Here is a 57,671-nt window from a genome sequence, read left to right as displayed (position 1 = left end):
GCGGGCTGGCTCTCTTTTTTCTGTCGCGCCGGGATCACCCCGGCCTTTTTGCTAGCTCTTCATCAGAACCACTGACCGTGGCGCTTGATGTAGATGCTCTTGACGGTCTGGGTCAGCCCCATGTAGGCCAGCATGGTGATCACCAGCCACATGAAGTACTTGGGCCCATCCAGAGTGATGAAGCCGAAGTGCTCAGCCACTGGCGAGAAGGGCAGGTAGCAGCCGATAGCAATGGCGATCGAGGTGGAGAGCAGCACCGGCAGGGTAGCTGTACTCTGCAGGAACGGGATCTTGCGGGTACGCAGCATATGTACCACCAGCGTCTGCGACACCAGCCCCTCGATAAACCAGCCGGAATTCATGATGGCCTGACCGTTGACCAGTGGATCCATGCTGCCGTTGGCGGTGGCATAGAGGGCACCGGCACCGAACACGAACCACATCAGGCAGTAGGTGCTGATATCGAACACCGATGAGGTCGGGCCAAGCCACAGCATGAAGCGCTTGATGTTGCTCGCCTCCCACTTGCGCGGCCGCTTGAGGAACTCGGGATCCATCTTGTCCCACGGCAGCAGCATCTGGGAGACGTCATACACCAGATTCTGGATCAGCATCTGCATCGCCAGCATGGGCGCCCAGGGCAGCCAGGCGGAGGCGACCAGCACCGAGAAGACGTTGCCGAAGTTGGAGCTTGCGGTCATGTTGAGGTACTTCAAGATGTTGCCAAAGGTCTCGCGCCCCTTGATCACCCCCTCCTCCAGCACCATCAGGCTCTTCTCCAGCAGGATGATGTCGGCGGTCTCCTTGGCGATGTCGGCACCGCTATCCACCGAGATCCCCACGTCCGCATCCCGCAGCGCCGGCGCGTCATTGATGCCGTCACCAAGGAAACCGACGGTATTGCCGTTGGCCTGCAGCGCCTTCACCACCCGCGACTTCTGCAGCGGGGTGAGCTTGGCAAAGATGGTGGTCTGCTTGACCGCTTCGCACAGCGCCACGTCGTCCATCCCTTCGATATCCTTGCCGAGCAGCGGCACGCCGGGCTCCAGCCCCACATCGCGACACACCTTGCTGGTGATGATGGGGTTGTCACCGGTCAGCACCTTGACCGCCACGCCATAGTCGTTCAGCGCGCGGATGGCTGGTGCGGCCGAATCCTTGGGCGGATCGAAGAAGGTGAGGAAGCCGCGCACTACCAGATTGACCTCGTCACTGGTGCGATAACTCTGCTTGCGCTCGCCCGCCGGGATCTCGCGGGTTGCCACGATCAGCACCCGATACCCCTCGGCGTTGAACTCCTCGCTCTGGCGCAGCAAGGCACGGCGATCGGCGTCGGTCAGTGCGCGGATCTCCTTGCCATCGGCGATATGGCCGGAGACGGCCAGCATCTCTTCCACCGCCCCCTTGGAGACCATCAGCTGCTGGCCCAGATCGTCCTGCACAATGACTGACAGACGACGGCGCACGAAGTCGAACGGCAGCTCGTCCACCTTGCCATAGTTGGCCGGCTTGCAGCTCTCACCCAGGGCGTCGGCGTGCTCGATCACCGCGATATCCATCAGGTTCTTCATGCCGCTCTGATGAAAGCTGTTGAGCCAGGCCAGCTGCAGGATCCGGTCGTCCCGGTTGCCACGCACGTCGTAGTGGTGTTCGAGGATGATCTTGTCCTGGGTCAGGGTGCCGGTCTTGTCGGTGCAGAGCACATCCATGGCACCAAAGTTCTGTACCGAGTTGAGCCGCTTCACCACCACCTTGCGCTTGGCCATCGCCACCGCGCCGCGCGCCAGGTTGGCGGAGACAATCATCGGCAGCATCTCTGGGGTGAGGCCCACCGCCACTGCCAGCGCGAAGGTGAGCGCCGACATCCAGTCACCACTGCTGATGCCGTTGAGCATAAAGACGATGGGCACCATCACCAGCATGAAGCGGATCAGCAGCCTGGTGACGCTGTTTACGCCGCGATCGAAGCTGGTCTCGATACGCTTGTGACTCACCACATTGCGGGCCAGCGAACCGAAGTAGGTATCACTGCCGGTGGCCACCACCACGGCGCGGGCGGTACCGCTCACCACGTTCGTCCCCATAAAGCAGATGTTGGGCAGATCGAGCATCCCGCCATCGCCAGCGCCGGAGCCTTCCGCCGACTTGCCGGCCACAGCGCCCAGAGTGTCGTACTTCTCAACCGGCAGTGCTTCGCCGGTCAGCACAGCCTGGCTGATGAAAAGATCGCGGGATTCGATCAGCTTGATATCGGCCGGGATCATGTCCCCTGCCTGCAGGTGCACAATGTCACCGACCACCAACTCGGTCATCGCCACCTCCTTGCGCTGGGGGGTCGCCCCCGGCGAGGGACGGCGCTGCACGGTGGCGGTATTGCGTACCAGTGACTTGAGCGCCTCGGCCGCCTTGGCGGAGCGATACTCCTGCCAGAAACGGAGCAGGCCGCTCAGGCTGACCATCACGCCGAGGATGATCACTTTGACCCAATCCTCGTCACCCGGCTCGGCCATCAGTACATCCATGACGTAGCTGACCAGACCCAGCGCGATCAGCACCATTACAAAGGGGTTCTTGAACGCCTGCAGCAGCTGGATCAGCGCATGGGGCGGCTTGTCGTGATTCACCTCGTTAAGGCCGAACTCGGCCAGTCGATTGGCTGCCTCGGTCGCGGTCAGACCATCGATGTTGCTGCGCACGGCGGTGAGGGTGTACTCGAGGGATTTGTCGGCCTCGTCGAGCACCCGGGAGGAGATCTTCTCTCTCTGCGTACCCGGCGCAACAAAGCCCTTCTGCTTGTGCCGGCTGGCGGTATGTTGTTGTTTCATGGCTCTTTATCCTGATTTTTACGCGCAAGCGGGCCCCGTCGCGGGCCTGGCCTGGCGTCAGTACTGATATCGAAGGCTGTGAACCCAACATGCTGCCGATGCGCTCAATCGCCGCGCACGGGGTAGCCCGTCAGACAAATGTCTGCCGTCGCGCTAACCAGCATGGTTGGGTCAGATCAGGGGTCAGGACACCGCATCCCGTCCCCGCAGGGGGATCAGGAGTGGGGGGGCGTGGACCCCGAGGGTCGAGGTTTGGGCTCTTCGGTCATCGGTTTTCCTCCGAGTTTGCCAGGGCACATGGCCGGATACGGGTATCCGCCAGCAGTGCCAGTAAGTGATAACGAAAATCAGGATAACAATTGCGAACTACAAGATAATGGCGCGAGTCAAATAATATCAGGCATGTTTCATTTGGCCATTCACAGAGAAGTGACAGACCATGAAATATATTTCAGCGGAAAATTAAAACCACCAGATATATATTTCAAATAAACCCAAGATATATTTATTCGCAACCACGCCTATCGAAAACAGAGCCGTTTTCAATATGGTAGAATTCATCTTGTTCTTCGACGCCCGCTCGCGCTCCGGCTGCTCAACGGCCAGTCAGATGCTGCTCGACGGCAACACGGACTTGCAGCGCAACAGGGGCGACGATGAAGCGTGCGATTACATGATTCGCGAGGCGGTGCGGCTCGCAGATGAGTGGAACAATCCGGTTTGCAACGACAATCCCTGTTAAAACGGGGCCTTGGCTATTGCGGGAGTCAGTGGTGACTCATTGAAATGCTGCACTCTAATGCTACGTTCGAGCAATCAGAGTGAGGAGGAAAAGAGAGAATATTCGGCCTCAGCTCTGGTAAACCCGCATCGCGATTTGCAATCGGCTACAACTGTCGCAGTCCATAATATTCATCCATCTGTTGATAACACGCAGGGATTCTAACCAAAAGGCTCTGCGGGAGCAAAGTTTAAATCGATATTTTTTCATCTATTTATTTACCTCCCATATCACCGATATTTTCCATATCGAAAATATTCGCTGATTCATTGCCTTGCACTACCTGTTGTCCATAAAAAACGGGAGGCCAGGCCTCCCGCTTTTCTTGCCATCTTATTGAGCCGGATGGGAAACCCCTTCCAGATGGACTTCGACCCGGCGATCCGGCGCCAGACAGGCGATCAGCGCCTGTTTGGAGTGGCTGGCGCAGTTGCTGCCGGTTACCGGATTGGCCTTGCCACGCCCCTCGACCCGAACCTTGTCGGCATAGAGTCCCTTGGCCACCAGATAGCTGGCCACACTCTGGGCCCGCTTCTCGGAGAGGGCGAGGTTGTAATTGTCTGAGCCGATACGGTCGGTGTAGCCGATCACGGTGGCCACCCCGTCCTTCGGATTGGCGGCCACGATCTGGCTGAACAGGGCATCGAGCGCCTCGCTGGCGGCCGGCTTGAGAGTCGCCTTGTTGAACTCGAACAGCACGTCGGAGCTCAGGCTGAACTCCTTGGGTGCTACCACCACGGCCGGAGCCGGGGCAGCAACGACCGGAGCTGGAGCCGGAGCGGCCTCCCCTTGCTGGCCGAAGCGATAGAGCATGCCAAACGCCAGCAAGCCGTTGTCCAGCTCGATGCCTGAACGATCGATGGAGGTGTCGCCCAGCGGGGTGGTGTATTGATACTCCAGCCGCGCCGCCCAGTTCTGGTCGATGGTGTACTCGGCACCCAGCGCCCCGACAAAGGCGGCACCATGTTTCTTGCCGGTGGCACTGCCTGCTGCATCGCTGATCTTGCTATCCGTCCAGGCATAGCCACCACCCAGACGACCATAGAGATCAAGGGTGCTGGTCGCCGGGAAGCTGATCTTCATGGTGGCCTGCACCAGCTGGCTCTTCACCTCGCCATCGAGTGCCGTCGCCCCGCTGCCGCCGCTCATCTTGTACTTGCCGAGCCAGTCATAGCCCAGTTCAAACCCGAGGTTGGGATTGAGCTGGTAACCGGCAAATGCACCCAGCCCCAGATCGTTCTTGTCCTCGCTGTTGTTGCCTACAGCATTGAAGGCACTGGCGATATCCTGGTTTTTATCTACACCGTAGTAGTTTGACCAACCGGCCTTGCCACCGGCATACCAGGTATTGTCCTGAGCAGCCGCCTGCACGGCGCCCGCAGCCAACAATCCGCCGACCAACACGGCAAGCATCGATTTATTCATGTTTAGCCTCTGCAATAAGTCGTTTAGGCGCCTGAATGCGCACTCTCCCTGTGTGAAGCCGTCAGGCGGCCTCGCCGCATTCAGGTTATCCCATCCGCTGGCAGCCTCAAATGACCAAGCCATCAGGAGTGTGAGCTTGCCTGCATTATCTGCGCTAAAAACAGCCAGTTAGCGGCCTGCCAATAAAAAGGGAGGCCAACGCCTCCCTCCTTCTTCATCGCGATCGCGCCATCAACTTGCCAGAAACAGTCGGTAGGCAGGGTCGTCGCTCACCTCTTTCCAGCCGTAGCCAATCTCGTGCAGGTAGTCGTGGAAGGCGGCCACGTCCTCGTCCGGCAACTCGAACGCACAAAGCACCCGGCCATAGTCGGCACCGTGGTTGCGGTAGTGGAACAGGCTGATGTTCCAGCGACAGCCGAGGGTCTCCAGAAAGCGCATCAGGGCGCCCGGTTGCTCCGGAAACTTGAAGCTGTAGAGGCGTTCACCGAGGGGCCGGGCCGGGCGGCCGCCAATCATGTAACGCACGTGGTTCTTGGCCAGCTCGCTCTCGGTCATGTTGACCACCGGATAACCGTTGCCACCGAGCTGATCGATGATCTGGCCGAGCTCCTCGTCACCGCCGGTGAGGCGCACCGAGACGAACAGCGACGCCTGCTCGGCATCGGCGTAGCGATAGTTGAACTCGGTCACCATGCGCGGCCCAAGTTGACGGCAGAAGTCGAGGAAGGCCCCCTTGCGCTCGGGGATGGTCACCGCCAGCATGCCCTCGCGCTTCTCGCCAATCTCGCAGCGCTCCGACACGTAGCGCAGGCTGTGGAAGTTGACGTTGGCACCGGACAGAATGGCCGCCATCCGCCCCCCCTTGACCTGCTCCCGCTCGCTGTAGGCCTTGAGGCCCGCCAACGACAGGGCGCCCGACGGCTCTGCAATAGCGCGGCAGTCGTCGAAGATGTCTTTGAGCGCGGCGCAGATTTGGTCGTTGGAGACGGTCACCACCTCGTCCAGATACTGGTTGCACAGGCGGAAGGTCTCCTCGCCGATGCGCTTGACCGCTACACCGTCGGCAAACAGGGAGACGCGATCCAGATTGACCGGCTCGCCGGCCGCCAGCGCGGCCTTGAGGCAGGCGGAGCCCTCCGCCTCCACCCCGATCACCTTCACATCCGGCAACAGCTGTTTGATATAGACCGCCACCCCGGCGGCCAACCCGCCGCCCCCCACCGGCACGAACACGTGGGTGAGGTGGGTATCCTGCTCCAGCAGCTCCTTGCCGATAGTGCCCTGCCCGGCGATCACCTCGACGTCGTCAAACGGCGGGATCAGGGTGTAGCCCTCCAGCTCGGAGAGGCGGCGACTCTCGCCGTAGGCCTCGTCGAAGCTGTTGCCAAACAGCATGACGTTGCCGCCTTGACGGCGCACCGCATCGATCTTGATGTCCGGCGTAGTCTTGGGCATCACGATGATCGCCTTGATACCGAGCTTGGCGGCCGACAGGGCGACCCCCTGCGCGTGGTTGCCGGCGGAGGCGGCGATGACGCCACGCGCCTTCTGCTCCTCGGTGAGGGTGGCGATCTTGTGGTAGGCGCCGCGCAGCTTGAAGGAGTGGACCGGTTGCAGATCCTCCCGCTTCAGGCTGACATGATTGCCGAGCCGCTCGGAGAGTTTCTTCAGGGTTTGCAAGGGGGTGACCCGCGCCGCCTCATAGACGGGGGAGAGCAGCACCTTGCGTAGATAATCCGCCGCAGAGACCATGATTTATTCCCCCAGCATTGAGCGATCGCGCACCGCGCCCTTGTCGGCGCTGGTGGCGAACATGGCGTAGGCGCGCAGGGCAAAGGAGACCTGACGCTGACGATCGAGCGGCTTCCAGCCCCGAGCCTCTACGGCGACACGGCGGGCGGCCAGCACGCTGTCGGCCACTTCCAGCACCATGCTGCGGGCCGGGATATTGATGCTGATGATGTCGCCATCCTCCACCAGACCGATAGTGCCGCCAGAGGCTGCTTCCGGCGAGATGTGGCCGATAGATAGGCCCGAGGTACCGCCAGAGAAGCGACCGTCGGTGATCAGCGCGCACGACTTGCCCAATCCCATGGATTTCAGATAGGTGGTGGGGTAGAGCATCTCCTGCATGCCGGGGCCCCCTTTCGGGCCCTCGTAGCGGATCACCACTACCTCGCCCGCTTTCACGGTACCGTCGAGGATGCCGTTCACCGCGCTCTCCTGACTCTCGAACACCCGGGCAGGGCCACGGAAGGTGAGGTTCTCCTCATCCACCCCGGCAGTCTTGACGATGGCGCCATTGACAGCGAGGTTGCCGGAGAGCACCGCCAGACCGCCCTCCTGGCTGTAGGCGTTATCCAGCGAGCGGATGCACCCTTCGGCTCTGTCCAGATCCAGCTCCGGCCAGCGACAATCCTGACTGAACGCCTTGGTGGTGCGGATGCCGGCCGGGCCAGCGCGGTAGAAGTCCACCACCTCCTGACTCGGCTGACGGCTGACATCATATTCATTGAGCTGTTCGACGAGGGAGCAACCCAGCACGGTACGGGCATCCCCATGCACCAGACCCGCTTTCTCCAGCTGGCCCAGAATGGCGACCACGCCGCCGGCGCGGTGTACATCTTCCATATGGTACTTCTGGGTGGAGGGCGCCACCTTGCAGAGCTGCGGCACCTTGCGGGACATGCGGTCGATATCGGCCATGGTGAAGTCGACACCCGCCTCCTGCGCCGCCGCCAGCAGGTGCAGCACGGTATTGGTGGAGCCGCCCATGGCGATATCCAGCGCCATGGCGTTCTCGAACGCCGCCTTGGTGGCGATATTGCGTGGGAGGGCACTCGCATCATCCTGCTCATACCAGCGCTTGGCCAGAGTCACGATGCGCTGACCCGCCAGCTTGAACAGCTGCTCGCGGTCGCTGTGGGTCGCCAGCAGGGAGCCGTTGCCCGGCTGGGAGAGGCCGAGCGCCTCGGTCAGACAGTTCATGGAGTTAGCGGTAAACATGCCGGAGCAGGAGCCGCAGGTGGGGCAGGCGCTGCGCTCCACCTGCTCGCTCTGGGCATCCGATACCTTGGGATCGGCGCCCTGGATCATGGCGTCCACCAGATCCAGTTTGATGATCTGGTCGGAGAGCTTGGTCTTGCCCGCTTCCATCGGGCCGCCGGAGACGAAGATCACCGGGATATTGATGCGCAGGGCGGCCATCAGCATCCCCGGGGTGATCTTGTCGCAGTTGGAGATACAGACCATGGCATCGGCGCAGTGGGCATTGACCATGTACTCCACCGAGTCGGCAATCAGCTCCCGCGATGGCAGGGAGTAGAGCATGCCGCCGTGGCCCATGGCGATACCGTCATCCACTGCTATGGTGTTGAACTCCTTGGCAACACCACCCGCGGCTTCGATCTCGCGCGCCACCAGCTGACCCAGATCCTTGAGGTGGACGTGGCCCGGCACGAACTGGGTGAAGGAGTTGACCACGGCGATGATGGGCTTGCCGAAATCCTGATCGGTCATTCCGGTGGCACGCCACAGGGCGCGGGCCCCGGCCATGTTACGTCCGTGGGTGGTGGTGGCGGATCTCAACTTCGGCATGTCTCTACTCCCTGAATGCCCAGCGGGCTCATTATCTTTGGAAATGAAAAAGTGACTCTCGGAACCGGGAATCGATCCTGGTGAAGGCACCGCCAGACGCCTTCACCGGAAGCGACTCGGGGAGGCATGGAGCCTCCCCTCTCTACATCAGTCGTTGACGGGCGTCAGCCAGCCCCACTTGTCTTCGGTCTGGCCATTGAACAGGCCGAAGAAGGCGTTCTGCAGCTGCTCGGTCACCGGGCCGCGGCAACCAGCACCTACCTTCATCCGATCGACGGAGCGCACCGGGGTCACCTCGGCGGCGGTGCCGGTCATAAAGATCTCGTCTGCGACATAGAGCGCCTCGCGGGGCAGCGCCTGCTCGCGCACCTCATAACCCAGATCGCGGGCCAGCGTCATGATTGTGTCACGGGTGATGCCGGGTAGGATGGCGGCGGTAGCGGGCGGGGTGAACAGCACGCCGTTCTTCACCAGAAACAGGTTCTCCCCCGCCCCTTCACTCAGGTAGCCGTTCACGTCCAGCGCCAGCCCCTCGGCGAAGCCGTTGCGCTTGGCCTCGCGGCTGATCAGCTGGGAGGACAAATAGTTGCCGCCCGCCTTGGCGCCGGTGGGAATGGTGTTGGGAGCGAGCCGGTTCCAAGAGGTGACACAGACATCCACCCCGTTTTTCAGCCCCTCTTCCCCCAGATAGGCGCCCCACGGCAGGGCGGCCACCATCAGGTCGGCCTTGGCATCCAGCGGCGGATGCAGCCCCAGCCCCACGTTGCCGACAAAGGCCAGCGGGCGCAGGTAACCGCTCTTCAGGCCGTTCTCGCGCACCACGGTGCGGCAGGCTTCATTCACGTCGGCCTCGCTGTAGGGGACGTCCATCCAGTAGATCTTGGCGGAGTCGAACAGGCGGCGGGTGTGCTCCTGCAGGCGGAAAATACAAGTGCCCTTGGGGGTGTCGTAGGCGCGCACACCCTCGAACACCGAGGAGCCATAGTGCAGGGCGTGGCTCATCACGTGCACCTGAGCATCCTGCCAGGGCACCAGTGTGCCGTTGAACCAGATGTATTGCGGGTGAGTGGCGGATTGGGAAGGCTGTGACATTGACTTGGCTCCTTAAGCTCTGATCCGGGGTTGCTGTTCCAGTGCATCGACCCGGGAGACGTCCACCAGCTTCACCAGCTGGCTCCACAACTGCTGGATGGGACGCACCGACTCGACAGTAACCGTGATCCGCAGCTGTTGGCAATCCTGCTCCGCTCTCGTCTCCATAGTGAGGGCGCAGAGATTGAAGCCGCGGTGACGCACCACCCGCAGCACCCGCTCCATCACTTCGGGTCTGGGCTGGGCGTGGATATGCAGGGTGTGCTGTACAAATGCTGGCTGGGCAAGGGTGTGCGGGTTCATGGGCGTTGCTCCATCATCTGGTGGTTGGCGACTCCCGGCGGAACCAGGGGCCAGACGTTTTCTTCCTCTGAAATAGCCACATGCAGCAGATAGGCGCCTTCGCTCTCTAGCAGACGATCGAGGGCGCCGGCTATCTGCTCCTTGCATGTGATGGTCTCGCCCGGAATGCCGAAAGCGGCAGCCAGGGCGACGAAATCGGGGTTGTCGGAGAGGATGGTCTCGCTGTAGCGGCCGTCGAAGAACAGCTCCTGCCACTGGCGCACCATGCCGAGGCGCTGGTTATCCAGCAGCACCATCTTCACCTTGAGCTGGGCCCGGCGGATGGTGCCGAGCTCCTGCACGTTCATCATGAAAGAGCCATCACCGCTCACCAGCACCACTTCATCCTCCGGGCGCGACATCTTGGCGCCGATGGCGGCCGGCAGACCGAACCCCATGGTGCCGAGACCGGCGCTGGAGAGGTGGTTGCGCGGGCTGGTGAAGCGCATGTGCTGGGCCACCCACATCTGGTGCTGACCCACGTCGCAGGCGACCACGCTGCTCTCCGGCAACTTGGCAGATAGCTGTTTGAGCAGAGCCGGGGCATAGATGGCCTGACCCGGATGGTCGTAGCGAAACGCATATTCGCGGGCCATGGCGGCGCAGTGTTCACGCCAGGGGGCGATGTCGAGAGTCATGGTGAGGCGTGGCAACACCTGCTTGAGATCCGTGGTGATACCCACCTCGGCGGCACGGCGCTTGCCGAACTCGGCAGCATCCACATCGAGATGGATCACCTTGGCCTCGGGAGCAAACTCCTCCAGCTTGCCGGTCACCCGATCATCGAAACGGGCGCCCACCACCAGCAGCAGATCGCACTGCTGCACCGCGTAGTTGGCGGCCTTGGTGCCGTGCATGCCGAGCATGCCGAGATAAACGGGGCTATCGGGGTCGAGTGCGCCGATCCCCTTGAGAGTGGTGACCGCTGGCATGCCGGTGGCGGCGGCAAAGTCACGCAGCTGCTGCTCGGCATTGGCCATGCCCACTCCGCCACCGACGTAGAGTACCGGGCGCTTGGCGGCAGCCAGCAGGGTGCGGGCTGCGGTCAGCTCCGAGGGGTTGAGCACCTCCGGCTCTTCCACTGCAAACAGCGGGCTCTGGGCAGGCACCGCGGCCAGTTGCACATCCTTGGGCAGGTCGATCAGCACAGGGCCGGGGCGACCTTCGGTGGCGATGGCGAAAGCTTCTGCCAGCACCCGCCCCAGATCGGCGGCATCGGTCACCATGAAGGAGTGCTTGGTACAGGAGAGGGACATGCCGAGCACGTCGACCTCCTGAAACGCATCGGTACCGATGGCGGCACAAGGCACCTGCCCGCTGATGGCCACCAGCGGCACCGAATCGAGCAGCGCCTCCGCCAGACCGGTTACCAGATTGGTAGCGCCGGGGCCGGAAGTGGCAATGCAGACTCCCACCTGACCGGAGGCGCGGGCATAACCGACCGCGGCCATGGCGGCACCCTGCTCGTGGCGGCAGAGCTGATGGGCCAGACCACCGTCATACAGGGCATCGTAGACCGGCATGATGGCCCCGCCCGGGTAACCAAACACCTGGGTCACACCCTGTTTTTTGAGAGCCTGTACCAAAAACTGCGCGCCGTTCATGTGGAAAATCCTGTCCTTTGGTCGAAAAAAAACCCCCGGGCTGTGAGGCTCGGGGGTCGCTTGTTTCGTTCTGTCCGGTGGTGGGTCTATCCCTTGTTCCGTGCAGCTAAACGAGCCCCGAGCGGTGAGATAATAATCACCACTAGGACCACAATAATGCTGACGAAACGGGAGGCCATGTTCATAGTTACAACCGGAAATCCTGTGAAATTGGGGCGGTTTTTACCGCGAATGGATATTAGAACTAGCACGGTGATTTTTATTGGGCAAGCCTTTTTTCTGTGACAACCCACTGATTTTGGCTATTCCCCAGCCGGAACTCTGGAATAAAAAACCAACAACAAGCAGTTAGTCAGAACATATATCAACTCAAGGACGGGATTTATGTCATTAGCTGTGGTTTATAGCCGTGCCAGCCTCGGGATCGCGGCCCCGCAAGTTACAGTGGAAGTCCACCTCTCCAACGGCCTGCCCGCCTTCAACATGGTAGGCCTGCCGGAAACCTCGGTGAAAGAGTCGCGGGATCGGGTGCGCAGTGCCCTGCTCAACGGCAACTTCGAGTTCCCGAGCAAACACATCACGGTCAATCTAGCCCCCGCCGATCTGCCCAAGGAGGGGGGCCGTTTCGATCTGGCCATCGCCATCGGAATTCTCGCCGCTTCCAAGCAAATACCCGCAAAATATCTGCTCGATCACGAATTTTTGGGGGAGTTGGCCCTGACCGGCGAAATTCGCCCCGTGCTCGGGGTGCTGCCCGCCGTGCTCGCCTGCCGCGATGCGGGGCGCACCCTGCTGGTGCCGCGGGAAAACGGCCCCGAAGCCTCCCTGATTCAGGATGCCGAGGTGCGCACCGCTCACCAACTGCTGGCCGTCACCGCCTGGCTGGCCGGTCAGTACGAACTGCCGCTGCCAGATCAACAAAGCGCGAAGAGCCTGCCTGATGTACCGGATCTGCAGGATGTGATCGGCCAGTCACAGGCCAAGCGGGCGCTGGAAATCGCTGCCGCCGGCAGCCACAACCTGCTGTTCATCGGCCCGCCCGGCACCGGCAAGAGCATGTTGGCCAGCCGTCTGCCCGGCATCCTGCCGCCGCTGAACGAGCAGGAAGCGCAGCAGACCGCCGCCATCCACTCCATCGGCGGCCTTACTCCGCGCGCCGGCCACTGGCACCACAGACCATACCGCACACCCCACCACAGCGCCTCGGCGGTGGCACTGGTGGGCGGTGGCAGCCACCCGCGGCCCGGCGAAATATCGCTGGCTCACAACGGAGTGCTGTTTCTCGACGAGCTGCCCGAGTTCGAGCGCAAGGTGCTCGACTCCCTGCGCGAGCCGCTGGAGACGGGCCACATCACCATCAGCCGGGCCGCCCGCCAGGTGGATTTTCCCGCCCGCTTCCAGCTGGTGGGCGCCATGAACCCCAGCCCCTGCGGCCATTATGGCGATGGCCAGACCCGCTCCAGCCCGGATCAGATCCTGCGCTACCTCAGCAAGCTCTCCGGCCCCTTTCTCGACCGCTTCGACCTGACGGTGGAGGTGCCACTGCTGCCCAAGGGGAGTCTGACCGGCAAGGCGGAACGAGGGGAGTCGAGCCGGCAGATCCGCGATCGGGTACTGGCGGCACGGGAGCGCATGCTGAGCCGCAACGGCAAGCTCAACAACCTGCTAGATAGTCGCGAGATAGAGGATATTTGCCGACTATCACCGCAAGATGCCGAATTTTTGGAAGGTGCCATCCAGAAGCTGGGGCTCAGTATCCGGGCCTGGCACCGCATCCTGCGGGTGTCGCGTACCATCGCCGATCTGGCCGGGCAACCCGCCATCGGCAAGGAGCATCTTATCGAGGCGCTCGGCTACCGGGCCATGGATCGGCTGCTGTCGCGGCTGCGCAGCAGCTGACAGAAGGGAAAGGGTGAGTCCGGCGCAATAACTGCTCTGAATGGTCTCACGGGCCATCGGCTGATATTATGGCCACAGATCTGACCACTTGATGGCCCTTTATCGACAGCAAGACGGACCCGACTCATGCCCAACAAGCTGATAGAGCGACTGCGCGGCAGCCTCTCCACCCTGCTCTATTTTTTCAACACCCTCTTCTGGTTTGCTCCCATCTTCTCGCTGGGTCTGCTCAAACTTCTGCTCCCCATCAAGGGGTGGCGCACCCTCTGCAACTGGCTGCTGGATGGCTGTGCCAGCTGCTGGATCGGTTTCAACAATCTGATCCAGAAAACCATCATCAGAACCCCTTTCGATGTGGTCGGAGTGGACAAAGGGCGCCGGAATGAGTGGTATATGGTGATAGCCAACCATCAATCCTGGGTCGACATACTGGTACTGCAGCGGGTTTTTAACCAAAAAATTCCCTTCCTGAAGTTTTTCCTCAAGAAAGAGCTGATTTGGGTACCTTTTCTCGGTCTGGCATGGTGGGCGCTCGACTTCCCCTTCATGCGGCGATATTCCAGGAAATTTCTGGAAAAGCATCCCCATCTGAAGGGAAAAGACATAGAGACAACCCGTAAAGCCTGTGCCCGGTTCCGCCACATTCCGGTGAGCGTGATGAACTTCGTTGAGGGCACCCGCTTCACCAAGGGCAAACATCAGAAGCAGGGTTCGCCCTATCGTCACCTGCTCCATCCGCGCGCAGGCGGCATCGCCTTTACACTGGCCGCCATGGGTGACCAGTTGCATCAACTGGTGGATGTCACCATCGCCTACCCGGAGGGCATTCCCAGCTACTGGGATTTCATGTGCGGCCGGGTCGGGCAAATCAAGGTTCAGGTCCGCTATTTGCCGATCGACCGCAAACTGGTGGGGGATTACTTCAATGACCCCGAGTTCCAACAAGAGTTTCAGCAGTGGCTGAACGGGATCTGGCACGAGAACGAACCAGACCCTGAACCAGCTGCTGGCAACCAAGGCGCAGTAAACACTCATGTTATCCATGCTTACCGGCCCGCTGGTGCTGATCATCAGCGCCGGCCTGACCATTCTCTTTACCGCCTTGTGCGCCAGCCTGATCCTGCTGGTTTCGCTGGCCAAACTGCTGCTGCCGGTGCCAGCCTTTGGCCGCGCCTGCAGCCACCTCAACAACCGCTTCATGCGCCTGTGGCTGGCCTGCAACGCCCTGGTGATACGCCTCACCACCCGCATCGACTGGCAGGTGGAGGACAATACCAAGCTGCGCAAGGATGGCTGGTATCTCATCATCAGTAACCACATGAGCTGGACCGACATAGTGGTGCTCGGCCACCTGTTCCGTGATCGGCTGCCGGTGCCCAAGTTCTTCATGAAGCACGAGCTGATCTACATCCCGCTGTTGGGACTGGCCTGCTGGGGGCTCGACATGCCCTTTATGCGCCGCTATTCACGGGAATTCCTGCTGCGCAACCCGCACCTGCGCGGCAAGGATATCGAGACCACCCGCAATGCCTGCGAGAAGTTTCGCCATATCCCCACTACCGTCATCAATTTCGTGGAAGGGACCCGCTTCACCGAGCAGAAACGGGATGCCGCCCGCTCCCGCTATCGCCACCTGATGCCGCCCAAAGCGGCAGGACTGGCCTTTACGCTGGCCGCCATGGGGGGGCAGTTCGACAGCCTGATCAACGTCACTATCCGCTATCCGGACAACGCCGAAACCCCGTTCAAGGACTTCCTGATGGGGCGGGTAAAACGCATTCAGGTACGGATCGAGGAGCTGCCGGTGGATGAGGCGCTGATTGGGGATTACTTCAACGACAAGCAGTTCAAGCGCGGTTTTCAGGAGTGGCTAAACCAGCGCTGGCAGGAGAAGGACGAGGTGCTGGAGGGGTGGCAGAGCGGTCAGGCGCCGCTGCCGGTTGCCGCCAAATCCGGGGATGAATCCAAAGAGAGCGCAGAAGCCAACTCAGCCAATTGATCCTCGGAGAACACTGCAATGCCATGGCGGCGCAGCATGGCGGTGGTCTTGCCCTCGCCCGCCACAGAAACACCTTCGAAGCGGCCGTTATAGATACGGCCGCTGCCACATGAGGGGCTCCCCTCTTTCAGCAGGGCGAAGCGAATACCCTGCGCCTGACAGATTTCCAGCGCCAGCTCGGCGCCGTGGTCAAATTCGACAGTCACATCCAGTCCGCTCACCGTCATCACTCGCTCTCCCTGCCGCTCGGCAGGAGGACGCGGGGTCGGCAGACCGCCCGCCACTTCGGGGCAAAACGCCAGCGCCCGCCCCTCGGCACCGAGCTCACTCAGCCAGTCGCTGACGATCCCCTTGCTTTGACCATCGTAACGCACCGGCTGACCCAGCAGGCAGGCACTCACCAGCACTCGAACAGGGGATGTGCTCATGCTTCCGCTCCGTGCATCACCTGATCGAACATTACGCAGCAGGGGCTCTCCAGCCGGTAGAGAATGGCGGGGCGCTGCTTGCCGGTGCGCTTGCGACCGGTATCCACCAGAATGTCGGCGCGGTGGATCCGCTTGCGAAAGGCGGCCGTATTCATCGGCGTCTGCAGGATGATCTCGAAGGCGCGCTGCACCTCGGAGAGGGTGAATTCGGTACCCAGCAGTTGCAGCGGCAGGGTGCTGTAGCGGCTCTTGATGCGCAGTCGCTCCAGCCCCTTCGCGATGAGCTGGAGATGGTCGAAGGCGAGGCTCATGCCCGGCAGGGTCGAAACCGGATGCCAGCAACCATGGCGAGTCTCCACTTCAGGCGCCACCAGACAGAGGTAAACCAGGGTGGTGGACCAACCACGGGGATCCCGCTCCAGATTGCCGAGGGTACAGACCTGCTCGCTGTAGCAGTCACCCAGCCCCCACTCCGCCAGCAGACGGCGCTGGGCGGCGTCCAGATCCCGGTCCAGCGTCTCGTCAATGCGCAGGGCAGGCAGTTGCCAGCAGTTGGCAAAAGGGGGGCGATCGCGGGTCTCGAGCAGCAGTTCGAGCCGCTCCTCATGCAACCGCAGCACCACCATATCCAGACTCATTCTCAGCATCCCGATCGCCCTGCTCGCCTTCCATTAATGTTTGGTAGATAATATCACACGAATAGTATGTGCAGGAGCCAATCATGGGAACCGTCGCCAGTCTGGATATTGATGCGCAGAAGGGCTTTACCCCTCTCTGCCCGAACGAACTGCCCGTCGCGGGTGGGGATGATATTGTGGCGGCCCTCAACGCTCAGGCCACCCTCGCCAGCCTGCGCATCGGCAGCAAGGATGCCCACCCCGCCAATGCGGTCTGGGTGGCCAGCGAGCCTGCTACCATGCTGCAACCGCTTGATTTTCCTAACGCCGATCTCACCTGGCCGGTACACTGCGTCCCCGGCAGCAAGGGATTCGAGCTGCTCGATGGCCTGCCCGCCCCTATCGATTACGACTTCTTCATCTGGAAGGGAGTCGAGCCGGATCTGCACCCCTATGGCACCTGTTTCCACGATCTGGCCGAGCGCCGCAGCACCGGCCTCATCGAATTCCTGCAAGCCCATGGTGTCACCACTGTGCTGGTCGGCGGCCTCGCCACCGACTACTGCGTCAAGACCAGCGTGCTGCAACTGCGCCGCGCCGGTTTCCGGGTGATCGTCCACCTCGATGCCTGCCGTGGCATCGCACCCGAGACGATTGCCAGCGCCCACACCCAGATGATCGAGGCTGGCGCCGAACTGGCCCAGACCCTGACCGATGTTCAACGCCTGCTGGACGCCTGATATGCCCCCTATCCTAACCAGCCTGCTCGACACCGATGCCTACAAGCTGCACATGCAGCAAGCGGTGTTTCATCGCTATCCGGATGCCGAGGTGGTGGCTGAATTCCACAGCCGCAACGAAGAGGACCTGCTGCCCATGATGGGGCAGATCGAGGAGCAACTGCGCCTCGCCGGCTCCCTGCGGCTGACCAAATCCGAGCACCACTTTCTGGCCGAACGCCCCTTCTTCACCCCTGACTACCTCGACCATCTGCGCCGCAAGCCGCTCGACGCCTCCCTGCTGAAGGTGTTCGAACAGGATGGCCGCATCAATGTGCGGGTCGAGGGGCCGTGGCAGGATGTGATCCTGTGGGAGATCCCGGTGCTCGCCATCATCAGCGAGATGCGCAACCGCTTCCGCTACCCCCAGTTCGGCGTCAGCCACGCGCTGGAGCGGCTCGATCAGAAGCTCGACAAGCTGGAGCGAGAGCTGAGTCGCGACGAGATGAGCGAGTTCAACCTCATCGACTTCGGCACCCGCCGCCGCTTCTCACACGCGGTACAGGATGCCGTGGTGGGTCGCCTCAAGGAGCGGCTGCCGGCGTTTCGCGGCACCAGCAACTACATGCTGGCCCAGAAGTACCAGCTGCCTGCCGTCGGCACTCAGGCCCACGAGTGGTTCCAGGCTCACCAGCAGCTCGGCTTCCCGCTCGAACACAGCCAGCGCGCCGCCCTCACCAGCTGGCTGGACGAATTCACCGACCATCTCGGCATCGCGCTGACCGACTGCATCACCATGGATGCCTTCCTGCGCGACTTCGACTTCGAGCTGGCCAGCCGCTATCAGGGCTTGCGCCACGACTCCGGCGATCCCGTGGTGTGGGGCGAGAAGGCGATCAGCCACTATCAACGCCTCGGTATCGACCCTGCCGAGAAGACCCTGGTCTTCTCCGACGGCCTCAATCTCGACAAGGCGGTCGAACTGTTCCGTCACTTCCGCGGCCGCATCAACACCAGCTTCGGTATCGGCACCAAGCTCACCTGCGACCTGCCCGGCGTCAGCCCGATGAACATCGTGTTCAAGCTGATCGAGTGCAATGGCGGCCCGGTTGCCAAGATCTCCGACAGCCCGGGCAAGACCCTCTGCCGGGATGCGGAGTTTATCCGCAACCTCAAGCAGGCGTTCCACGTCGGGGTCTGACCTGCCAGATTACCAGAAAACAAAAAGCCCGCCGGTTTGCACCGGCGGGCTTTTTTATCGAATCAAGAGTGATCAGTCTTTCTTGGCCAGCAGGAATTTCACCAGCTGGTTGAACTGCTCCTGAGAGGAGATGGATTCAATCTTGATCATGTACTTGCCGTTCACCAGGAAGGCCGGTACGCCACGGATGTTGTAGCTCTCCATGTTGCGATCGAACTGGGAGACCATGCCGGACACGGCGAAGCTGTCGACGGCGCCGTCAAACTCTTCGGCCGGTACACCGTTAGCAACGAAGAGCTGCTTCACGTCATCGCGGCTCATCGGCGGCTGACGCTGAACATGGATCTTGTTGAAGATGGCCGGGGTCAGCTTGGCTTCGGCGTTGAGCAGGCTGGCAACGGCGTAGGCACGCTGCATCTCGGGGCCCATTTCACGGCCGAGGAAACCGACCGGGTTCTTCTTCAGGGTGACACCCTTGGGCAGCTCGGCTTTCATCTGCTCGACGATCGGTTCAAAGGTGGCGCAGTGCGGGCAGTAGTAGGAGAAGAACTCCATCACTTCCGGCTGGGCGGTACCAGTCTGTTTCACCACATCGTAGTTGACGCCTTCCTTGAACTCGGGGGCGGCGTGAACCATGGGGATCATCAGCATGGCAGCAAGGAAAAATAGGATTTTTTTCATGATGTTTCCTGTTAAGGGATCACTGTGAGGCACGCCCGGCGAACCGAAGCAGTGCCAAGCCTATTGCGTCACCACTGCCCAGTCAATGGCCAGAACAGGAGATTGAGTCCCTCTTGCCGCTCATTTCCTCCCCTCGCTGCCCACCGGTGATCAGGAGCGGCGACAGCCCGCGCATAACCGCTGCTGACTCATCCCCTGCCACTCCGGCCAGCTGGCTCACCAGCCGGGCGTCAGGGTGAGCGGCGGAGCCTTGAGCGCCTCCAGCTGGTCGTGCAGGGTCGCTATCTGCTGGCGCCAGTAGTGATCGGTATTGAACCAGGGGAAGTGACGGGGGAAGGCCGGGTCTTCCCAGCGCCGTGCCAGCCAGGCCATGTAGTGGACGATGCGCATCGCCCGCAGCGGCTCGATGAGTGCCAGCTCGCGGGGATCGAACTCCATGAACTCCTCGTAGCCTGCCAACAGGGTGTCGAGCTGGATCAGCTGCTCGTTGCGCTCGCCGCTGAGCATCATCCAGAGATCCTGAACGGCAGGGCCGGTGCGGCAATCATCGAGGTCGACGAACATGGGGCCATCACGCCAGAGGATGTTGCCCGGGTGGCAGTCTCCATGCAGGGAGATCTGTGCCACATCGAGGGTCATGGCGTCGCAGACATGCTTGATCAGCTCGTCCAGCACCCCGAAGAACTGTTTGGCCAGCCCGCTTGGCAGCCACTCGCCAGACGCCAGCAGCTGACGCGGCTCGTGCAGCATGCTATCCACGTCGAGGCGAACCCGGTGGTGGAACGGCTTGCTGGCACCGAGCTGATGGATGCGGCCAAGATAGCGCCCTACCCACTCCAGCTGGTCGAGGTTGTCCACCTCGAACTGGCGTCCCCCGACGCTCTGCCAGATGGCAAACGGGTAGCCCTCATGCTCCAGCAGGGTCTCGCCGGCAAAGGCGAGCGGCGCGGCGACCGGGATCTCCGCCTCACAGAGGCGGGCGGCAAACTCGTGCTCTTCGAGGATCTGGGCCCGGCTCCAGCGGCCGGGTCGGTAGAACTTCACCACATAGCGGCGACGATCCTCATCCTGAAACTGGTAGACCCGGTTTTCGTAGCTGTTGAGCTCGATAAGACCGGAGTCGAGCCGCAGACCGCTGAGATCCAGCGCATCCATAATGAGGTCGGGAGTGAGATCGGAATAGTTGAAACGCATGTCATCCACCATAAGAAAGGGGCGCCGTTGCGCCCCATTCTATCACTACTGCCCGCCATTGCCGTGCATGGCGGTAGGCCAGACCCTTACAACCGGCCGATAAACTTGCTGCCCTGACGCAGGTTGCCCTTGCTGTCATCAGGCGCCGCCCCCTCCCGTTTCAGCACGAACTGGATATCCAGCGTCGGCCGCTTCAGGTTGTAGGGATCCACCGCCAGACTGACCGGCAGGGTGTAGATCTCGCCTGCCTTCAGGGTCACTTCACGGGGGCCGAACCACTGATACTCGGGCAGCCCCTCCACATCCAGCTGGTAAGTCTGGGGTTGCAAGGTCTTGTTGAGGATCTTGAGGGTATAGGTGTTCTCGATGAGCCCGTCGTTATTCTCGCGGAACAGCTGGTTGCGATCCCGCAGGATATCGAGCCCCATCGGCATGATGGACATGGCGTTGTAGGCAAACACCCCCAGCATGGTGGCCATCACCAGGCCATAACCAATCAGCTTGGGCCGCGCCACATGGGTAGAGTCGTTGGCCAGCTTGTGCTCGGTGGTGTAGCTGATGAGCCCCTTCGGATACCCCATCCGCTCCATGGTCTGGTCACAGGCATCGACGCAGGCGCCGCAGTTGATGCACTCGTACTGCAGACCGTCACGGATATCGATACCGGTCGGGCAGACCTGCACGCAGAGGTCGCAGTCGATGCAATCACCCAGCCCCAGCGCCTTGTAATCGGCCTTGCGGGAGCGGGCACCGCGGGTCTCGCCCCGCTTGGGGTCATAGCCGACGATGAAGGTATCCTTGTCGAACATGGCGGACTGGAAGCGGGCATAGGGGCACATGTGGATACACATGATGGCACGCATCCAGCCGGCGTTGCCATAGGTGATGATGGTGAAAAAACTCACCCAGAACAGCACCCAACCGCTCGCCTTGAGGGTCAGCACATCCGGCACCAGCCGGGTCACATCCTGGAAGTAGGCGACAAAGGTCAGGCCGGTGACCAGCGAGATGAGCAGCCAGGCCAGATGCTTGGCCCCCTTGCGAGCCAGCTTCTCGCCGCTCCAGGGTGCTTCGTCCAGCTTGCGCCGCTTGTTGGCCGGCCCCTCCAGTTTCTCTTCGAACCAGATGAACATGAAGGTCCAGACAGTCTGCGGGCAGAGATAGCCACACCAGACCCGACCGAGGAAAGTGGTAATAAAGAAGAGCCCGAAGGCGGCGATCATGAAGAGCCAGGCGAGCAGGGTCAGATCCTGCGGCCAGATGGTGGCACCAAAGACATGGAACTGCTGATGGCCGAGGTCGAACAGCACCGCCTGTCGCCCCTCGTAGCGCAGCCAGGGCAGCAGCACGAAGAGGGCAACGAAGAACCAGCCCATCCCTTTGCGCACCCGCTGCCAGTAACCGGTCTGGGCCCGGACGTAGATACGGTTGCCGGGGTTGAATCTGTCATCGCTGGCTTTGAACGTATTGGGGTTGAAAGTCCCGGTTACGCTCTTGTCGGTGACATCCTTGATATCGATTTTCTCGTGATCGGCCATTGCAAGACATCGCTCCCTTATTTGTTATGGAGCGGATTATATCTTAAACAACCTGCTAATTGTGTGGATTAGATGTATCTAATATTGGGGTTGGATCGCAAATTTCGGCAACAAAAAAGCACATCACCTTGCGGTGATGTGCTTCTGTTCAAGATTCACTTGATTCCGCGCGCTTTGAGCAGTGCCTCTTTGAAATCGGGCACGTGATCCTTGGCCAGACCCGGGATCATCGCCTGCTTGTCGGATTCCCGCATCTTGAGGTGATAGATCAGCATGTCGTCGGTCAGCTCGGACAGGGGCACCTTCAAAACCCGCTTCTTGGGCCAGTTTGGCAACAAACTGCACCAGGCTGAGATCCTGTTCCTTGATCCAGGCAGGCTGCAACAACTCCAGCAGCTCTTCGATACGATGACATTGCATAGACAACCTCTTTAATCTGTCTGTATTAACTCAGGCAACCTTACCCATCAAGGCTACTTCGATTCGATCCCGCCCATTATGCTTGGCCTGATAGAGGGCCGCATCCGCTTTTTGGATCAAATCGGCGATTTTCATGCTGTTGTCCGGTATCAGAGTGGCAACACCAAAGCTACATGTGACCCGACCGGAGACCAGTGATTTCTGGTGCGGAATAGCCAGCTCCTTGAGGGATTGCCGCACATTGTCCGCCACCTGCAGCGCCCCCTGCATGCCGGTGCAAGGCAGCAGCAACGCAAACTCCTCGCCACCGTAACGAGCAGCCAGATCGTCCTCGCGCCGCTCCACCTCGGCCAGCAACCCCGCCACCTGTTGCAGGCAGTCATCCCCCAGCTGGTGACCATAGAGATCGTTGAACTGCTTGAAGTAATCCACATCCACCAGCACCAGCGACAACGGCGCCCGGGCCCGGTGGCAGCGGCGCCAGGCGCGTTCCAGACAGTCGTCGAGATGGGCACGGTTGGCGATGCCGGTCAGGCCGTCGAGACGGGAGGTGAGGCGCAGATGTTCGGAAACTGCTTTCAGCTCTGCCACCAGTTCGGCGTTGGAGAAGCGGTGGTGGAGCGAGGCGATCTGATCCCGCCGCAGACGGCGCAGCAGGGTCGGCAAGAAGACAAAGAGGTAGCCCGCCAGCATGCAGGAGACGATCCGCTCCTGCTCGTTGCCCGCCCCCAGCTCGAACAGCATGGCGCACCCGAGCGGCAACACGGCACCGTAGAGCGAGCGGCGACTGCCAAACAGCATGATGGCGCTGCCGGTGAGGATCAGGCTGGTGAGCATCATCATGGCCGCGCGATAGGTATCGGGCAGCTTGTCCATATAGAGCAGCACACCCAGCGCCCAGCTGATGGAGGTGATGGTCACCCCGATAAAGAGCTCCCGTTCCAGCAGGGGCAGCGGCGTCTGGTGCAATCTGGGCTGGCGCCAGCGCAGATGCCAGCCACGGCACAGCAGTAACAGCAACACCCCGACCAGCCACCCGAGCGCTTCACTGGCGGGCAGGTAGTCGTGAAAAAGCAGACTCCAGCCAAACGCCAGCAAGCCCAGACAGGGCAGACTGAACGAAGCATGGGTGTAGAGCTGGACCATGATGGCCTGCCTGACCTGGCGTGTCACACTCTGGGTCAACTGAGTACTCCTGTACAAGAGCCAAGCAGTCTACCACTACCCCTCATTGAGCAACAATAAAGCGTTTTTTATTAAGCAGTTACTCAACCGCGCTCCAGCTCGTCGAGGATCGGGCACTCGGGGTTTTCATCCCCGTGACAGCAGCAGACCAGCCCCTCCAGCGAGCTGAGCATGGCCTGCAGCCCGGCGATGCGAGCCCGCAGATCGACGATCTTCTCCTGCGCCAGCTTCTTCACCTGGGCGCTGGTTCTGTGCTCGTCCCGATAGAGTGCCAGCAACTCCTGGCACTCCTCCAGATTGAAGCCGGTCTCCCGCGCCCGCTTGACGAAACGCAGCTCGCGCAGGGCCGATTCGGTGTAGCTGCGGTAGCCGTTGTCGCTGCGCACCGGCGCCGAGATGAGGCCGATACTCTCGTAGTAACGGATGGTTTTGGCGGTCAGTCCCGTGGCCTTGGCTACCTTGCTGATGTTCATGGATGACTCCTTAACGGTTCGATTCAGTGCTGACATTGTGGCTGACCTGGGCCATTGCCCGCGGTTGCCAGCGTTTCAGTAACAGGGAATTGCTCAAAACTGTGATACTGCTCAGGGCCATGGCCGCCCCCGCCAGCTCGGGGCTGAGGTAACCCAGAGCCGCCAGCGGAATGCCGATGATATTGAACACAAAGGCCCAGAACAGGTTCTGCTGGATGGTGCGCCAGGTCGCAGCCGAGATATCGATGGCATCGGCCACCAACCGCGGGTCAGATCGCATCAGGGTGATGGCGGCGGTCTCCATCGCCACATCGGAGCCGGAGCCCATGGCGATGCCGACATCCGCCGCCGCCAGCGCCGGGGCGTCGTTCACCCCGTCCCCCACCATGGCCACCAGCCCACGGGTTTGCGCCCGCAGTGCCTCTACCTTCTCCACCTTGCCCGCCGGCAGCACGGAGTCAAAGGCCCCGTCCAGCCCCAGCTTGGCGGCGATATGGGCCACCGGCGCCGGTGCGTCGCCACTCACCAGCCAGCTGGCGATGCCTCGCTGACGCAGGGTGGCGATGGCTTCCGGACTCTCGGGGCGCAGGGTATCGGCCAGTGCCGCGATACCCGCCACCACACCATCGATGGCCACCCAGACCCGGGTTGCGCCGTCGGCGGGCTGTTCATCCTGTTGTGGCGGTTCAATCCCGAGCTGGGCCAGCAGGGCTCCATTGCCGATGGCGACCGCGTGACCCGCCACCTGACCGACAATACCGGCCCCGACCCGCACCTCCACGGCTTCTGGCTGGGGCAGCGTAGCCTCCTTGCCGACTGCCTCGCGCATGGCCAGCGCCAGCGGGTGTTCGCTCGCCTGCTGCAGGGCGGCGGCGAGGCGCAGTTGCTCGTCGTTGCCGCTCCAGCTGGCCAGCACCGGCCGACCCTGGGTCAGGGTGCCGGTCTTGTCGAAGATCAGCGCCTTGATGGCATGGGCCTTCTGCAGGGTATCGACATCCTTGATCAGAATGCCGTGGCGCGCTGCCACCCCGGTACCGGTGACAATGGCCGCCGGTGTCGCCAGCCCCAGCGCACAGGGACAGGCGATCACCAGCACCGCCACCGCCGCCAGCAGCGCCTGACCGAAGTCGTTGCTGATGGCGTACCACACCAGCAGGGTAAAGAGGGCGATGGCCATCACCACCGGCACGAACACGGCGGAGACCTTGTCCACCAGCTGCTGCAGCGGGGCCTTGCCCATCTGGGCGCTCTCCACCAATGCGATGATCTTGCTGAGGCTGGAATCCTCCCCCACGGTAGTGGCTTCGATCTCCAGCACGCCGGAGCGGTTGATGGCACCGCCCAGCACCTTGTCGCCTGCGCTGCGCGGCACCGGCAGGCTCTCGCCGGTGAGGATCGACTCGTCCAGCTCGCTCTCGCCGCTCACGATTTTGCCATCCACCGGCACCCGTTCCCCCACCAGCACCCGCAGCCGATCGCCGCGCAGCACCTCGTCGATGGCGACGCTCTGCCAGCTCTCGCCACGCCAGACGGTCGCGGTTTCCGGCCGCAGCGCCATCAGTTCGCGAATGGCGGACTGGGTGCTGCGTCTGGCCCGAGCTTCCAGCAACTTGCCGAGGGAGATCAGGGTAATGATGATAGCGCTCGCCTCGAAATAGAGCTGGCCGCTGGCAGCCATCCCCAGCGTCAGCAACAGATAGAGACTGTAGAAGTAGGCGGTACTGGTGCCGGTTGCCACCAGCACATCCATGTTGGCGGAGCGGTTCTTGATGGCTAGCCAGGCACCGCGATAGAAGCGGGCGCCGATCCAGAACTGCACCGGGGTGGCGAGCGCCAGCTCTAGCCAGGCGGGCAGATGCCAGGGGAACAGTCCGGCCATGGCCAGCATCCCCACCAGCAGCGGCAACGTCAGCAACGCCGAGACGATGACCCGGGTTTGCGCCTGACGGGCAGTGGCGGTCTCCTGCGCTTCCCGCTCCAGCAACTGCTGGCGGCGGCCGCTGGCCGAGCCTTGTGCCAGCTGGGCGCCAAAACCGAGCGCTTCGATCTGCTCACGCAAAGCGGCCGGGGTCTGCATCCCGGGCACCAGCACGATCCGGGCCTGTTCGATGGAGAAGTTGACCTCGGCCGAGATAACGCCGGGCAGCGCGACCAGCATTTTATTCAGTCGAGCCGAACAACCGGCACAAGTCATACCGGTAATTTGAAACAAAAAGGTCTCGCTACCGTAGTCATAACCCTGACTTTTGATGCTTTCGAGCACCGCCGGCAGGCGGTCAGGGCTGGCCAGCTCGATGGCTGCCTGCTCCAGCGCGAAGTTGACGGTGGCCGATACCCCGTCGAGTTTGTTGAGACTGGCCGCGATGCGGCCTGCGCAGTTGGCGCAGCTCATGCCGCTGAGCGGCAATTGCAGATGAATGGGTGATTGAAGATGAGTGGTCATGTTGTTCCTCCCCGGAACCCGTCGGCACCACAAAACGCCGACTGGCAAACCCTAACCTTTACTGTAAGGGCAAGCTCAAGCCACATGATCCACTTTTTGCAGATGAAAAAAACGGCACCCGTTTGCTGCCAGAGAACAAACAGGCGCCGCATTCAGCTATTGCGCGGTGTGAGCGGAACTCAGATACCGTACTGGGCGCGGTAAGCCTTCATGGCAACCAGTTGCTCGGCCAGCTCCGGCTGTTCGGCCTGCTTCTCTTCCAGATAGGCAATCAGGTCGCTCATCTGGATGATGGCGATGATGTGGGCGCCGTAGTCACGCTCCACCTCCTGAATGGCGGAGAGCTCGCCCTTGCCCTTCTCCTGACGATCCAGCGCGATCAGCACACCCGCCAGCGAGGCGCCGTTGGCCTGGATCAGATCCATGGATTCACGGATGGCGGTGCCGGCAGTGATAACGTCATCCACCAGCATGATGCGCCCCTTGAGCGGGCTGCCCACCAGATTGCCGCCCTCGCCATGATCCTTGGCTTCCTTGCGGTTGAAGCACCAGGGCACGTCCACGTCGTGCTGCTCCACCAGCTGCACGGCGGTGGCGGAGGCGATGGGGATCCCCTTGTAGGCCGGGCCAAACAGCACATCGAACTCGATGCCGGCATCCATCAGGGCGGCGGCATAGAAGCGGCCGAGACGGGCCAGATCGCGGCCGCTGTTGAACAGACCGGCGTTGAAGAAGTAGGGGCTTTTACGACCGGATTTCAGGGTAAATTCACCGAATTTGAGGACCTGCTTCTCCAGGGCGAACTCGATAAATTGACGCTGGTAGGCTTTCATTCTGGCTCCTTGCTTGGCTTGTCGTTGTCTTGTGTGGGGGTATAAAAAAACGCGGTCAATGCCGCGTTTTTAAAATCAGGAGAGCGACTGCTTTTGCAGCGCAATGATGTCGGCGATGCCGCCCTTGGCGAGCGCCAGCATCTCCAGCAGCTCCTCATGGGTGAAGGGCTCGGCCTCCGCGGTGCCCTGCACCTCGATGATACGACCATCTTCGGTCATCACCACGTTCATGTCGGTCTCGGCGGCGGAGTCTTCGATGTACTCCAGATCGCAGATAGCTTCGCCCTGATACATGCCGACGGAAACGGCGGCGATCATCTGCTTGAGCGGGCTCTGCTTAATCATGCCCTTCTCGACCATCCAGTTCAGCGCATCCACCAGCGCCACACAGGCACCGGTAATGGAGGCGGTACGGGTGCCGCCATCGGCTTGCAGCACATCACAGTCAACGGTGATTGAGTGCTCGCCAAGCGCGGTCAGGTCTACCGCCGCGCGCAGGGAGCGGGCGATCAGCCGGGAGATCTCCAGAGTACGGCCACTCTGCTTGCCGGAGGCCGCTTCGCGGTTCATCCGGGAGTGGGTGGAGCGCGGCAGCATGCCGTATTCGGCGGTGACCCAGCCCTGATTCTTCCCTTTCAGGAAGCGCGGCACGCTGGTGTCGACGCTGGCGGTGCAGAGCACGCGGGTGTTGCCGAATTCCACCAGCACGGACCCTTCAGCATGCTTGGTGAAGTGGCGGGTAATGGTGACCGGACGAAGCTGCGCGGCAGTGCGATCGCTTGGACGTGACATGGGACGGACCTCTGGGCTGGCTGAATTGGCGCAGGAGTATAAGCCATCGTGGCCCAAATATCAGCCGCTAAAACCAACACTTCGGCTGACGCACCGGCCCCCGCTGGGTATAATCCCGCCACACTTCATCAAGCCCGGAACAATCAATGATTCACAGCATGACCGCCTACGCCCGCAAGGAACTCAAGGGCGACTGGGGCACAGCCGTTTGGGAAATTCGTTCGGTCAACCAGCGTTATCTGGAGACCTACATTCGCCTGCCGGAGCAACTGCGCAGCCTGGAGCCGGTTCTGCGTGAGCGTTTCCGCGCCAAGCTGCAGCGCGGCAAGGTGGAGTGCAACCTGCGCTTCGAGGCCGCTCAGGCCGCCGCCAGCCAACTCCATATCAATGAAGAGCTGGCCAAGCTGATCATCGACAGCGCCAGCTGGGTAATGAAAGAGGCGGGTCAGGGCCAGCTCAATCCGGTCGATGTACTGCGCTGGCCGGGCGTCATGGCTGCCGCCGAGCAGGACATGGACGCGGTCGCCACCGAGCTGCTCGGCGGTTTTGACCAGACCATGGAAGATTTTCTCGCCTCCCGCGCCAGCGAAGGGGCCAACCTCAAGGCGCTGATCGAACAGCGTCTGGCCGGCATTCAGGTGGAAGTGAAGAAGGTGCGCGTCCACCTGCCGCAGATCATCGAGTGGCAGCGCCAGAAGCTCACCGACCGTCTGGCCGAAGCCAAGGTGGAGCTGGATCCGGCCCGCATCGAGCAGGAGATCGTGCTGCTGGCCCAGAAGATCGACGTGGCCGAAGAGCTGGATCGTCTGGAGATGCACATCAGCGAAACCAACAAGATCATGAAGAAGGGTGGCGCCTGCGGTCGTCGTCTCGACTTCATGATGCAGGAGTTCAACCGCGAGTCGAACACGCTCGGTTCGAAGTCGATCAACGCCGAAGTGACCCAGTCCGCCGTCGAGCTGAAGGTTCTCATCGAGCAGATGCGCGAGCAGATCCAGAACATCGAGTGATCGATTAACCCTCGCTTGCCAATAAAAAGAGCCCCTGATTTCTCAAGGGCTCTTTTTTTATGACTACGGCAGACGCGGTAGCGGCAGCTTCTCAGCCGGGGTGGTGATCTGCTCGCTGCACTGCCACCTCGGCAGGCGATCTGGGCTGCATGATGATCAGTGCCATTACCCCCAGGATCACCGCCAGCATCACCGAGCCGAAGCGGATCAGGCCATCGCTCAGCGCATCGATGCTGGTCGAGGTGATCGAGTAGAACACCAGTACCACATAGCTCGAATAGAGCAGCTGGATCGAGTTGTAACTGGCCTTTTTCTCGACTGCGTGGATCCCCATAAACAGGGCGCACACCAGAGTGACCCCCAGCTGGCCAATCAGGTTGGTTTGAAACACGCACATGATCAGGGGCGGCACGGCATAGAGCACGCTGGCATAGGTGGTCAGCAACCGCCGGATACCGTAGTTGTGCCCGAGCGCCGGATTGGGATCCTTGATAATCAGCGCGACCACGATGGCAATGATGGTGCTCTGCTCCAGATCCAGGGTGATGCCGACACAGAGAGTAGTCAGCACCAGCACCGCCTTGAACAGGGTGTGCCAATCCTGATGAGGCGTCTTGCCTGCACCATTGGCTGCAGCAGCGGCATCCGTTAGCGGCTCACCACCCGGGAAGATGAAATAGGCCAGATACGCGGTAAACCCTGCTACGAAGATGTTCTTCAACAGCGCCAGCGGTATCTGGTCGACCGAAATCCCCTTCTGTTTGACGAACACCGCAATCATGGCCGTCGCCACGATGAGCAGGATTGCTATCAGGTCCTGCGCGTTTTTTCGGGTGCGATCCATGCACCAGTAGAATACGCCCAGCAGCGCGAGGTAATAGACATGGGGATAATCCAGCAACAAGGTTGCCAGCCATGCCTGTATCCAGGAGGTCAGATACAAGACCCCGGCCATCAGAAACACCATGATGAGCGGTGGCGGGTTATGGGTGGTGGTGAGGAATACCGCGCACATGGCCGGGGCCAGCAGCGGTAAATCCGTACCAAAGACAAATTGCCAAAACAGCAGTAGCACCGGAAACAGCGCTACCCGCAGCAAGGCATTGGCTGGACTATGAAACATAACTTATGTAGCTCCATGCCCATATCCAGATATCTGCCAACCGCTCACCCAGATATGACTCTCCCGGGTAGAAGGCGACGACAGCACGACCGCCGAAGCGCGGGCTCACGTCGGGCGGAAGGTCATCAAACTGGATATTGACCGGGAAGCGCTGGGCACTCGGCTGGGAGGTAGGGGAATCCAGCAATCCGGTGCCGGCATTGACCTGCAGGCTGCCATTGCCACTGCTGCCAAAACCGATGGAAGTGATTTTGCCGGTGAAGACCTTCCCCGGATAAGCATCAAATACCAGCTTGACGGCATCATCCCGCTTCAAATAGGCCAGCGAGTTCTCCCGCACCATGGCGGTCAGCCAGAGCTTATCGGTATTGATGAACGTCAGCAGCGGCTGGCCTGCGCTGGCATAGTTGCCTTTGGCCAGCGCCAGATTGGTGATGACGCCATTGGCAGGTGCCTTCAGCTCGGTATGTTCGAGATTGAGGCGAGCCTGGGCACGCTTGTTGAGCACGGCCTGAATCTCGGGGTTCTCTTCACCACGCGGGCCAATCTCAAAACGGGCCCTTTCCAGCGCAGAGACGGTTTGCGCCAGATTGGCCTCGGCGGTTTGCAGCTGGGTCAGGCTGTCATCCATGGCTGCACGGCTGATGGTGCCCTTTTTCAGCAGGGCCCGATATCGCTCCACCTGCAATCTGGCGTTGTTGGCCGCAGCGCGGACGGAAGCCTCATTGGCTTTCGCAACCTTGATGGAGGCAGAATCGGCATGATAGGACTGGGCCGCCTGCTGCAAAGCGAGCTCGGCCGCCTTCTCCTCCAGCTCAAACGGCGCTTTCTCGATGGTGACCAGCAGCTGCCCTTTCGACACCTCATCGTTATTGGCGGCATGGATGCTGGCCACCGGGCCGGATACCTGCGGAGCAAGACGGATCACCTCGCCATTGACCCTTCCCATATCGGTCATGGGGGTCACCCGGTCGGCCCACAAGCTGTAAATCCAGAGAATAAAAACCGCCAGGAAAATACCATAAGTCAGCGAACGGGCCTGCTTGGTCTTGTCCTGTGCGGCAGCCACGGTAGCGGCCGTTTTCTCGGTTGCCGCGCTCTTCGGATCACTCATGAGGGCTATTCCTTTTCTGAAATAAATGGGGAGGCAGAATCAATCCAGAAGGCTGACTTTCTTGAAGATCAGATTCTGCTTGGTGCGATATTCAATAAACAGGGTGATAACAAAAGCAAATCCACCGACCAGAATGGCGGCCCAGAAGCTGGAGACGGCAATTTCACCCATGTATTTGGTCCAGATCACCGCCAGCGCCACAAACCAGCCGAACAGTGCGGCGCACTGGGTAATCGCGATAGGCAGCATGGTGCGCAAGAACGAGGGATTGAAGCTGCTTTGCAGCGCAGGACGAGCCTTGTGCAGATGGTTGACGAACAGCTTGGCGGTGATCAGCGACAGTATGATCCCCAGACCGAAGGTCAGGGATACCGCCTCGCCCCACACCGATGTCTGCTCATGGGCAATGGCATTGACCGACAAGGGTACAGAATCGACCCCCTTGAAATGCCAGTGTGCAATCAAGCCGTTGATCACACCGTTAATCAAGCCTGCGACAAGAGAGTCCTGAAGCCGGATATCTGGTTTTGACATTAATTAGCTTCCTCACAAATAAGTGCCAAAGTGACAGCTGGCCCCCCCCCCCCCCACGGGTCACAGACTACTCGCAATCAGGGCATTGTCTGCCAATGCAGGGAGAATTGACTTGCTTACCTCCGTGCCATTCATCCCCACGGAAAAGCAATATTAGCCACAATCTCGCCACAGATAAGAACCGCAAATTTCTGCAGGTATGCCCGTGATTGTATAGAAGTGACCCTATCGAAGCCATTATCCAAAGCAAGTGAGCGTTCACGTCAGGGGGGCTCTGTTCAGAGTTCAGAGAATAGGTAGATCCAGTCACACGAAGACTTGAATACTAAAGACGATACCGGAAATGTTATCGCTGAGATGGGTAGACACATGATGGCGCCATGATATTTGCCTGCAATCCCGGCGACATGACTAGTCATAAAGCAGGATCACGGGGGCACTTAACCTGATACTGCCCCCCATACCTTGGTATGACTCCAGCACCACGGAAAAATCGATGCTGCAACGTGAGGAGGCGTAGCACTGCACGCTGCCGATATTGTTCCCGCTCGCCGTTCTCACCCGGAATACAGCACCACTTCCCGACACCAGCGCATTGCCAATATTGGCCCTGACAACCGCCGTCTGGTTGCAGGAGCCGCTAATCGAAACCCCGACCTGCTGACCATAGCTGGGCGCTATCCTGATAATACCGAAGTTGGCCGTACCAATGCTGAATGAGCACGACGTGATGGGCAGGCTCAGTTCAGATCTGCGCCAATACCATGTCAGTTCTGCGTGCCCCCTGAGCACGTTGAATACCCCCCGCCGCTCAAAACCGACGATGGCCTGGATGCCGGTGATATTGCCATTTTCGGATGCGCCGGATGCTGTGAGCGACAACCGCCTGTTGCTCAACACACTCATGGCGTAGGATCGCAGTTTTGGGCACAGATAGAGATCGCAGGCAGCCTCCCATGGTACCGAGGTGCCGCTCGGGAGATACCCTTCATAGACTCTGGTTCATCCCGTTATCGTAGGAGACCTCCATTCTGACTTTATTGGCATAACGGGAGCAGTTTCCCACATTGTTACCACACACTCGGGAGTCAGTAATATTGTTCGAATCCGAACTGTTGAAAACGATCGACATATTTGACAGGGTCATGGTCGATACATCCAGCGCCCACGTCGGCATACTCACTGCAAATAAAAAAACCGGTAGAACAAACAACCTTACCCAGTATTTTATGATGGACGACAGATATGAATGATTGAGTATTGAACTCTCTTTAAACCATAGATGCATGGCCAATAAACTGCCCCTGAAGATATTATTCATAATCCAGTTTGAATTGTGCAGATGCCTTGAAATATCCCGGTTTAAGTTCATTGGCAGACAACACCTTGACGTAGGCACCAAACTCCAGCGTCATATTGCCGGTCGTAATGGAAACCAGCTGACTCGCTCTGTTAATCGGCAGGGGCGTGCCGTTTTTCTCCTCCAGCCCAACCGCAATCCCTTTGGCCTGACTGCTGGAATCCAGCGCCAGCAGTGAGCTGTCACCAACCGCAGAGGTTCCGCTAAACGTCACCTTGACGTTTTTGGCGACGATGGGATTGCATCTCTCCAGATGGATTTGAAACGCCTTGCTTTTGCTTCGCATATTGCCGGCGAGATCGTGATCGGTGATCGTGGACATATCGACCTGAACAAGCTCGTCTCCTGCCCGTAAATAACATGGCTGGCTGACCAGTTGTCCGGTGATTACCAGCTGCAGAGTATCGCTGGCCGCCAGAGTCAAAAAAGGGGATAGTAATATCGCCATCCCCCCCACAATGTTACACCCAGAAAATAATTTCATCTGAATGTCCTTTAACGGTTTTATTTTATCTGTTGCAACCTGCAACTATTTGCACAGCGATAATAGAGTTGCTTGCGGCCACCATAATCATCGATATAGGTGAACGATGGCCTTGCCCCCATATCGAACGAGAGGGTGGCACTGCCATGAGGCGCCAGCATCACGGGTTCAAACGTGCCGACCACCTTACCATCCACTACCGCCTCGACGAGCGAGATATAGTAGGGAGTAGGGTTATCCAGCCTGGTTTTTCCCCCCTGCTTGATCACCTCCACCCCGTTCTGCCAGGGCGTCTTGTGGCTTGCACCGGCAACCAGCAGGCTCGCCGGCCGATAGAAAAACTTGATGCGCGTCTGCAAGGCCAGCTGCAGGGTGTTGGGTGTATTGCTGCGCGGAGGGATCTCGCGCATGTTGAAGTAGAGAAGGCTCTCCCGGTCCTGCGGCAGCCTCGCCACCTCCGGCAGCGCCTGCACCTTGAACAGGCTCTCCATGCCCGGCTCCAGCCGCTGCAATGGCGGCAAAATGGTAAACGGCGAGTTCACCTTGTTGCCTTTTTCATCTTCCAGCCAAGCCTGTGCCAGATATGGCAGGCTGTTGTTATTGTTGTGGATCGTCAGGCTTATTGATTTGGCCTCACCCGGATAAATGACCCGGGTGCGATCCAGCGATACGGCCGCCTGCAGATGAAGGCTGGTCAAACTCAAGAAAACAGAAACAATCCAACGCATTTTGTGTACCACGATACCCACTCTCGATTCACGATTCGTATTTATTGGCAGACCAGAGAGACAAGAACGCTCTCGGCCGGCAAACGGGCTGGCAAACGGGTTTGGCACTGCTGCTCGCCCCAGCTCACCGTCAGCTCTTCACCATCATGCAACCCTGTCAGATAGCCAATTCCCTCATCTGCCAGCATGCCGATTTGCTGCTGTTTGGCATTGCGCACCTCGGCCGCAAACGGCAGTGGCTTGTTGTTTGTCGTCCGGATTTCCACCATGCGCTTGGCACCTGAAAGCATGTCAAAGTGACGATATCCAATCGCCCCTTCGGTCAGGGTGCCTGCCGTTATCGGTGGGCCCAGTGGCTCGGCATCCTCCCCCAGCAGATCGACGTTGATCATGGTTCTCTGCCGGTAATAACTGGTGATGTCGGCTATCACCGCTTTGCCGGAGCTGTTGCTGGCGGTCACATGACCGGCCGACTGCAGCGGCACATCCGCCACTCCATCGGTATCAACCAGCATGCGGGTGCCCCCCATCATGCCCACCGGATGCAGCGCCGAGCCTTGTGCAGTAGCGGTTATGCCACCAGCCATCGACAGGCCAAGCGAGCGGCTGTCCGGTTGATAGCTGGCATTGGCCATCACTGTGCTCTTGCTACCCGCATGGGTATAAAAACCGCTGATGCCCTCTCCCTGTGGCGAGGTTGAAGCGGTCAGCGAATAGCTGTTGCGCTCGTCCGCCATATCGCGAAAACCCACGTTGTGGCTGGCCTTGCCACTGATGCTCGCCGCGTTGTAGCTCAGGCTCTTGCCCAGCCCGAACGGCATGGAGAGCGAGAAGTAGAGGCCGTCATCCGCCTGGTTGCCCTGGGTATTGCGATAGGCGGTCAGCGAGGCGTTCAGACCATGCAACCCCATCAGGTCGAAGTAATGCGACACCGAGACGCTGGCATATTCGCTGTCACGCTGGTTCCAGTACGACTGATAGGTGTAATCCAGATAGAGACCCAGATTCGCATCGCGAAACTGCGAGCTCAGCAACACCTTGTACATCTCCTTCGAGCCCCCTCCGTAGTGGCCTCCCTGCTCTTTTGCACTGACAAAATCACTCATGGTCATGAAGTCGTGCTCGGAGAAGCGATAACCGGCAAAGGTGATCTGGCTGTCATATTCATCGAAGTTCTTCGAGTAGTTGATCCGGTATGACTCGCCGGATTTCCGCTCCTGTAACAGCTCAGCCCGCGATGCGGTCACATCGAACGAGATGGCCCCGAGATAGAGCAGATCCCGGCCGACTCCGAGGGCAAGGGCGTTATACCCATCCCCCAGCAGAGCCCCGCCAAACAGCGACTTGCCGTTATCAATCCCCCACGAGAACTCGCCACTCGCAAACAGGGGGCCATCGAACTGATGCCTGTCCAGCGCGACCTTGCCGCCATAAACCCGGTAACGCAACGAACCGGGACGTGCCAGATAGGGGATGGTGGCCGTGTTCACCTGGAATTGCTGTACCGTGCCATCGACCCCCTCCACCCGGACATCCAGCACCCCGGTGATGCCGTTGCTGAGCTCCTGGATCCGGAATGGCCCGGCAGCCACCTGGGTTTCGTAGATAACGCGCCCCTGCTGGCTCACCACCACCTTGGCGTTGGTCTCGGCCACCCCCACTACTTCGGGAGCGTAACCACGCAGATTGGGGGGCAACATACTGTCATCGGTGACGAAGGATGCCCCGGCAAAGCGAAAGCCATCGAACAGCGAGTAGCCACTGTCCAGCTCGCCCACCAGCAGCTGCGAACTCCAGGCCGGCAAGGCCCGATAGCCGTAGACTCGCGAGATCTGTGCTTCGCTGCGGACACCTGTCGACTCTCCTGTCCCCTGTTCATGGCGGGCTTGCCAATCCGCCCGCAGGCGCCAGGCACCGAGGTTGGCGCCCCCCACGCCATAGCCACTCAGGTTGGTAAGCTGCTGCCGGTCATGGCTCCAGCGGCCGTGCTGGATGTTGATGCCGTAGTCGAGCATCACGCCGCCAATCCCCTCTTCCCAACGGGTCGGCGGATCCCAGTATTCGTTGACGTAGTCGCGATAGGCCTGCGGCACCGAGATAAACAGGGTGTCCTGACTCAGCTCTCCCCTGACCATCAGGCCGTCGAGCACCCGCAGGTCATAGCACCCCTCGCCATTTTCTGTTGCTGTCAGCTTGGCAAGCTCGGACGGTTTTAACCCCAGCTCCAGACTCAGCTCGCGAGCAAGACAAAATTCTGACTCGCCATGACTGTTCTTTTTAAATTCAATTTGTCGCTCTCCGAGCGAGACATCATTCACCTTCACCTGCATCAGATATGAGCCGGGCAGAATATATCCCGACTTGTTAAATGCGCCGGAGGCGATATTCTCCCTGTCATTTATATCAAGCAGGTCGGTGTTGAACTCAAATTCGGAAGCAACGGCAACATCAAAGAGCACTAAATATATAAAAAGAGACCGCAGTATGTAGAATATGCGCATAACAACGAATATGGCTCCATATCAATACTGCGCATCCTTGCGCCTGCAATCAGTCGTCGTGACAACGCTTATTGGTAATTCATGACGAAGTCGGTGGTGGCAGAGAATTCACCCGCAACCGCCTTGGCCCCCGTCTGCAGGGTACTGACTACCTTGGCACCAAACTTCAGGCGATTATCACCGTCAACCAGCGTCAGGGCGTTGGTTGGCTGACCCAGCACCACCTCTTGCCCGTCATGCTGGCTCACCAGAGAGATCGCGGCCCCCTTGGCATAACCACTGACTGCCAGGCGGGTCTTCTCGGTGTTGTCTGCGATGCCATTGAAAGTCACGGTCGCAGAGTTGACCGTATCGAGCGTGCAGCCTTCCAGATGAATTTCGAAAGGACGCAGCGGCCCCTCTTTATTCAACTCCAGCACCCGACTCGATATTTGTCCCATCTGCACGGTCTGGTTCACGCTCTCGGAGGCAATTGAACAGGGTGCATCAATAATTGCACCGGTGAAATTAATAGTACCGCGACTCTGTTCCGGAATAGGTGTCGGTGTTGGCGCGGGAGTAGTATCATCTGCCATCGCATAACCGGACATAATAGAGAACAGCGCAACAAATAAAGCCTTATTTCCTGACATCACACATCTCCTTGGTTAATAACAAGCAACCATTGGAGATATTATTCATATTATTCCACGGTCATACATAAGAATAATCCCATTCTTTCCGGCAAATAAATGCTCGCTTACCCTTATTAAATCAGGTTATGAGGAACATCATCCTGCTGCAGTGACCCGCCAGCTTGCCCTGGCCAAGGTCGGCCGATTACCCTTGAGGATTGCGATGGAGGAGGAATCCCGTGAACTACGACGTTTCGTTGTTGGAGATAAAGCTGTTTCTGATGACCACCCGGTTTGGCAGCTTTTCAGATGTGGCGCGTCGGCAGGATATGACCCCTTCGTCCGTCTCGCGCAAGATGGCGCAGCTGGAGGAGAAGGTGGGATCCAAACTGCTGCACCGCCATACCCGCTCCATCTCCCTTACCGAGGAGGGGGTCGCCTTTGCCAAACAGTGCGCCGAGATCCTCCAGCAGTATGAGCGGGTGGTCGGCCAGATCGAGCAGCGGGCGGACACCCCGAGAGGCACCATCCGGATCAGCGCGCCGGTCGCCTTTGGCCGGCTCCACATTGCCCCCTATCTGACCGAACTGCTGGAGCGCTACCCCCTGCTCAAGGTCGAGTTGCAGCAGACGGATCACTATGTCGATCCGGCGGCTGAGTCGATCGACCTGCTGATCCGCATCGGGATCTCGCAAGACTCCTCCCTGCGGATGAAACAGTTTGGCCAGCAGCACTACGTGATGGCGGCCAGCCCCGACTACCTCAATCGCCATGGCGAACCGGCCAGCCCGGATGAGCTGGCGCAGCACAACTGTCTGGTCTTCAAGGGGAGCAATGGCCTGCAACGCTGGTTCATCGGCCAGGAGCAGCTGCAACCCTATGAGGTGAGCGGCACCCTCTACAGCAACAATGCCGATACCCTGGTTGCCGGCGCGGTGGCGGGTGCCGGGATTGTGGTGTTCCCCACCTGGCTCATCGGCGAGGAGCTGAAAACCGGGCGGCTCAAGCCGATCATGACCCGGTTCACCGTCTCCACCAGCGTGGAGCAGCAGGTGATCAGCGCGCTCTATCTGGAGACCGACCAGCTCGCCGCCAAGGTGAGGGTGGTGATCGATTTTCTGGCGGGAAAATATGGCTCTCCCTGCTACTGGGATGCCAGACAGGTTTAGCCAGACAGCCTGCCGGTCAGCTTGTGCAGCGCCGGCAGCAAGACAAAGACGGCGCAGGCCACGATCACGCTGTCGATGAGCAACACTGCGACTGGTGCGGCGGGGTCGAGCTGCCATCTTGCCAGCAGCGGCGCCATCCAGCGCGGGATCAGCAGCGTCAGCGGAAAGATGATGGCCAGCACGTGCAGGTATTCGCCAAGCTGTTTTTTCATAAAGCCTCTGATGTTGTGGCAGCCAAGCCAGTGGCAAGAAGTGGTATCCCCTTCACCACTGGCGAGCCGGCTACAGCGTGGTGATGTCCCGGGTGCAGATAAAGTGGGCATCCGCGGCAAAGGTTTCGAATTGACGGATCACCTGCTGCATCTGCGCACTCTGGATCTCCTGCAGAAATTGCGTCTCCGACCCGATGTGGATCACTTCGAAGTAGTCCCACGGCGAGGCACTCTGCTGCCCCAGCATCTTCAGCCCCTTGAACACCTCGAACGAGGTGACGCTGTTGAGCCGGTTCACGGTGGGCAGATCGACCTCCCGTGCCCACACCAGATAATCCGCCTCGTTCGTCCCCGGTTTGAGATTGAAAAAGACCATCAGGGTTGTTGCCTGTTCACTCATTTACTTGTTCCTGTTGTCGGTTCGCCAGATAGATGCAGAGCAGCGCCGCAGCGACGGCCATCATGGCGGCAAGGCGCCAGTAGTTGAGGGGAATGGGGGCATTGCCCAGCCAGCCCATGGTATCGATCACCAGACTCATCACCATCTGGCCCAGAATGGTGGCCACAGTGGCGATGGCGACCCCTACCCGTGGAATGGCCGCGACCATCACCACCATGTAGACAATGCCGAACAGGGCACCGGCCAGCTGCCACTTCGGCACGCTGAGCAGGGTCGCCTGATAGGGCGGCTCAAAGAAGAAGATCAGCAGGGCGGTCACCACAGTGCCCATGGTGAAGGTGAGCAGCGAACTCTGCACCACACCGACCCGCGATCCCAACTGACCATTGATCGCCGCCTGGGCGCTGAGCGCCATGCCGGAGACGATGGCCAACACGATAATCTGCACCATCAGTTTGCTCCCAGATAGGTAAACAGCAGCGCCAGCGCGATGCAGCCAAGTGCCACCAGCCGCAGAGGACGGGTTGCCCGTTTCGGCATACCAAACCAGCCGAAGTAGTCGATGGCAAAGCTCTTGGTCACCTGCCCCAGCAGGACGCAGATCATCGTCATCGCTACCCCCAGCATGGGGATCGAGAGAGTGAGCGCCACCACATAGACGGGGCCGAGCAAGCCACCGATCAGCTGCCATTTCGGCACCCCATGCCACCCTGTGGATGGCCCCCGCACCGTGAAGAAACGGATCAGCCAGAGCAGTGCAGCCCCCACGCCGAAGATGCTCAGGGTGGCCCACAGATGGCCCACCTGTTCACCAAGGGGGCCCAACAGGCCCGCTTCGAAGGAGAGGCCCATGCCGGCCATCACGATTAGCAAAACCGGGAGCGCGTTCATCGTGGATCAAACAGGGCGACGAGTGATTGACGGCTATAGGCCTTACCCTGCGGATAGGAGACCAGCTCCAGCTGCATGCCCCATGGCGCAAGAAAATAGACCCAGGACTCCCCTGCTGTCGGCCCCTCCGTCATGCAGGTCGGCTCACCCAGCACGGCGATCCCCTGCTCCTTCAGGTAGGCCACTGCCGCCACCATGTCATCCACATAGAAGGCGAGATGGTGGCCACCGATATCGGCGTTGTTGGGAGCCTTGAGGTTGCGCTCGATATTGCTGGCGAACTCGAAGATCTCCAGATTGATCCCTTTGGCATTCATCACCGCAATGCGGGTGATCTCGGCGCGGGCATTCACGTTGAGGTGCTCCGCCATCCAGTTGTCGCTCGCCACAAAGGGCCCGAACTCATAGGCCAGCTCGAAATCGAAGTGGTCGCGAAAGAAGGCGATCGCTTCTGCCAGATTGGGCACGGTAAAGCCGATATGATCGGGCTTTTTCAGTCCTGGAATGGCCATCAGATATCCCCCCGCTCGTGACGCAATTTGTTGAGCGCCCCCATGGTGGTCGCCCCCTTGTTGAAGCCGGTATAGACAGATGCAAAGACGATCAGCTCTTCGAGCTCCTGCCATGTCGCCCCCTGCTTGAGTGCCATATCGACATGAGCTGCGAAGGGGTTGCCTTCACCGCTGACGTTGAGGGCCATCTGGTCGATGGCGATGGTGATGAGCGCCTTGCTCTTCTGGTCGAGCAGCGGCATGCCCCAGGCTTCGCCGGCCACGCGGACCGTCATGTCGCCCCAGGTCGGGTGGATGGATTTGAGCCCGCTGACCAGAGCCTGATCATCGAGCACGGCATTTGCAAAAGGTAATGATGTAGTCATCAGTGACGCCTCAGTAGTTGATAAGTTCGCCGTAGCGGATGAGGCGCATTATTAAGGAGCGGGATGTATTGAAAAACCGGCGGGCCGGAACATCACTTATGCAGAATTTGCACAAATGGCACGGGGAGTCGCGCCATGTTGGAAAAAACAAAACAGGCCCGTTGCGGGCCTGTTTCAGTTGTGGTGATCGGTTGGCTTCAGCTGCCCGCGCGGGTCACCCCGCCGGAGCCCACGATCTGCTGCTCCACCTCGGGGTCACCCCAGTAGGTGATGTTGCCAGTGCCTGCGATGCCGATCTTGAGGGTTTTCTGGGCCCGCACCTCCACATCACCGCTGCCGGCGATATTGACCTCGACCTCGTTGCCACGCATTTCGCTGCCCAGCACATCGCCAGCACCGGCAATGTTCAGCTCGATGCTGGCGGCAGAGCCGCTCCCCAGATCCATGCTACCTGCACCAGCGATATTGCCTTTCAATCGCTGTACCTCCAGCTGGCTGGCGACGATCCCACCTGTTCCCGCCACCGACAGCTCCAGCGCCTCACCCTTGAAGCAGCTCAGATCGCCGTTGCCGGTACCTGCCAGCGCCATTTCACTGAGCTCTGGCAGGGTGATGGTGATCTCCAGCGGTTCGGTAGGCCGCAGTCGGTAACCCTCCTTCACCTCGATCTCCAGCTTGCTGCCGCGCTCGGTCAGCTCCAGATACGGCAAGAGATTTGCCTGCCCCTTGATCAGGATGCCGCGCTGCTCGCCCGCCACCAGATGGAGGGTAGCTGGAGTTCCCGCCAGCACCCGGGTCACCCGCTCGCCCAGTGCCTGCTGGCGCTCGACCGGGACACCTTCCCCCTTGATCTCGGTGTCGGCAAAGACGTTGCAACCTCCCATCACCAGCGCCACCAAGACGCCAATCATCCACCGCATAACTGTTCTCCTTTTTATTTATTGATAAGCCACCTGACAGGCCCTGTTCGAAACCACAAAAATAGAGGCCGTATGAAACCACAGATAGCAATGGCCATGCCATAAGATAACCATATGATTTTCAATAAAAATAAAATCAACAGTAAGAAGTGGCACGCATTAAAAAGAGCCATTTAGACCACCATTTGGCGAATCTGACCACCCCCTAACAGGCAGGTGGAGAGCTGGCTGGCGAGCCGTTCGCGAGGTCGCTACGCTGACAAGCCGTGGAAGTTTTGGATTGCCCTGCCGGTCTGTTGAGCCAATAGTGGTACTTCGTGCGTACCAAGCTCTCCATTGCGGTAATGTCATTACCACTGTCTTGTCAGTCTTCACTGCCAACAAGGAGTCAGAGCGTGACCCAAGCAAGCCCTCTCTATTCCACTGCCACCGGTCTGCCGGAGCCGACTCGCACCCCGTTGCTGACCGGCAGCGATCCCGAGCAGAAACGGCGCGAGCTGCTCGCCTACTTCTGCCAGACCTTCGATCTCTACGACTCACTGTTCGACTGTCTGGCCGATGAGCGGGCCTGGTTCAACAAGGCGATCCCGCTGCGCCATCCGCTCATCTTCTACTACGGTCACACCGCCGCCTTCTTCATCAACAAGCTGCTGGCGGCGCGCCTGATCGACCAGCGGCTGGATGCCCGCATCGAGGCCATGGTCGCCATCGGGGTGGACGAAATGAGCTGGGACGATCTGGACGAGACCCACTACGACTGGCCCAAAGTCAGCGAGCTGCGCAGCTATCGGGCCAAAGTCCGTACGCTGGTGGGCGATTTTATTCGCCAGATGCCGCTCACCCTGCCCATCGACTGGCAGAGCCCGGCCTGGGTCATCCTGATGGGGATAGAGCACGAGCGAATCCACCTCGAGACCTCCAGCGTGCTGATCCGCCAGCTGCCACTCGCCTGGGTGCGACCGCAGCCTTATTGGCCCGCCTGCCCCGAAGCACGCCACCGCATTGATCAGGTGCCAGCAAACAGTCTCCTGCCGGTGGCCGGCGGCAAGGTGCGCCTTGGCAAGCAGGACGCCACCTACGGCTGGGACAACGAATATGGCGAGCGCCATATCGAGCTGGCCCCGTTTCAGGCCAGCCGCATGCTGGTGAGCAATGCCGAGTACCTCGCCTTCGTCCATGCGGGCGGCTATGGCCAGCAACAGTGGTGGGATGAGGAGGGATGGGGCTGGTGCCAGTACGCCAAGGCGCAGATGCCCACCTTCTGGGTGGGTGACCCCGCCGAGCCCGGGCAATTGCAGCTGCGGCTGATGACCGAGCAGGTCGCCATGCCATGGGACTGGCCGGTCGAGGTGAATCAGCTGGAGGCGGCAGCCTTCTGTCGCTGGCAGGCGGCCCGGACCGGACTCCCCATCCAGCTGCCGAGCGAGGCAGAGTGGCAGCTGCTGCGCGAACAGCTACCCGGCGATCAGCCGGACTGGACGCAGGCACCCGGCAATATCAATCTGACCCGCTTCGCCTCCTCCTGCCCGGTGGATGCCTGCCCGCAAGGGGAGTTCTTCGATCTGGTGGGCAATGTCTGGCAGTGGACCAGCACCGCCATCGATGGCTTCGACGGCTTTAAAATCCACCCGCTCTACGACGACTTCTCCACCCCTACCTTTGATGGCAAGCACACCCTGATCAAGGGCGGCAGCTGGATCAGCACGGGTAACGAAGCGCTCAAATCATCCCGTTACGCCTTCCGGCGTCACTTCTTCCAGCATGCGGGTTTCCGCTATCTGGTCTCCCGTTATCAGGAACCCGTTATCGTGAATCCCTATGAAACCGACACGCTGGTCGCTCAATATCTCGACTTCCAGTACGGCCCGAGCCACTTCGGGGTAGCCAACTACGCCAAGACGCTTGCTGATCTTGCTGGCGAGCTCTGCAGCAACCACCAGCGGGCGCTGGATATCGGCTGCGCCACCGGCCGCGCCAGCTTCGAACTGGCCCGCCACTTCCAGCATGTGGACGGGGTGGACTACTCGGCCCGCTTCATCGATGTGGCGCTGGCCCTCGCCAGTCAGGACAGCTTCCGCTACGCCATTCCGCTGGAGGGTGAACTGGTGGAGTATTGCGAGGCGCGCCTGTCGAGCCACGGGCTGGGGGCAAGTCAGGCTGAGCGCATCCACTTCAGTCAGGGGGATGCCTGCAACCTCAAGCCCAAATATGACCACTACGATCTGGTGCTCGCCTCCAATCTGATCGACCGGCTGCGGGAGCCCGCCCGCTTCCTGCGGGACATAGCTCCCCGGCTGCGCAGCGGTGGCCTGCTGGTGCTCACCAGCCCCTATACCTGGCTGGCGGAATATACCCCGCCCGCCAACTGGCTCGGCGGCATTCGCGAAAACGGCGAGGCGCTCACCACCTATCAGGCGCTGCAACGGCTGCTGGCGGCGGAGTTCGAGGAGCACTGCCCGCCGCGGGGTGTGCCCTTCGTCATCCGCGAGACCGCCCGCAAGTACCAGCACACGGTGGCGCAGCTCACCGTCTGGCGCAAACGCTAATCCGCCGATCTGCATGCAGATGAAAAGAGGGAGGCCAACGGGCCTCCCTCTTGTTATGGCTGTCAAAACGGCGCGAGTATCAATGCCCCTGCTCGTGATAGCGGCGCGCCAGCACGGCGCAGACCATCAGCTGGATCTGGTGGAAGATCATCAGCGGCAGCACCATCACCCCGACGCTGGCGGCCGGGAACATGACGTTGGCCATCGGCACCCCGTTGGCCAGACTCTTCTTGGAGCCGCAGAAGACGATGGTGATCTCGTCCGCCTTGTCGAAGCCGAGGCGACGGCTGATCCAGACGTTCCAGCAGAGCACCAGCGCCAGCAAGACGCAGCTCAGCAGCACGATACTGGCCAGATCGTACCAGCCTACTTGATGCCAAATCCCCTGCACCACCGCCTCGCTGAAGGCGACGTAGACCACCAGCAGGATGGAGCTCTGATCCAGCTTGCCGATGAGCGGACGGTGGCTGTCGACCCAGCGACCAATGAGCGGGCGCGACAGGTGGCCCACCACGAACGGCAGCATCAGCTGCATCATGATGGACTGGATGGAGTGCCAGGTGTCGATCCCCTCCCCCTGCACGTGGATCATCATCCCCACCAGCACCGGCGAGAGGAAGATGCCGAGGATGCTGGAGGCCGAGGCGCTGCACACCGCCGCCGACACATTGCCCCCCGCCATCGAGGTGAAGGCGATGGCCGACTGCACGGTGGCAGGCAGAGCGCAGAGATAGAGGAAGCCGAGGTAGATGGCCGGGCTCAGCCAGCTCGGCACCAGCGGGGTGAGCAGCAGCCCCAGCAGCGGAAACAGTACGAAGGTGCTGAGCATCACCACCAGATGAAGCCGCCAGTGGCCGAGACCCGCCAGCAGGTTCTGGCGCGACAGCTTGGCGCCATGCATGAAGAACAGGAGCGCCACCGCCAGCTTGGTCAGCAGACCGAACCAGACAGCCACCTGCCCCTCGAAGGGAAAGAGGGAGGCCAGAGTGACCACCGCAATCAGCACAACAGTAAAGGGATCCAGACGCACGAAAGGTCTCCATCAGAAGGGCATCCTGCAGCCATGGCGACAGTCAGGATTGGGGAGGACAAGAAACAGAGCGGGAGATGTCTGGCACCTCCCGCTAAAACGAACCTCCAGCTTACCCCGATAATGGAGAGGCGCAAAGTTGAGCGGCGAATAATTGTTCATCAATGCTTAACGCCTTCGCCATATCTAGTAGCAAAAGTTGACGATAAAGCGGCCCTGACAGCTCCCAAACGGCTAAAAATGGATAAAAAAAACGGGCGACCAAGGCCGCCCGTTCCGTGTTTTCACTCAGCCGATCAGCGCTGGCTGGCCAGCGTGCCGTTGCCGGTTTTCTTCTCATTGCCGGCGAGCTTGCGGGCCTGCCGCTTCTCGAAGCGGGAGATCCACCAGTAGGCCAGCGCCGAGAAGACCGCGGTCATAAAGACGTTGATGAAGAAGGCGCGCACCAGATCCACCCCGGCCGGGAAGGCGGAGGCACTCATGCTCACCACGAAGATGGCGATCAGCACCGACACCACGCCCATCCCGAACTTGCGCGACCCCATGCGGAAGTCGCGGGGGGTGTCGTCATGTTTCCAGCGGAACACGAAGTAGGCCACCATGATGAAGATCGGCGGCAGCATGGCGGTACCGGCGGTGAGGTTGATGGCAGTGTTCATCATCTGCTGCACCGACTCGGAGCCGAAGCCGTTGACCACCAGCATCGCGAACACGAAGACAAACTGCCACCAGGCGGCGCGCACCGGCACGCCGTGCTCGTTGAGCTGGGTGGTCTTCTCGCCGTAAACCCCCTGCGGGATCTCGGAGAAGTGGATCTTCACCGGCGCCGAGGTCCACATCATCATGGAGCCGAACATGGCGATAAACAGCACCACGCCGACGAAGCGGCCCACCAGCGCCTCGGAGAGCCCGAAGTACTGGGCCATGCCGGTGAAGATCTCCACCATGCCGCCGGCATAGGTGAGGCTCTCGCGCGGCACGAACACGTTCACCAGCAGGGAACCGACCGCATACATGGCACCGATGACGATGCCGGCGCTGATGATCACCTTGATGAAGGACTTCTGGCCGCCCTTCACATCATTGAGGTAGGCCGCTGCGGTCTCGGCACCGCCCGCCGCCTGGAAGATCCAGCACATGATGCCGAGCGTCGCCCAGTTGACGGTGGGAGTCATCGCCTCCAGCGTGATGGGCTGGGCCGGCACATGATCGCCACTCAGGGCCATCAGGGCGCCCAGCACATAGATGGCGAACAGGGCAAATACCCCGTAGGCCACGATCTCCGCAATCTTGCCGAGCCAGCTCGCCCCCTTGGTGGAGATGTGGGTCGCCGCCGCAAACAGCACGATGGAAATGACTGAGGTGACCATGGGCGAGAAACTGTACTCATAGCCCAGCATCGCGTAGGAGGCGTAGGCGATGACGTTGGGCAGCAGGGAGACGAACCAGAACAGGTTCACGAACCAGTAGAGAAACGAGCCCAGATAGGCCATCCGGGTGCCGAGCGGCTTTTTCAGCCAGTCGTACATCCCCGACTCGGAGTTTTTGTTGGCCGAGACGAACTCGGCGATGATGAAGACGAACGGGATGAAGTAGACGATGGTCGCCAGCAGGAAGATGGGGGCGGAGCTGAGCCCCAGCTCGATGTTGTTGTTGACGATGTTGCGCACGTTGAACACGGCGGCAAAGGTCATCGACAACAAGGCAAACTTGCCTATGGTGCCGCGTACGGATTCAGACATGGTGTCCTCCAGTGGACTTGCGCTCCCTGCGGGGAGCGCTGTGACTCTGTGATGTGTTCGGCAAGGGTCTGTCGGCCCCGCGCTTTACTCTCTTGTTATGATCGGGCCGCGTGCACGGCCTCGTTGCTGAACCGGTACCGTCTCCCGCACCGGCTCGCAATCCCGTTCAGACGATCGGAGTGCCCGGCGCCATCGGCACCCGCGGTTGCAACAGCACGCTCTGGCTCTCGTCCGGGGTCTCGGCGCACAGCAACATGCACTCGGATCGCTCACCGCGCATTTTGGTGGGCTTGAGGTTGGTCAGTACCACCACCTCGCTGCCCATCAGCTCCTCTTCGCTGTAGTAAGGCACCAGACTGGTGACGGTCTGCAGCGGCCGCTCGCCACCCACGTCGATCTGGACGATGTAGAGTTTGTCGGCACCGGGGTGACGCACCACCTCCAGCACCTTGCCCACCTTCATCTCGACCCGCTTGAATTCGGCAAACTCGATCGTCTCGCTCATTCTCTTTTCCTTTTCTGGTTCAACGGTTTGCGGGTGGCCAACGGCCACCCGATTTGATTGGGATTTAATTCAGTGCCTATGGCGTCTGCATGGCAACCTGCGCTGTCGGCTGGGCCTCTTTGGCACGCGCTTCGGCACTGAGGGAGGCCTCGTATCTGTTGTATTTCCACCAGGCGAAGCCGAGGAAAATCACGATCCCGCCGACGTTGTAGAAGATGATGGTCATGATGTCGGCGCCGGTCGGGAAGGTGGAGGCGAGGAAGCCCACCGAGAAGATGGCGATCAGCACCGAGACCACGGCGATGCCGGTGGTGCGCGAACCCATCTTGAACTCCCGCGGCAGGTGATCGAGCTTCAGACGCAGATTGAGGTAGGCCAGCATGATGAACAGCGGCGGCAGCATGGAGGCGGCGGCGGTCATGTTGATGACGGTGTTCATCAGATCCTGCGCTGTGTTGGAGCCCAGGGTCGGGATCACCATCAGCGGCAGCACGATGAGGTACTGGATCCAGGCTGCCCGGGCGGGCACGCCGTTCTCGTTGAGCTCGACCGTCTTCTTGCCAAAGATGCCGGCCGGGATTTCGGAGAAGAAGATCTTCACCGGGGTCGCGGTCCACATCAGCAGGGAGCCGAACATGGCGGTGAAGGAGACCAGCCCGACGAAGCGGTTCATCAGGATCTCCGGCAGGCCGAAGTAGGCCGCCAGCCCTTCAAACACCTGCACCGAGCCGCCGGTATATTTCAGGGTACCGCTCGGCACGAACACGTTGATCAACAGCGAGGCGATGGAGTAGAGCACGCCGATAAAGATCCCGGCGACGATGATCACCTTCACGAAGGATTTGGATCCCCCTTTCACGTCATTGACGTAGACCGCCACTGACTCGGCGCCACCGGCTGCCATAAAGATCCAGGTGGTGATGCCGAGGAAGGCCCAGCTGAAATCGGGGACCATGGCCTCTACCGTGATGGGATCAGCCGGCTGCACGCCGCCTACCAGTGCCGCACCTGCCAGCAGGATGTAGGAGAGGGTCAGCAGCAGCATCAGGGACGAGGTCACCGAGGTGATGGGGCCAAGCATCTTGGCGCCGTTGGTGGAAACGTAGGTGGCAAAGGCAAACAGCACCATGCTCAAGGCCGTGGTCGCCACCGGAGTGAGAATGTACTCGTAGCCGAGGAAGGCATAGGAGGCGTAGGCGATAACCCGCGGCAGCAGCGAGGTGAAGAAGAAGAGGTTCACGAACCAGTAGGTGTAGGCGGAGATAAAGGCCCAACGACCGCCGAGGGAGCTCTTCACCCAGGCATACACCCCCGCTTCGGAGTTTTTGTTCAGTGACACAAATTCCGCAATGATCAGGCAGAACGGAATGAAGTAGAAAATGGTGGCCAGAAAGAACATCGGGGCCGAGGCCAGACCGATCTCGATGTTGTTGTTGATGACGTTGTTGAAGCTGAATACCGCCGCGAAGGTGAGCGACAGCAGACCAAACTTGCCTATCGTGTTGCGTTTGGAATCAGACATGGTGCATCTCCAGACCTGTAGTTATCTAGCGAAAGAGCGGGGCATGGGTTGTAGGGTGAGCCCCGCCCTTCCGGCTTTATCAGTGCAGAACCGGCGGCTTGTTATTTGTTTTTGAAGTAGCCGCCTTCGACGGTGACCTTGATGATCACCTTGCGCACCAGCCCGTCGCCGACGAATCGGTAGGCCTCGTCGTTCTCGAAGATCACCACCTGCCCGTTGCCCACCTGCTGGCGCTCACGCACCTCGCCAGCCAGCCACTCGCGGTCGGTGGTGTCGTCATAGGCCTGCTCGACCACCAGCTCGCTCTTGGCAGTCCACTCCACCGTCTCTTCCCCTTCCAGGTAGTAGTGAACGTCGAAGTAGCGGCGCTGCCCCTCGAACAGGGAGGTGGCCGGGCTGGCCCCCTCCTGCAAGCGGTAGGTGAGGGAGTCACCGATGGAGTGGCAGATACCGGGCTTGAGGTTGGCCAGGTTGTTGATGGCCTCCACGCAGCGGCCCCACTTCTTGCCCTCCCGGTAGATGTTTTTGAACAGGGTCAGGTTGTCCAGGGTGATCATGCGAGGTTCCTCCCGCCGTTGATGGTGAGATCGAGCCCGGCCAGCGCAGCCGGATTGAGGTTGCCACGGGCGATGGGCAGCAGGGTCAGGCCGAAGCTGAACGGCTCGAAGCGCACCCGCCAGGAGTCCAGCACCTCGGAGCCCCAGGAGTTGGAGCCGAGCCCCAGCACCTTGTGATCCAGATTGAGGGTGAGATAACCGCAGGGCTCCAGCTCGTTGATGTGCTGCGCCGCGTGGATATGCTCCCAGCTGTAGGGCCAGACGCTCAGGTTGATGGGGGCATCGGGCCGCACGTAGAGACCGGCGCCGTGACGGTTGGTCAGGGTCGCCCAGCGCACCTGCTGGCGGTTGCCGTTGTCCTGCGGGAAGGGGTAGTGCTCCCACATCTCGCCGACTGTGCTGTTGAAGCTGTCGATCCAGTTGCTCTGGCGGCTGTCCTGATAGTTCTCGCCCGGGCCCATGCCGTAGTAGTGCACCCGGTCGAGATCCTGACGAATGCCCAGCTCGAAGCCGATCTTGGGAATGATGTCGTCATAACCGCCGTAGGGCTGACCGGACAGCGCTACATGCAGCTGGCCGTTCGGGCTCAGGGTGTAGACGTAGCGGCAACGCATGCCGAAATCGAACACCGGCGGCGCGATCAGGCTCTCTACCGTCACCTCGACCACATCACCCAGCTGACGCCAGCTCAGAGTGCGGAAGTGCTCCTGCATGATCTGCAGGTGATTCGGGTGCCACAGGCTCTCGTACTCCTGCTTGTGGTTGTCGATCATCGGCTTGAAGAAGGTGAGGCGTGGCGAGCGCTCGATGAGCTCGATACCGTCCTGCTGCCAGCTCACCAGCTTGCCATCGAGGCGCGAGAAGCGCAGGGCAAAGCCGCTGCCACTCAGGGTCAGCGCGAGGCGCTCATCGGCGATCTGCAACGCCGTGGCGTTGGGATTGGCAAAGGGCTGCAGCTGACGAGTCGATGCCTTCAGCTGGAACTGGTACTGGCCCAGCTCGTGCTCCGCCGCGCTGTAACGGGTGGCACTGGCCTTGATGACCCGCAGCTGGACAAAGGTTTCCCGCCCATCCAGGGATGGCAGTTCGAGTTGCAGCTCTGTGGTGGCACCGGGGGCAACCCCTTCCAGCCGGATTTGCTGGCTGGCCAGCAGTTCGCCCTCGGCCTTCACCTCGACCAGCAGGCGGATATCGTCGAGAGTGGAGAACCAGTAGCGGTTTTCCACCGCCAGCTTGCCGCTCGCCAGATCCAGCGCGCGCACCTTGACCGGGCAGATCACCTGCTTGTATTCACGCAGGCCCGGCCCCGGGGTCTGATCCGGATAGATGAGGCCATCCATGCAGAAGTTGTAGTTGTTGGGGTAGTCGCCGTAGTCGCCGCCGTACTTGTAGACCGGGCGCCCCTGCTCGTCCTGATCCAGAATGCCGTGATCGCACCACTCCCAGATGTAGTGACCCTGAATGTGGGGATGGCGGTCAAACACCTGCTGGTATTCGCTGAGGCCACCCGGGCCATTACCCATGGCGTGGGCGTATTCGCAGAGGATGCGCGGCTTCGCCATCGGGAACTCGCCGAAGCAGTTCATCTGGGAGACGCGGGAATACATGGTACTGACCACATCCACCACCTCGGCATCGCGATCCTCTTCGTAGTGCACCAGCCGGGTCGGGTCGATCGCCTTGCAGCGCTGGTACATGGCTCTGATGTTGCAGCCGTAGCCGGACTCGTTGCCGAGCGACCAGATGATGATGGAGGGGTGGTTCTTCTGGGCGTGCACGTGGCGTTCGATGCGATCCACAAACACCGGCTCCCAGAAGGGGTCATCGGTGATGCGGCTGAGATCGCCGACGTTGGCAAAGCCGTGGGTCTCCACGTCGGTCTCCGCCATCACGAACAGACCGTACTGGTCGCACAGCTCATAGAAGCGCGGGTCGTTCGGGTAGTGGGCGGTACGCACCGAGTTGAGGTTGTGCTGCTTCATCAGCACGATATCGCGTTCAACACGATCCATGCCGACCGCACGGCTCTTGAGGTGGTCGTTGTCGTGGCGGTTCACCCCGTGCAGCTTGAGGTAGTGGCCGTTGACGTAGAAGAGGCCATCCTTGACCTTGATTTCACGCACCCCGACCCGCTGCGGGATCACTTCCAGCAGCTCGCCCTGACCGTTGTAGAGGGAGAGTTGCAGCTGGTAGAGGTAAGGATCTTCGGCGCTCCACAGATGGGGGTTGGCCAGATCCAGCGTGAAGCGGCAATCACACTTGCCATCGATGGCGAGATGGTCGAGCGAGCCGCTGGCGATCTCGTTGCCCTGATCCAGCAGCGACCAGACCAGACGGTGATCACGGGCTGCCGCCCCCAGATTCTCCAGCTGGATATCACAGCTCAGGGTGGCGCTTTGATTGTCATCGGCCAGCGCGGTGCGGATGAAGAAGTCCTGCACATGGGCGGCCGGTTTGCCCACCAGATAGACGTCGCGGAAGATCCCCGCCATCCACCACATGTCCTGATCTTCGATATAGGTGGAGTCAGCCCACTGCATCACCCGCACTGACAGCAGGTTCTCGCCAATGTTGGCGTAGGCACTGATATCGAACTCGGCGGTGAGGCGGCTCCCCTTGCTGAAACCGACGTAGTGCCCGTTCACATAGACCTCGAAGTAGGTCTCCACCCCGTCAAACTTGATGATCACCTGCTCCCCATCCCAGGCCGGGCTCAGCGTGAAGCTGCGCTGATAGGCGCCGGTGGGGTTGTTGGTCGGCACGAAGGGCACGTCGATCGGGAAGGGAAAGCCTTCGTCGGTGTACTGCAGCTGACCATGTCCTTCCATCTGCCACATGTTGGGCACGGTTATCTGGCCCCACTCGCTCATGGGGCTGTGATAGAAGGCCTCCGGCACCTGCAGGGGGTGGTCGAAGTAGTGGAACTGCCACTGGCCGCCAAGGCTCAGAAAACGGCGGCTCAGCTCCCGCTGCATGGTGGCCGCCAGCGCGTGGTCGGCATAAGAGAAGAAGTAGGCGCGCGGGGCCAGCCTGTTTTCACCAACGAATTGGACGTTTTCCCAGTTATTCACATGTCCTCCCGGAACAAGGCAACTTTGACTGGGTAAACTCTAGATAAAAATTTACTAAATATCAGCTTTGGATTGGTAAAGTTTTAACCTGATCACAATGAATAGATTGTTTTGTGAGCGAGATCAGAAGCGGGAGATAAAGGAGGGCAAGATATGGATGAGTGGCATGGATGTTGATAGTAGCTAGCTGATCTGCAATAAAATCAACTATAAAACAATATGATATGAAGTTGTTGGATGATATGGGAAAGAGGTTTGCTTGGGAGAGGTGTCGCACCACCGCATGATGGCGCGACTAAAAAGCAGAATGTTTTACTAAAATCAGCGGGTGGTGCCGCGCAGGGTCAACTTGCTCGGTACCAGCACCCGGAGTGGAATATCCCGCTCGTCTCGCAGCCGCTCAACCAGCAAATTAACCCCCTGGGAGCCCATCAACTCGGAGTGGATCCGCACCGTTGAGAGCGGCGGGAAGGTGAACTTGGCGGTCGGAATATCGTTGACGCTGATAAGCTCGATCTGCTGGGGAATCGCCAGTCCCTTCTCATGAATGGCACGCAGCACGCCGATGGCGATGGAGTCGGAGGCGACGAACAGCGCCTTGGGCCAGTCGCCGGCCAGCATCTCCTTCGCCAACTGGTAGCCGGAAGCGCTGGAGAAGTCCCCACGATAGAGATCGCTCTCCTGCACCACCCCCAGCCGCTGGCCATACTCCCGGAAGGCCAGTTCGCGCAGATCCGGATTCTCGTCCTGGCCACCGATATAGCCGATGCGCTGGTGCCCCTGCGCAATAAAGTAGTCGACGACCTGCTGGCTGATCAGAGCGAGATCCACATCGACCGAGTCGAACTCTCCCTGTGAACGGCAGTCGACAAACACCAGCTGGCTGGAACAAGCCCTTAGCTGGGCCAGACGCTCAGCTGTGAGGGTGCCGACTACCAGAATGCCATCCACGGCGCTCAGTTCGCGCCCTTCACCGCAGTTGTAAAGATGGGTCAGTTCGATATTGAGGCGGGCACTCTGGGTTTCGATGCCATAACGGATAGCGAGATAGTAGGGATCGTTGACCTCGGTACTCTGGGGATAGGCATAGACCACCAGAAAGTGCAGCTTGCTCTTGTGTACCCCCTTGCGGGCGCTGCTGGTCTTGTACTCCAGCCGTTCGGCAATCTCGAAGATCCGCTGCTTGGTCTCTTCCTTGACGCTCAGGCTGGGATCCTCGTTCAGTACCCGGGATACCGTCGCGAGAGAAACCCCCGCTTCCTGTGCAATTTCCTTCAACGTAGCCATCAATACCTCGCTGGCAGCATCACGTGTTAATCGGTAACGGCTAAAGAGTAACGGGCAATCCCTTGATAGCCCAGCACTTTTACTAAAATGCCGGCGGCATGGCAGATTTTTGGAACGCAGAAATGCAAAAAGGCCTCCCGAATGGGAGGCCTCTTCTAAATAGGTGCCTGACAGTGTCCTACTCTCGCATGGCGAATGCCACACTACCATCGGCGCTACCGCGTTTCACTTCTGAGTTCGGCATGGGATCAGGTGGTTCCACGGCGCTATTGCCGTCAGGCAAAAGCTTTTAAAACTAACTTAAAGATGGTGCTGATACCCAGAATCGAACTGGGGACCTCATCCTTACCAAGGATGCGCTCTACCGACTGAGCCATATCAGCACACTAACCGGTAAAGACCACGCTATCCGCGTAATCTAAAATTGGGTGCCTGGCAGTGTCCTACTCTCGCATGGCGAATGCCACACTACCATCGGCGCTACCGCGTTTCACTTCTGAGTTCGGCATGGGATCAGGTGGTTCCACGGCGCTATTGCCGCCAGGCAAATTCTTCAATCTGAGAAAGCTGACGTAAGTAATTCGTTCGTATTTGCTACAAGCCTTAGAACACTTCTTGGGTGTTGTATGGTTAAGCCTCACGGGTAATTAGTACGGGTTAGCTCAATGCATCGCTGCACTTACACACCCCGCCTATCAACGTTGTGGTCTCCAACGGCCCTTTAGGACCCTCAAGGGGTCAGGGATGACTCATCTCAGGGCTCGCTTCCCGCTTAGATGCTTTCAGCGGTTATCGATTCCGAACTTAGCTACCGGGCAGTGCCACTGGCGTGACAACCCGAACACCAGAGGTTCGTTCACTCCGGTCCTCTCGTACTAGGAGCAACTCCCTTCAATCATCCAACGCCCACGGCAGATAGGGACCGAACTGTCTCACGACGTTCTGAACCCAGCTCGCGTACCACTTTAAATGGCGAACAGCCATACCCTTGGGACCGACTTCAGCCCCAGGATGTGATGAGCCGACATCGAGGTGCCAAACACCGCCGTCGATATGAACTCTTGGGCGGTATCAGCCTGTTATCCCCGGAGTACCTTTTATCCGTTGAGCGATGGCCCTTCCATTCAGAACCACCGGATCACTATGACCTACTTTCGTACCTGCTCGACCTGTCCGTCTCGCAGTTAAGCTGGCTTATGCCATTGCACTAACCTCCTGATGTCCGACCAGGATTAGCCAACCTTCGTGCTCCTCCGTTACTCTTTGGGAGGAGACCGCCCCAGTCAAACTACCCACCAGGCACTGTCCGCGAGCCCGATTCAGGGCCCTGCGTTAGAACATCAAACATACAAGGGTGGTATTTCAAGGACGGCTCCAGCGCAACTGGCGTCACGCCTTCAAAGCCTCCCACCTATCCTACACATGTAGGTTCAATGTTCAGTGCCAAGCTGTAGTAAAGGTTCACGGGGTCTTTCCGTCTAGCCGCGGGTACACCGCATCTTCACGGCGAATTCGATTTCACTGAGTCTCGGGTGGAGACAGCATGGCCATGGTTACACCATTCGTGCAGGTCGGAACTTACCCGACAAGGAATTTCGCTACCTTAGGACCGTTATAGTTACGGCCGCCGTTTACCGGGGCTTCGATCAAGAGCTTCGCTTGCGCTAACCCCATCAATTAACCTTCCGGCACCGGGCAGGTGTCACACCCTATACGTCCACTTTCGTGTTTGCAGAGTGCTGTGTTTTTGATAAACAGTCCCAGCCATCTGGTCACTGCGACTCCCGTCAGCTCCATCCGCAAGGGACTTCACCAACAAGAGCGTACCTTCTCCCGAAGTTACGGTACTATTTTGCCTAGTTCCTTCACCCGAGTTCTCTCAAGCGCCTTGGTATTCTCTACCCGACCACCTGTGTCGGTTTGGGGTACGATGACTTGTAATCTGAAGCTTAGAGGCTTTTCCTGGAAGCAGGGCATCAATGGCTTCCACACCGTAGTGTGTTCGTCTCGTGTCTCAGCGTTGCACCTCCGGATTTACCTAAAGGTACCGCCTACGCACTTTCACCAGGACAACCGTCGCCTGGCCCACCTAGCCTTCTCCGTCCCCCCATCGCAATTACAAGTCGTGCAGGAATATTAACCTGCTTCCCATCGATTACGCCTTTCGGCCTCACCTTAGGGGTCGACTCACCCTGCCCCGATTAACGTTGGACAGGAACCCTTGGTCTTCCGGCGAGGAGGCTTTTCACCCCCTTTATCGTTACTTACGTCAGCATTCGCACTTCTGATATCTCCAGCATACCTCTCGATACACCTTCGCAGACTTACAGAACGCTCCCCTACCACTTGCACTAAGTGCAAATCCGCGGCTTCGGTGCCTGGTTTGAGCCCCGTTACATCTTCCGCGCAGGCCGACTCGACTAGTGAGCTATTACGCTTTCTTTAAATGATGGCTGCTTCTAAGCCAACATCCTAGCTGTCTGAGCCTTCCCACATCGTTTCCCACTTAACCAGAACTTTGGGACCTTAGCCGGCGGTCTGGGTTGTTTCCCTCTTCACGACGGACGTTAGCACCCGCCGTGTGTCTCCCGGATAGTACTTACTGGTATTCGGAGTTTGCATGGGGTTGGTAAGTCGGGATGACCCCCTAGCCCAAACAGTGCTCTACCCCCAGTAGTATTCGTCCGAGGCGCTACCTAAATAGCTTTCGGGGAGAACCAGCTATCTCCGAGTTTGATTGGCCTTTCACCCCCAGCCACAGGTCATCCCCTAACTTTGCAACGTTAGTGGGTTCGGTCCTCCAGTTGATGTTACTCAACCTTCAACCTGCCCATGGCTAGATCACCCGGTTTCGGGTCTACACCTTGCAACTAGACGCCCAGTTAAGACTCGGTTTCCCTACGGCTCCCCTATACGGTTAACCTCGCTACAAAATGTAAGTCGCTGACCCATTATACAAAAGGTACGCAGTCACCCCGAAGGGCTCCCACTGCTTGTACGTACACGGTTTCAGGTTCTATTTCACTCCCCTCACAGGGGTTCTTTTCGCCTTTCCCTCACGGTACTGGTTCACTATCGGTCAGTCAGGAGTATTTAGCCTTGGAGGATCTGTCCCCCCATATTCAGACAGGATGTCACGTGTCCCGCCCTACTCGATTTCACATCAAGGTTGTTTTCGTGTACGGGGCTATCACCCTGTATCGCCGGCCTTTCCAGGACCGTTCCACTAACTTCCAAGATGCTTAAGGGCTAATCCCCGTTCGCTCGCCGCTACTGAGGGAATCTCGGTTGATTTCTTTTCCTCGGGGTACTTAGATGTTTCAGTTCTCCCGGTTCGCCTCGTTACACTATGTATTCATGTAACGATACCCAAGTTATCTTGGGTG

The 57,671-nt window shown here is 59.8% G+C and carries 47 protein-coding genes, 1 tRNA gene, 3 rRNA genes and 2 pseudogenes (1 of these 53 cut by a window edge); 9 read left to right on the top strand and 44 right to left on the bottom strand.

Annotated elements, in window-relative coordinates; genetic code table 11:
- Positions 1–62: 62 nt before the first annotated feature.
- Entirely contained in the window at positions 63–2,825 is a 2,763-nt protein-coding gene (gene mgtA / locus WE862_RS04860) for a magnesium-translocating P-type ATPase (RefSeq protein ID WP_042031942.1), read from the bottom strand.
- Between the two features lie 547 nt (positions 2,826–3,372).
- On the opposite strand from mgtA, the gene WE862_RS04855 reads away from it, so the two are divergent.
- Positions 3,373–3,567: a hypothetical protein gene (locus WE862_RS04855; RefSeq protein WP_042031943.1), complete on the top strand. Its 195-nt coding sequence runs from the start codon at positions 3,373–3,375 to the stop codon at positions 3,565–3,567.
- Between the two features lie 372 nt (positions 3,568–3,939).
- Here WE862_RS04855 and ompA read toward each other — a convergent pair whose 3' ends face one another.
- From ompA to ilvG, 6 genes are all read right to left on the bottom strand, one after another.
- Complete coding sequence (gene ompA, locus WE862_RS04850) at positions 3,940–5,031, bottom strand: porin OmpA (RefSeq protein WP_042031944.1); 1,092 nt, start codon at positions 5,029–5,031, stop codon at positions 3,940–3,942.
- A 231-nt stretch (positions 5,032–5,262) separates the two neighbouring features.
- Entirely contained in the window at positions 5,263–6,783 is a 1,521-nt protein-coding gene (gene ilvA / locus WE862_RS04845) for a threonine ammonia-lyase, biosynthetic (protein WP_042031945.1), read from the bottom strand.
- A 3-nt stretch (positions 6,784–6,786) separates the two neighbouring features.
- Positions 6,787–8,628 carry a dihydroxy-acid dehydratase gene (gene ilvD, locus WE862_RS04840; RefSeq protein WP_042031946.1) on the bottom strand — a complete coding sequence of 614 codons (1,842 nt, stop codon included), beginning with the start codon at positions 8,626–8,628 and terminating at the stop codon, positions 6,787–6,789.
- 147 nt (positions 8,629–8,775) lie between these two features.
- The gene (locus WE862_RS04835) at positions 8,776–9,720 is read right to left on the bottom strand and encodes a branched-chain amino acid transaminase (RefSeq protein ID WP_011707859.1); all 945 of its coding nucleotides are present in this window, start codon (positions 9,718–9,720) and stop codon (positions 8,776–8,778) included.
- A 12-nt stretch (positions 9,721–9,732) separates the two neighbouring features.
- The gene (ilvM, locus tag WE862_RS04830; RefSeq protein ID WP_042031947.1) at positions 9,733–10,023 is read right to left on the bottom strand and encodes an acetolactate synthase 2 small subunit; all 291 of its coding nucleotides are present in this window, start codon (positions 10,021–10,023) and stop codon (positions 9,733–9,735) included.
- Positions 10,020–11,666: an acetolactate synthase 2 catalytic subunit gene (gene ilvG / locus WE862_RS04825; RefSeq protein ID WP_042031948.1), complete on the bottom strand. Its 1,647-nt coding sequence runs from the start codon at positions 11,664–11,666 to the stop codon at positions 10,020–10,022. The genes ilvM and ilvG overlap by 4 nt, the downstream gene beginning before the upstream one ends.
- A 384-nt stretch (positions 11,667–12,050) precedes the next feature.
- On the opposite strand from ilvG, the gene WE862_RS04820 reads away from it, so the two are divergent.
- From WE862_RS04820 to WE862_RS04810, 3 genes and pseudogenes are all read left to right on the top strand, one after another.
- Positions 12,051–13,565, top strand: a complete 1,515-nt coding sequence (locus WE862_RS04820; protein WP_042031949.1) for a YifB family Mg chelatase-like AAA ATPase — start codon at positions 12,051–12,053, stop codon at positions 13,563–13,565.
- Positions 13,566–13,691: 126 nt separating this feature from the next.
- Positions 13,692–14,592 (top strand): annotated as a pseudogene (locus tag WE862_RS04815) (acyltransferase).
- 6 nt (positions 14,593–14,598) lie between these two features.
- The gene (locus WE862_RS04810) at positions 14,599–15,564 is read left to right on the top strand and encodes an acyltransferase (protein ID WP_042031951.1); all 966 of its coding nucleotides are present in this window, start codon (positions 14,599–14,601) and stop codon (positions 15,562–15,564) included.
- Here WE862_RS04810 and WE862_RS04805 read toward each other — a convergent pair.
- Complete coding sequence (locus WE862_RS04805) at positions 15,489–15,992, bottom strand: DUF523 domain-containing protein (RefSeq protein WP_082035485.1); 504 nt, start codon at positions 15,990–15,992, stop codon at positions 15,489–15,491. The two genes, WE862_RS04810 and WE862_RS04805, sit on opposite strands and share 76 nt — an antisense overlap.
- Positions 15,989–16,639, bottom strand: coding sequence for an NUDIX hydrolase (locus tag WE862_RS04800; RefSeq protein ID WP_042031952.1), 651 nt, complete (start codon positions 16,637–16,639; stop codon positions 15,989–15,991). Before WE862_RS04800 ends, WE862_RS04805 begins: the two co-directional genes overlap by 4 nt.
- 74 nt (positions 16,640–16,713) lie before the next feature.
- On the opposite strand from WE862_RS04800, the gene WE862_RS04795 reads away from it, so the two are divergent.
- Positions 16,714–17,349 (top strand): nicotinamidase, encoded by a 636-nt coding sequence (locus WE862_RS04795; protein WP_042031953.1) that lies wholly within the window; start codon positions 16,714–16,716, stop codon positions 17,347–17,349.
- 1 nt (position 17,350) lies between these two features.
- Positions 17,351–18,529, top strand: a complete 1,179-nt coding sequence (gene pncB, locus WE862_RS04790) for a nicotinate phosphoribosyltransferase (RefSeq protein WP_041209470.1) — start codon at positions 17,351–17,353, stop codon at positions 18,527–18,529.
- Positions 18,530–18,601: 72 nt separating this feature from the next.
- Here pncB and WE862_RS04785 read toward each other — a convergent pair whose 3' ends face one another.
- The 9 genes and pseudogenes from WE862_RS04785 to rph all read right to left on the bottom strand — a co-directional run bounded on the left by WE862_RS04785 (position 18,602) and on the right by rph (position 28,088).
- Positions 18,602–19,210 (bottom strand): thiol:disulfide interchange protein DsbA/DsbL, encoded by a 609-nt coding sequence (locus WE862_RS04785; protein WP_041209469.1) that lies wholly within the window; start codon positions 19,208–19,210, stop codon positions 18,602–18,604.
- Between the two features lie 216 nt (positions 19,211–19,426).
- Positions 19,427–20,416, bottom strand: coding sequence for a serine/threonine protein kinase (locus WE862_RS04780; RefSeq protein ID WP_042031954.1), 990 nt, complete (start codon positions 20,414–20,416; stop codon positions 19,427–19,429).
- A 74-nt stretch (positions 20,417–20,490) separates the two neighbouring features.
- Positions 20,491–21,942, bottom strand: a complete 1,452-nt coding sequence (ccoG, locus tag WE862_RS04775) for a cytochrome c oxidase accessory protein CcoG (RefSeq protein WP_042031955.1) — start codon at positions 21,940–21,942, stop codon at positions 20,491–20,493.
- A gap of 155 nt (positions 21,943–22,097) precedes the next feature.
- Positions 22,098–22,362, bottom strand: a pseudogene (locus WE862_RS04770) (YihD family protein).
- Positions 22,363–22,392: 30 nt separating this feature from the next.
- Positions 22,393–23,547, bottom strand: coding sequence for a GGDEF domain-containing protein (locus WE862_RS04765; protein ID WP_041209466.1), 1,155 nt, complete (start codon positions 23,545–23,547; stop codon positions 22,393–22,395).
- Between the two features lie 83 nt (positions 23,548–23,630).
- Entirely contained in the window at positions 23,631–24,020 is a 390-nt protein-coding gene (gene cueR, locus WE862_RS04760; RefSeq protein WP_041209465.1) for a Cu(I)-responsive transcriptional regulator, read from the bottom strand.
- Between the two features lie 10 nt (positions 24,021–24,030).
- Positions 24,031–26,463 carry a heavy metal translocating P-type ATPase gene (locus WE862_RS04755; RefSeq protein ID WP_042031956.1) on the bottom strand — a complete coding sequence of 811 codons (2,433 nt, stop codon included), beginning with the start codon at positions 26,461–26,463 and terminating at the stop codon, positions 24,031–24,033.
- 179 nt (positions 26,464–26,642) lie between these two features.
- Entirely contained in the window at positions 26,643–27,296 is a 654-nt protein-coding gene (gene pyrE, locus WE862_RS04750; RefSeq protein ID WP_042031957.1) for an orotate phosphoribosyltransferase, read from the bottom strand.
- A 75-nt stretch (positions 27,297–27,371) separates the two neighbouring features.
- Positions 27,372–28,088 carry a ribonuclease PH gene (gene rph, locus WE862_RS04745; RefSeq protein ID WP_026080315.1) on the bottom strand — a complete coding sequence of 239 codons (717 nt, stop codon included), beginning with the start codon at positions 28,086–28,088 and terminating at the stop codon, positions 27,372–27,374.
- A 146-nt stretch (positions 28,089–28,234) separates the two neighbouring features.
- Here rph and WE862_RS04740 point away from each other — a divergent pair, with 146 nt between their 5' ends.
- Positions 28,235–29,098 carry a YicC/YloC family endoribonuclease gene (locus tag WE862_RS04740; protein ID WP_042031958.1) on the top strand — a complete coding sequence of 288 codons (864 nt, stop codon included), beginning with the start codon at positions 28,235–28,237 and terminating at the stop codon, positions 29,096–29,098.
- A 91-nt stretch (positions 29,099–29,189) separates the two neighbouring features.
- On the opposite strand, the gene WE862_RS04735 is transcribed toward WE862_RS04740, so the two are convergent.
- The 8 genes from WE862_RS04735 to WE862_RS04700 all read right to left on the bottom strand — a co-directional run bounded on the left by WE862_RS04735 (position 29,190) and on the right by WE862_RS04700 (position 37,574).
- A complete protein-coding gene (locus WE862_RS04735) occupies positions 29,190–30,221 on the bottom strand; it encodes a DUF2955 domain-containing protein (protein WP_042031959.1) in 1,032 nt (343 codons plus the stop codon).
- Positions 30,211–31,335 (bottom strand): HlyD family secretion protein, encoded by a 1,125-nt coding sequence (locus WE862_RS04730; RefSeq protein WP_042031960.1) that lies wholly within the window; start codon positions 31,333–31,335, stop codon positions 30,211–30,213. Before WE862_RS04730 ends, WE862_RS04735 begins: the two co-directional genes overlap by 11 nt.
- A 39-nt stretch (positions 31,336–31,374) precedes the next feature.
- Entirely contained in the window at positions 31,375–31,869 is a 495-nt protein-coding gene (locus WE862_RS04725; RefSeq protein ID WP_042031961.1) for a hypothetical protein, read from the bottom strand.
- Between the two features lie 411 nt (positions 31,870–32,280).
- A complete protein-coding gene (locus tag WE862_RS04720) occupies positions 32,281–32,775 on the bottom strand; it encodes a hypothetical protein (RefSeq protein ID WP_339058706.1) in 495 nt (164 codons plus the stop codon).
- Between the two features lie 407 nt (positions 32,776–33,182).
- Entirely contained in the window at positions 33,183–33,713 is a 531-nt protein-coding gene (locus tag WE862_RS04715; RefSeq protein WP_042031963.1) for a fimbrial protein, read from the bottom strand.
- Between the two features lie 20 nt (positions 33,714–33,733).
- Positions 33,734–34,417 carry a fimbria/pilus periplasmic chaperone gene (locus WE862_RS04710; RefSeq protein ID WP_225628301.1) on the bottom strand — a complete coding sequence of 228 codons (684 nt, stop codon included), beginning with the start codon at positions 34,415–34,417 and terminating at the stop codon, positions 33,734–33,736.
- A 65-nt stretch (positions 34,418–34,482) separates the two neighbouring features.
- Positions 34,483–36,942 (bottom strand): fimbria/pilus outer membrane usher protein, encoded by a 2,460-nt coding sequence (locus WE862_RS04705; RefSeq protein ID WP_042031964.1) that lies wholly within the window; start codon positions 36,940–36,942, stop codon positions 34,483–34,485.
- Between the two features lie 68 nt (positions 36,943–37,010).
- Positions 37,011–37,574: a fimbrial protein gene (locus WE862_RS04700; RefSeq protein ID WP_052448128.1), complete on the bottom strand. Its 564-nt coding sequence runs from the start codon at positions 37,572–37,574 to the stop codon at positions 37,011–37,013.
- Between the two features lie 221 nt (positions 37,575–37,795).
- On the opposite strand from WE862_RS04700, the gene WE862_RS04695 reads away from it, so the two are divergent.
- On the top strand, positions 37,796–38,725 hold the full coding sequence (locus WE862_RS04695; protein ID WP_052448129.1) for a LysR family transcriptional regulator: 930 nt from the start codon (positions 37,796–37,798) through the stop codon (positions 38,723–38,725).
- On the opposite strand, the gene WE862_RS04690 is transcribed toward WE862_RS04695, so the two are convergent.
- From WE862_RS04690 to WE862_RS04660, 7 genes are all read right to left on the bottom strand, one after another.
- Positions 38,722–38,937 (bottom strand): hypothetical protein, encoded by a 216-nt coding sequence (locus WE862_RS04690; protein ID WP_033114723.1) that lies wholly within the window; start codon positions 38,935–38,937, stop codon positions 38,722–38,724. The two genes, WE862_RS04695 and WE862_RS04690, sit on opposite strands and share 4 nt — an antisense overlap.
- Before the next feature lie 70 nt (positions 38,938–39,007).
- Positions 39,008–39,337 carry a hypothetical protein gene (locus WE862_RS04685; RefSeq protein ID WP_042031965.1) on the bottom strand — a complete coding sequence of 110 codons (330 nt, stop codon included), beginning with the start codon at positions 39,335–39,337 and terminating at the stop codon, positions 39,008–39,010.
- Positions 39,330–39,788 (bottom strand): DMT family transporter, encoded by a 459-nt coding sequence (locus WE862_RS04680; protein ID WP_042031966.1) that lies wholly within the window; start codon positions 39,786–39,788, stop codon positions 39,330–39,332. The genes WE862_RS04685 and WE862_RS04680 overlap by 8 nt, the downstream gene beginning before the upstream one ends.
- Positions 39,788–40,228, bottom strand: a complete 441-nt coding sequence (locus WE862_RS04675) for a DMT family transporter (protein ID WP_042031967.1) — start codon at positions 40,226–40,228, stop codon at positions 39,788–39,790. Before WE862_RS04675 ends, WE862_RS04680 begins: the two co-directional genes overlap by 1 nt.
- Positions 40,225–40,740, bottom strand: coding sequence for a VOC family protein (locus WE862_RS04670; protein ID WP_042031968.1), 516 nt, complete (start codon positions 40,738–40,740; stop codon positions 40,225–40,227). The genes WE862_RS04675 and WE862_RS04670 overlap by 4 nt, the downstream gene beginning before the upstream one ends.
- A complete protein-coding gene (locus WE862_RS04665) occupies positions 40,740–41,105 on the bottom strand; it encodes a carboxymuconolactone decarboxylase family protein (RefSeq protein WP_041209456.1) in 366 nt (121 codons plus the stop codon). Before WE862_RS04665 ends, WE862_RS04670 begins: the two co-directional genes overlap by 1 nt.
- A gap of 197 nt (positions 41,106–41,302) precedes the next feature.
- Complete coding sequence (locus WE862_RS04660) at positions 41,303–42,025, bottom strand: head GIN domain-containing protein (protein WP_042031969.1); 723 nt, start codon at positions 42,023–42,025, stop codon at positions 41,303–41,305.
- A gap of 395 nt (positions 42,026–42,420) precedes the next feature.
- Between WE862_RS04660 and ovoA the strand changes: the two genes are divergently transcribed.
- Positions 42,421–44,571: a 5-histidylcysteine sulfoxide synthase gene (gene ovoA / locus WE862_RS04655; protein ID WP_042031970.1), complete on the top strand. Its 2,151-nt coding sequence runs from the start codon at positions 42,421–42,423 to the stop codon at positions 44,569–44,571.
- Positions 44,572–44,650: 79 nt separating this feature from the next.
- Here ovoA and WE862_RS04650 read toward each other — a convergent pair whose 3' ends face one another.
- From WE862_RS04650 to WE862_RS04600, 11 genes are all read right to left on the bottom strand, one after another.
- Positions 44,651–45,601 carry a bile acid:sodium symporter family protein gene (locus tag WE862_RS04650; protein WP_042031972.1) on the bottom strand — a complete coding sequence of 317 codons (951 nt, stop codon included), beginning with the start codon at positions 45,599–45,601 and terminating at the stop codon, positions 44,651–44,653.
- A 296-nt stretch (positions 45,602–45,897) separates the two neighbouring features.
- The gene (locus tag WE862_RS04645; protein WP_042031973.1) at positions 45,898–47,343 is read right to left on the bottom strand and encodes an amino acid permease; all 1,446 of its coding nucleotides are present in this window, start codon (positions 47,341–47,343) and stop codon (positions 45,898–45,900) included.
- A gap of 166 nt (positions 47,344–47,509) precedes the next feature.
- Positions 47,510–47,848, bottom strand: a complete 339-nt coding sequence (locus WE862_RS04640; protein WP_005342042.1) for a tRNA-binding protein — start codon at positions 47,846–47,848, stop codon at positions 47,510–47,512.
- Between the two features lie 76 nt (positions 47,849–47,924).
- Positions 47,925–49,370 (bottom strand): amino acid permease, encoded by a 1,446-nt coding sequence (locus WE862_RS04635; protein WP_042031974.1) that lies wholly within the window; start codon positions 49,368–49,370, stop codon positions 47,925–47,927.
- A 101-nt stretch (positions 49,371–49,471) separates the two neighbouring features.
- Positions 49,472–49,927 (bottom strand): beta-galactosidase subunit beta, encoded by a 456-nt coding sequence (locus WE862_RS04630; protein ID WP_042031975.1) that lies wholly within the window; start codon positions 49,925–49,927, stop codon positions 49,472–49,474.
- A complete protein-coding gene (gene ebgA / locus WE862_RS04625; protein ID WP_042031976.1) occupies positions 49,924–52,998 on the bottom strand; it encodes a beta-galactosidase subunit alpha in 3,075 nt (1,024 codons plus the stop codon). Before ebgA ends, WE862_RS04630 begins: the two co-directional genes overlap by 4 nt.
- 321 nt (positions 52,999–53,319) lie before the next feature.
- Positions 53,320–54,285, bottom strand: a complete 966-nt coding sequence (gene ebgR, locus WE862_RS04620) for a transcriptional regulator EbgR (protein WP_042031977.1) — start codon at positions 54,283–54,285, stop codon at positions 53,320–53,322.
- 165 nt (positions 54,286–54,450) lie between these two features.
- A 5S ribosomal RNA gene (gene rrf / locus WE862_RS04615) occupies positions 54,451–54,565 on the bottom strand.
- A 27-nt stretch (positions 54,566–54,592) separates the two neighbouring features.
- A tRNA-Thr gene (locus WE862_RS04610) sits at positions 54,593–54,668 on the bottom strand.
- Positions 54,669–54,715: 47 nt separating this feature from the next.
- Positions 54,716–54,830: ribosomal RNA gene (gene rrf, locus WE862_RS04605) — 5S ribosomal RNA — on the bottom strand.
- 81 nt (positions 54,831–54,911) lie between these two features.
- Positions 54,912–57,671 (bottom strand): 23S ribosomal RNA (locus WE862_RS04600) (it continues 130 nt past the right edge of the window).

It is taken from the genome of Aeromonas jandaei (assembly GCF_037890695.1).
GTDB classification, from domain to species: domain Bacteria; phylum Pseudomonadota; class Gammaproteobacteria; order Enterobacterales; family Aeromonadaceae; genus Aeromonas; species Aeromonas jandaei.
Note: the sequence above shows the minus strand (reverse complement) of the source record. Positions and strands in the feature narration are given on the sequence as shown.

Excerpts from the sequence above, each read along its gene's own strand:
- WE862_RS04660 (WP_042031969.1), bottom strand. The coding sequence starts at position 42,025 with ATGCGGTGGATGATTGGCGTCTTGGTGGCGCTGGTGATGGGAGGTTGC.
- ilvM (WP_042031947.1), bottom strand. The coding sequence starts at position 10,023 with ATGAACCCGCACACCCTTGCCCAGCCAGCATTTGTACAGCACACCCTG.
- WE862_RS04635 (WP_042031974.1), bottom strand. The coding sequence starts at position 49,370 with ATGTCTGATTCCAAACGCAACACGATAGGCAAGTTTGGTCTGCTGTCG.
- WE862_RS04640 (WP_005342042.1), bottom strand. The coding sequence starts at position 47,848 with ATGAGCGAGACGATCGAGTTTGCCGAATTCAAGCGGGTCGAGATGAAG.
- WE862_RS04705 (WP_042031964.1), bottom strand. The coding sequence starts at position 36,942 with ATGCGCATATTCTACATACTGCGGTCTCTTTTTATATATTTAGTGCTC.
- cueR (WP_041209465.1), bottom strand. The coding sequence starts at position 24,020 with ATGAACATCAGCAAGGTAGCCAAGGCCACGGGACTGACCGCCAAAACC.
- ccoG (WP_042031955.1), bottom strand. The coding sequence starts at position 21,942 with ATGGCCGATCACGAGAAAATCGATATCAAGGATGTCACCGACAAGAGC.
- mgtA (WP_042031942.1), bottom strand. The coding sequence starts at position 2,825 with ATGAAACAACAACATACCGCCAGCCGGCACAAGCAGAAGGGCTTTGTT.
- WE862_RS04805 (WP_082035485.1), bottom strand. The coding sequence starts at position 15,992 with ATGAGCACATCCCCTGTTCGAGTGCTGGTGAGTGCCTGCCTGCTGGGT.
- WE862_RS04740 (WP_042031958.1), top strand. The coding sequence starts at position 28,235 with ATGATTCACAGCATGACCGCCTACGCCCGCAAGGAACTCAAGGGCGAC.
- ompA (WP_042031944.1), bottom strand. The coding sequence starts at position 5,031 with ATGAATAAATCGATGCTTGCCGTGTTGGTCGGCGGATTGTTGGCTGCG.
- WE862_RS04735 (WP_042031959.1), bottom strand. The coding sequence starts at position 30,221 with ATGTTTCATAGTCCAGCCAATGCCTTGCTGCGGGTAGCGCTGTTTCCG.
- WE862_RS04855 (WP_042031943.1), top strand. The coding sequence starts at position 3,373 with ATGGTAGAATTCATCTTGTTCTTCGACGCCCGCTCGCGCTCCGGCTGC.
- pyrE (WP_042031957.1), bottom strand. The coding sequence starts at position 27,296 with ATGAAAGCCTACCAGCGTCAATTTATCGAGTTCGCCCTGGAGAAGCAG.
- ilvA (WP_042031945.1), bottom strand. The coding sequence starts at position 6,783 with ATGGTCTCTGCGGCGGATTATCTACGCAAGGTGCTGCTCTCCCCCGTC.
- WE862_RS04680 (WP_042031966.1), bottom strand. The coding sequence starts at position 39,788 with ATGGTGCAGATTATCGTGTTGGCCATCGTCTCCGGCATGGCGCTCAGC.
- WE862_RS04630 (WP_042031975.1), bottom strand. The coding sequence starts at position 49,927 with ATGATCACCCTGGACAACCTGACCCTGTTCAAAAACATCTACCGGGAG.
- WE862_RS04785 (WP_041209469.1), bottom strand. The coding sequence starts at position 19,210 with ATGAAAAAAATCCTATTTTTCCTTGCTGCCATGCTGATGATCCCCATG.
- WE862_RS04780 (WP_042031954.1), bottom strand. The coding sequence starts at position 20,416 with ATGGTGGATGACATGCGTTTCAACTATTCCGATCTCACTCCCGACCTC.
- WE862_RS04725 (WP_042031961.1), bottom strand. The coding sequence starts at position 31,869 with ATGTCAAAACCAGATATCCGGCTTCAGGACTCTCTTGTCGCAGGCTTG.
- WE862_RS04685 (WP_042031965.1), bottom strand. The coding sequence starts at position 39,337 with ATGAGTGAACAGGCAACAACCCTGATGGTCTTTTTCAATCTCAAACCG.
- WE862_RS04755 (WP_042031956.1), bottom strand. The coding sequence starts at position 26,463 with ATGACCACTCATCTTCAATCACCCATTCATCTGCAATTGCCGCTCAGC.
- WE862_RS04720 (WP_339058706.1), bottom strand. The coding sequence starts at position 32,775 with ATGAGTGTGTTGAGCAACAGGCGGTTGTCGCTCACAGCATCCGGCGCA.
- WE862_RS04820 (WP_042031949.1), top strand. The coding sequence starts at position 12,051 with ATGTCATTAGCTGTGGTTTATAGCCGTGCCAGCCTCGGGATCGCGGCC.
- WE862_RS04645 (WP_042031973.1), bottom strand. The coding sequence starts at position 47,343 with ATGTCTGAATCCGTACGCGGCACCATAGGCAAGTTTGCCTTGTTGTCG.
- WE862_RS04690 (WP_033114723.1), bottom strand. The coding sequence starts at position 38,937 with ATGAAAAAACAGCTTGGCGAATACCTGCACGTGCTGGCCATCATCTTT.
- ilvG (WP_042031948.1), bottom strand. The coding sequence starts at position 11,666 with ATGAACGGCGCGCAGTTTTTGGTACAGGCTCTCAAAAAACAGGGTGTG.
- ebgR (WP_042031977.1), bottom strand. The coding sequence starts at position 54,285 with ATGGCTACGTTGAAGGAAATTGCACAGGAAGCGGGGGTTTCTCTCGCG.
- WE862_RS04800 (WP_042031952.1), bottom strand. The coding sequence starts at position 16,639 with ATGCTGAGAATGAGTCTGGATATGGTGGTGCTGCGGTTGCATGAGGAG.
- WE862_RS04665 (WP_041209456.1), bottom strand. The coding sequence starts at position 41,105 with ATGACTACATCATTACCTTTTGCAAATGCCGTGCTCGATGATCAGGCT.
- rph (WP_026080315.1), bottom strand. The coding sequence starts at position 28,088 with ATGTCACGTCCAAGCGATCGCACTGCCGCGCAGCTTCGTCCGGTCACC.
- WE862_RS04835 (WP_011707859.1), bottom strand. The coding sequence starts at position 9,720 with ATGTCACAGCCTTCCCAATCCGCCACTCACCCGCAATACATCTGGTTC.
- WE862_RS04730 (WP_042031960.1), bottom strand. The coding sequence starts at position 31,335 with ATGAGTGATCCGAAGAGCGCGGCAACCGAGAAAACGGCCGCTACCGTG.
- WE862_RS04715 (WP_042031963.1), bottom strand. The coding sequence starts at position 33,713 with ATGAAATTATTTTCTGGGTGTAACATTGTGGGGGGGATGGCGATATTA.
- WE862_RS04700 (WP_052448128.1), bottom strand. The coding sequence starts at position 37,574 with ATGTCAGGAAATAAGGCTTTATTTGTTGCGCTGTTCTCTATTATGTCC.
- pncB (WP_041209470.1), top strand. The coding sequence starts at position 17,351 with ATGCCCCCTATCCTAACCAGCCTGCTCGACACCGATGCCTACAAGCTG.
- WE862_RS04675 (WP_042031967.1), bottom strand. The coding sequence starts at position 40,228 with ATGAACGCGCTCCCGGTTTTGCTAATCGTGATGGCCGGCATGGGCCTC.
- WE862_RS04810 (WP_042031951.1), top strand. The coding sequence starts at position 14,599 with ATGTTATCCATGCTTACCGGCCCGCTGGTGCTGATCATCAGCGCCGGC.
- WE862_RS04670 (WP_042031968.1), bottom strand. The coding sequence starts at position 40,740 with ATGGCCATTCCAGGACTGAAAAAGCCCGATCATATCGGCTTTACCGTG.
- WE862_RS04795 (WP_042031953.1), top strand. The coding sequence starts at position 16,714 with ATGGGAACCGTCGCCAGTCTGGATATTGATGCGCAGAAGGGCTTTACC.
- ilvD (WP_042031946.1), bottom strand. The coding sequence starts at position 8,628 with ATGCCGAAGTTGAGATCCGCCACCACCACCCACGGACGTAACATGGCC.